This window comes from Alistipes montrealensis, assembly GCF_018362775.1.
Classification (GTDB): domain Bacteria; phylum Bacteroidota; class Bacteroidia; order Bacteroidales; family Rikenellaceae; genus Alistipes; species Alistipes montrealensis.
Window position 1 is genome coordinate 220846 of record NZ_JAGYXY010000003.1, and the last position, 57671, is coordinate 278516.

42 protein-coding genes, 2 tRNA genes and 2 pseudogenes (1 of these 46 running past the window's edge) are annotated in these 57671 nt (G+C 52.7%); 21 read left to right on the forward strand and 25 right to left on the reverse strand.

Features of this window, described 5'->3' with window-relative positions:
- Positions 1-187: 187 nt before the first annotated feature.
- The gene (locus KG007_RS07120) at positions 188-775 is read right to left on the reverse strand and encodes a DUF3575 domain-containing protein (RefSeq protein WP_213347865.1); all 588 of its coding nucleotides are present in this window, start codon (positions 773-775) and stop codon (positions 188-190) included.
- 652 nt (positions 776-1427) lie between these two features.
- Here KG007_RS07120 and KG007_RS07125 point away from each other — a divergent pair.
- From KG007_RS07125 to KG007_RS07140, 4 genes are all read left to right on the forward strand, one after another.
- Positions 1428-1504: transfer RNA gene (locus KG007_RS07125), tRNA-Asp, on the forward strand.
- Positions 1505-1669: 165 nt separating this feature from the next.
- A complete protein-coding gene (locus KG007_RS07130; RefSeq protein WP_195460549.1) occupies positions 1670-2311 on the forward strand; it encodes a nitroreductase family protein in 642 nt (213 codons plus the stop codon).
- Between the two features lie 52 nt (positions 2312-2363).
- Positions 2364-3527 carry a MalY/PatB family protein gene (locus tag KG007_RS07135; protein WP_213347866.1) on the forward strand — a complete coding sequence of 388 codons (1164 nt, stop codon included), beginning with the start codon at positions 2364-2366 and terminating at the stop codon, positions 3525-3527.
- A gap of 61 nt (positions 3528-3588) precedes the next feature.
- Positions 3589-4425 (forward strand): endonuclease/exonuclease/phosphatase family protein, encoded by an 837-nt coding sequence (locus KG007_RS07140; protein ID WP_213347867.1) that lies wholly within the window; start codon positions 3589-3591, stop codon positions 4423-4425.
- 56 nt (positions 4426-4481) lie between these two features.
- Here the strand turns inward: KG007_RS07140 and KG007_RS07145 are convergent, their stop codons facing one another.
- Together KG007_RS07145 and KG007_RS07150 are read right to left on the reverse strand one after the other, a co-directional pair.
- Positions 4482-5345: a VIT1/CCC1 transporter family protein gene (locus KG007_RS07145; RefSeq protein ID WP_213347868.1), complete on the reverse strand. Its 864-nt coding sequence runs from the start codon at positions 5343-5345 to the stop codon at positions 4482-4484.
- Positions 5346-5369: 24 nt separating this feature from the next.
- Positions 5370-6248, reverse strand: a complete 879-nt coding sequence (locus tag KG007_RS07150; RefSeq protein ID WP_213347869.1) for a DMT family transporter — start codon at positions 6246-6248, stop codon at positions 5370-5372.
- 126 nt (positions 6249-6374) lie between these two features.
- Between KG007_RS07150 and KG007_RS07155 the strand changes: the two genes are divergently transcribed.
- The 4 genes from KG007_RS07155 to KG007_RS07170 all read left to right on the forward strand — a co-directional run bounded on the left by KG007_RS07155 (position 6375) and on the right by KG007_RS07170 (position 10430).
- The gene (locus KG007_RS07155) at positions 6375-6995 is read left to right on the forward strand and encodes a hydrolase (RefSeq protein ID WP_213347870.1); all 621 of its coding nucleotides are present in this window, start codon (positions 6375-6377) and stop codon (positions 6993-6995) included.
- 165 nt (positions 6996-7160) lie between these two features.
- Positions 7161-7910 carry an SDR family NAD(P)-dependent oxidoreductase gene (locus KG007_RS07160; RefSeq protein ID WP_213347871.1) on the forward strand — a complete coding sequence of 250 codons (750 nt, stop codon included), beginning with the start codon at positions 7161-7163 and terminating at the stop codon, positions 7908-7910.
- Positions 7911-8031: 121 nt separating this feature from the next.
- Positions 8032-8880, forward strand: coding sequence for a glycosyltransferase family 2 protein (locus KG007_RS07165; protein ID WP_195460566.1), 849 nt, complete (start codon positions 8032-8034; stop codon positions 8878-8880).
- A 320-nt stretch (positions 8881-9200) separates the two neighbouring features.
- Positions 9201-10430 (forward strand): site-specific integrase, encoded by a 1230-nt coding sequence (locus tag KG007_RS07170; RefSeq protein ID WP_213347872.1) that lies wholly within the window; start codon positions 9201-9203, stop codon positions 10428-10430.
- Between the two features lie 227 nt (positions 10431-10657).
- Here the strand turns inward: KG007_RS07170 and KG007_RS07175 are convergent, their stop codons facing one another.
- The gene (locus KG007_RS07175) at positions 10658-11176 is read right to left on the reverse strand and encodes a DUF3408 domain-containing protein (protein WP_213347873.1); all 519 of its coding nucleotides are present in this window, start codon (positions 11174-11176) and stop codon (positions 10658-10660) included.
- A gap of 666 nt (positions 11177-11842) precedes the next feature.
- Between KG007_RS07175 and KG007_RS07180 the strand changes: the two genes are divergently transcribed.
- A complete protein-coding gene (locus KG007_RS07180) occupies positions 11843-12265 on the forward strand; it encodes a plasmid mobilization protein (protein WP_213347874.1) in 423 nt (140 codons plus the stop codon).
- Between the two features lie 492 nt (positions 12266-12757).
- On the opposite strand, the gene KG007_RS07185 is transcribed toward KG007_RS07180, so the two are convergent.
- The 7 genes from KG007_RS07185 to KG007_RS07215 all read right to left on the reverse strand — a co-directional run bounded on the left by KG007_RS07185 (position 12758) and on the right by KG007_RS07215 (position 22680).
- Positions 12758-13663 carry a DUF5106 domain-containing protein gene (locus tag KG007_RS07185; RefSeq protein ID WP_213347875.1) on the reverse strand — a complete coding sequence of 302 codons (906 nt, stop codon included), beginning with the start codon at positions 13661-13663 and terminating at the stop codon, positions 12758-12760.
- A 186-nt stretch (positions 13664-13849) separates the two neighbouring features.
- Complete coding sequence (locus KG007_RS07190; RefSeq protein WP_213347876.1) at positions 13850-17161, reverse strand: DUF4906 domain-containing protein; 3312 nt, start codon at positions 17159-17161, stop codon at positions 13850-13852.
- 14 nt (positions 17162-17175) lie between these two features.
- The gene (locus tag KG007_RS07195) at positions 17176-18219 is read right to left on the reverse strand and encodes a hypothetical protein (protein WP_213347877.1); all 1044 of its coding nucleotides are present in this window, start codon (positions 18217-18219) and stop codon (positions 17176-17178) included.
- 25 nt (positions 18220-18244) lie between these two features.
- On the reverse strand, positions 18245-19183 hold the full coding sequence (locus KG007_RS07200; protein WP_213347878.1) for a FimB/Mfa2 family fimbrial subunit: 939 nt from the start codon (positions 19181-19183) through the stop codon (positions 18245-18247).
- Positions 19184-19387: 204 nt separating this feature from the next.
- Positions 19388-20521 (reverse strand): hypothetical protein, encoded by a 1134-nt coding sequence (locus tag KG007_RS07205; protein WP_213347879.1) that lies wholly within the window; start codon positions 20519-20521, stop codon positions 19388-19390.
- A gap of 79 nt (positions 20522-20600) precedes the next feature.
- Positions 20601-22085, reverse strand: coding sequence for a DUF3868 domain-containing protein (locus KG007_RS07210; protein WP_213347880.1), 1485 nt, complete (start codon positions 22083-22085; stop codon positions 20601-20603).
- 16 nt (positions 22086-22101) lie between these two features.
- Positions 22102-22680 carry a DUF3575 domain-containing protein gene (locus tag KG007_RS07215; RefSeq protein WP_213347881.1) on the reverse strand — a complete coding sequence of 193 codons (579 nt, stop codon included), beginning with the start codon at positions 22678-22680 and terminating at the stop codon, positions 22102-22104.
- Between the two features lie 224 nt (positions 22681-22904).
- On the opposite strand from KG007_RS07215, the gene KG007_RS07220 reads away from it, so the two are divergent.
- Entirely contained in the window at positions 22905-23849 is a 945-nt protein-coding gene (locus KG007_RS07220) for a helix-turn-helix domain-containing protein (protein WP_213347882.1), read from the forward strand.
- Positions 23850-24037: 188 nt separating this feature from the next.
- On the opposite strand, the gene KG007_RS07225 is transcribed toward KG007_RS07220, so the two are convergent.
- Positions 24038-25372, reverse strand: a complete 1335-nt coding sequence (locus KG007_RS07225) for a tyrosine-type recombinase/integrase (protein WP_249413276.1) — start codon at positions 25370-25372, stop codon at positions 24038-24040.
- A 1213-nt stretch (positions 25373-26585) separates the two neighbouring features.
- On the opposite strand from KG007_RS07225, the gene KG007_RS07230 reads away from it, so the two are divergent.
- The 10 genes and pseudogenes from KG007_RS07230 to KG007_RS07270 all read left to right on the forward strand — a co-directional run bounded on the left by KG007_RS07230 (position 26586) and on the right by KG007_RS07270 (position 39492).
- Complete coding sequence (locus KG007_RS07230; protein ID WP_213347884.1) at positions 26586-27452, forward strand: IS3 family transposase; 867 nt, start codon at positions 26586-26588, stop codon at positions 27450-27452.
- Positions 27453-27725: 273 nt separating this feature from the next.
- Positions 27726-28046 (forward strand): plasmid mobilization protein, encoded by a 321-nt coding sequence (locus KG007_RS14045; RefSeq protein ID WP_394369660.1) that lies wholly within the window; start codon positions 27726-27728, stop codon positions 28044-28046.
- A pseudogene (locus tag KG007_RS07240) lies at positions 28036-29106 on the forward strand (relaxase/mobilization nuclease domain-containing protein). The gene KG007_RS14045 and the pseudogene KG007_RS07240 overlap by 11 nt, the downstream one beginning before the upstream one ends.
- A 224-nt stretch (positions 29107-29330) precedes the next feature.
- On the forward strand, positions 29331-29750 hold the full coding sequence (locus tag KG007_RS07245) for a hypothetical protein (protein ID WP_213347885.1): 420 nt from the start codon (positions 29331-29333) through the stop codon (positions 29748-29750).
- Positions 29751-29879: 129 nt separating this feature from the next.
- Positions 29880-30068: pseudogene (locus KG007_RS13950) on the forward strand (helix-turn-helix domain-containing protein).
- A 6-nt stretch (positions 30069-30074) separates the two neighbouring features.
- Positions 30075-32507 (forward strand): type I restriction-modification system subunit M, encoded by a 2433-nt coding sequence (locus tag KG007_RS07250; RefSeq protein ID WP_213347886.1) that lies wholly within the window; start codon positions 30075-30077, stop codon positions 32505-32507.
- A 16-nt stretch (positions 32508-32523) separates the two neighbouring features.
- Positions 32524-33765 (forward strand): STAS-like domain-containing protein, encoded by a 1242-nt coding sequence (locus KG007_RS07255; protein WP_213347887.1) that lies wholly within the window; start codon positions 32524-32526, stop codon positions 33763-33765.
- A gap of 3 nt (positions 33766-33768) precedes the next feature.
- Entirely contained in the window at positions 33769-35661 is a 1893-nt protein-coding gene (locus KG007_RS07260) for a restriction endonuclease subunit S (protein WP_213347888.1), read from the forward strand.
- A 4-nt stretch (positions 35662-35665) separates the two neighbouring features.
- On the forward strand, positions 35666-38797 hold the full coding sequence (locus KG007_RS07265; RefSeq protein ID WP_213347889.1) for a type I restriction endonuclease subunit R: 3132 nt from the start codon (positions 35666-35668) through the stop codon (positions 38795-38797).
- On the forward strand, positions 38797-39492 hold the full coding sequence (locus tag KG007_RS07270) for a M48 family metallopeptidase (RefSeq protein ID WP_213347890.1): 696 nt from the start codon (positions 38797-38799) through the stop codon (positions 39490-39492). Before KG007_RS07265 ends, KG007_RS07270 begins: the two co-directional genes overlap by 1 nt.
- Before the next feature lie 347 nt (positions 39493-39839).
- Here KG007_RS07270 and KG007_RS07275 read toward each other — a convergent pair whose 3' ends face one another.
- The 13 genes from KG007_RS07275 to KG007_RS07335 form a co-directional block, all read right to left on the reverse strand.
- Entirely contained in the window at positions 39840-40682 is an 843-nt protein-coding gene (locus KG007_RS07275; protein WP_195460568.1) for a bifunctional methionine sulfoxide reductase B/A protein, read from the reverse strand.
- Positions 40683-40846: 164 nt separating this feature from the next.
- The gene (gene hutI, locus KG007_RS07280) at positions 40847-42100 is read right to left on the reverse strand and encodes an imidazolonepropionase (RefSeq protein ID WP_213347892.1); all 1254 of its coding nucleotides are present in this window, start codon (positions 42098-42100) and stop codon (positions 40847-40849) included.
- Positions 42097-43578, reverse strand: a complete 1482-nt coding sequence (hutH, locus tag KG007_RS07285) for a histidine ammonia-lyase (protein ID WP_213347893.1) — start codon at positions 43576-43578, stop codon at positions 42097-42099. The genes hutI and hutH overlap by 4 nt, the downstream gene beginning before the upstream one ends.
- A 349-nt stretch (positions 43579-43927) precedes the next feature.
- Positions 43928-45943, reverse strand: a complete 2016-nt coding sequence (locus tag KG007_RS07290) for a urocanate hydratase (protein WP_213347894.1) — start codon at positions 45941-45943, stop codon at positions 43928-43930.
- Between the two features lies 1 nt (position 45944).
- On the reverse strand, positions 45945-47645 hold the full coding sequence (gene ftcD / locus KG007_RS07295; protein ID WP_213347895.1) for a glutamate formimidoyltransferase: 1701 nt from the start codon (positions 47643-47645) through the stop codon (positions 45945-45947).
- A 197-nt stretch (positions 47646-47842) separates the two neighbouring features.
- Positions 47843-49825 (reverse strand): TonB-dependent receptor, encoded by a 1983-nt coding sequence (locus tag KG007_RS07300; RefSeq protein ID WP_213347896.1) that lies wholly within the window; start codon positions 49823-49825, stop codon positions 47843-47845.
- A gap of 166 nt (positions 49826-49991) precedes the next feature.
- On the reverse strand, positions 49992-51086 hold the full coding sequence (pelA, locus tag KG007_RS07305) for a pectate lyase (protein ID WP_213347897.1): 1095 nt from the start codon (positions 51084-51086) through the stop codon (positions 49992-49994).
- Between the two features lie 20 nt (positions 51087-51106).
- Positions 51107-52399: a cysteate synthase gene (locus KG007_RS07310; protein WP_213347898.1), complete on the reverse strand. Its 1293-nt coding sequence runs from the start codon at positions 52397-52399 to the stop codon at positions 51107-51109.
- Positions 52400-52430: 31 nt separating this feature from the next.
- The gene (nspC, locus tag KG007_RS07315) at positions 52431-53570 is read right to left on the reverse strand and encodes a carboxynorspermidine decarboxylase (RefSeq protein ID WP_213347899.1); all 1140 of its coding nucleotides are present in this window, start codon (positions 53568-53570) and stop codon (positions 52431-52433) included.
- Between the two features lie 234 nt (positions 53571-53804).
- Positions 53805-54995, reverse strand: coding sequence for a saccharopine dehydrogenase family protein (locus KG007_RS07320; RefSeq protein ID WP_195460587.1), 1191 nt, complete (start codon positions 54993-54995; stop codon positions 53805-53807).
- Between the two features lie 233 nt (positions 54996-55228).
- Positions 55229-55301, reverse strand: a tRNA-Lys gene (locus KG007_RS07325).
- 197 nt (positions 55302-55498) lie between these two features.
- On the reverse strand, positions 55499-56590 hold the full coding sequence (locus KG007_RS07330; RefSeq protein WP_213347900.1) for a nucleotidyltransferase domain-containing protein: 1092 nt from the start codon (positions 56588-56590) through the stop codon (positions 55499-55501).
- Positions 56587-56979, reverse strand: a complete 393-nt coding sequence (locus tag KG007_RS07335; protein WP_195460595.1) for a WbuC family cupin fold metalloprotein — start codon at positions 56977-56979, stop codon at positions 56587-56589. The genes KG007_RS07330 and KG007_RS07335 overlap by 4 nt, the downstream gene beginning before the upstream one ends.
- Positions 56980-57138: 159 nt before the next feature.
- Between KG007_RS07335 and rfbA the strand changes: the two genes are divergently transcribed.
- Positions 57139-57671, forward strand: the 5' portion of a protein-coding gene (gene rfbA / locus KG007_RS07340; RefSeq protein ID WP_213347901.1) for a glucose-1-phosphate thymidylyltransferase RfbA. Its footprint extends 352 nt past the window's final position; the window shows 533 of its 885 coding nt (coding positions 1-533); the start codon lies at positions 57139-57141; its stop codon lies off the right edge, out of view.

Sequence of the window (57671 nt, forward strand, 5' to 3'; positions counted from 1 at the left end):
TCCAGTGCCGAAACATCGATGTCCATCGCTACGAACAGTTTCTCGTCAGCACGCGACACGGCCAGATTCGATACAGTCACCCGACCGTCGAGGATCGGCTGCGCCTTCGTCGGCTGTTCCGCAAGCAAAAACGACAATCCGAAGAAAAGAATTTTCGAAATATTATTTGCCTTCATGACTGCATGAATTAAAAGGTATAGACCAGATTTACAGCCGCTTTGGTCGGCCCCACATAATGGTGCGGCCGGTCTTCGGCGAGCTTTCGTCCGCATCTGGCGCACGGATAACTGTCGAATCGCGTATAGATCCATCCGACACCCAATTCGGCCTCCAGATTCCAGTGCGTACCCAGAATCCAGGCATAGCCATAGGCGACGCCAGCTCCGGTGAACCAGCCCTGATAGCGGCGCTCCGAGATTTTCGAGAAATCGGTTCCCAGAAACGAAATGCCGTTTTTCAGTCCACCTATATTATACTTGCCGCCCAGTATATGCATTCCCAGAAAATGCCCTGCAAAGCGGTCGCAAAACCAATAGCGCGCCTCGGGCTGCACGAGCCAATGTTTCCACCTCCGTTCATGCGACAACGTCCAACCGTTGTAATTGCCCGATACGTCGAGTGTCCACCGCGGCGCCATTCCGACCTCTACTCCGATGTTTATGGTATAAAGGGCATCGTAAAGCAGATTGGTTTTAACCGCGATCCGCTGTCCCTGTGCACAAACGCCGCAAAACGTCAGGCTCAGGAACAAGAATCCTTTAATCAAATTTTTCATTATCACATCCGATATTTCAATATAAACGAATCTTCGGTGGGAGTATATCGCAACCATGCCAGAATGCATTCATATACTCTGATATTCAGCCATACACCAAGCTGTCCCAAGTATTCCCGGAACAATTCTCACTCTCAATAATCTGACGCTGATACTGGAAATACGAGTTATGCTATGAATGGTTTCTTTCTAAGAAACCACAATTCCGACTAAAACAATGATTATCTATTCATAAAAACATGATATGTCCTTTTTATGATAAACATTTTGGCATTATCCCTTTTGGTACATAGTCGAATGACCGATCGGAGGCATCGGAATAAAAGATTTGTTTGAAGAATCTAAAAACACAGATCGTTATGCAAACTGCTAATTTACAAGCGATTTTACGAGGGGGGGGGATTTTTTTCAAAGAAAAACGAGCCTGTTTTGTTTGGTCTTTTAAACAAAAAAACATATTTTTGTACAGCCATATGTGGTTTCTTAGAAAGAAATCATATTGCCAACTCACCCTGCACCTGGTTCCAGACGCTTCGTGGCCCCAGCCTTCGGCACGATCATCAGGCTTCGGCACGGTAAACTAAAAAAATATGCCGCAAATATTTGCGGTTTTCAGAAAAAACGGTATCTTTGCACTCGCAATAACCGGAATGGTGCGTTAGTTCAGCTGGTTAGAATACGTGCCTGTCACGCACGGGGTCAGGGGTTCGAGTCCCCTACGCACCGCCAGCAAAGGAAACGAGGTAGTCGACGACTGCCTCGTTTTTGTTTTTATCCCGTCACCATGCACTTCCGGCAGCCCATATACCGTAGTCCGGCTTACAAAAGGTCATGAAATCCGCGTGTGATTTCCCCGCGGTTTTGTATCTTTGTCAGAGGTAACAAGAATCGCAAATGGCAGACAACTATTTAGAACGGAAAATGGAAGAGTACCGGACCCGGACAGCCGGCCAGTCCGGCCGCCGCCCGCTGGTGACGTTAAGCCGGTTGTTGCAGAAAAACCGCAGCTATCGCGGGTACGACACGAGTTTCACCGTACGCGAAGATCAACTCCGGCGCATTATCGAGGTCAATACGAAAACACCCTCGGCCCGCAATCAGCAGGTATTGCGCTTCCGGCCCGTCCTGTCGGACGAAGCCCCCAAAGTGCTGAAGCATATCCGCCTTGGAGGCGCTCTGCCCGAGCTTCACCTACCCTTTCCGGGCACAGAGCCGAATGCCTTTATCATCATCTGCTCGACGGTCGAAGAAGACCGCTATGTCGATATCGATTTGGGCATTTCGGCACAAAGCATGCTCTTGCAGGCAACAGAGATCGGGCTGAACGGCATCTGTATCGGGGCTTTCGACAAAGAATCGATCAAACGGGAATTTAGGTTGGAACCCGACCCGCTGCTGATCCTGGCCATCGGCCGGGGTCTCGAAAAAATCGAACTGACGCCCATTCGTGAAGGAGGCAGTCACGCCTATTACCGCGAAAACGGAACGCATTACGTCCCGAAGGTTTGCCTCGACGACCTGATGATCAAGGGATAACCGCTGGCGATTCGGATTTTTTCGTAACTTTGTAAGACAAGCATACAACGATATGGCAAAATACGATTTCGATGAGATCATTCCGCGCCGGGGCACAAACTCGGTGAAGTGGGACGAGGAACCGGCCGCCGACATCCTGCCGATGTGGGTCGCCGATATGGATTTCCGCACGGCTCCGTGCGTTGTCGAGGCACTGCGCCGGAAAGTCGACCACGGCATTTACGGCTATGCAACAGTCCCGAAGAGCTATTACGACGCAGTTACCGGATGGTTTGCGCGGCGGCACGACTGGACCCCGGAATCCGGCTGGATACTCCCCGTCACGGGCGTGATCCCGGCCCTCTCGGCCATTCTCCGGGCGCTGACCCGTCCGGGAGACCAAGTATTGATGCTGACGCCCGTTTACAACCACTTCTTCATCGCCATCGACAACAGCGGATGCAAACCCGCCGAGTGTGAACTGATCTGCCGAGACAATACGTATACGGTCGATTTCGACGCTCTGGAACGTCAGGCGGCCGATCCGGGCGTGAAACTGATGCTGCTCTGCAACCCGCACAATCCTGCAGGAAGGGTCTGGACGCCCGAAGAGCTGCGGCGCATCGGCGACATCTGCCTGCGTCACGACGTATTCGTCGTAGCCGACGAAATCCACTGCGAACTGGTCATGCCGGGATTCCGCTACACGCCGTTCGCCTCGCTTTCGGAGGAGTTCTGCCGTCGTTCGGTCACCTGCGCCTCGCCCAGCAAGGCGTTTAACCTCGCCGGATTGCAGGTTGCGAACATCTTTGCGGCCGACGCTAAAATCCGGGAGAAGATCACGCGGGCGCTCGAAATCAACGAAACGGGCATGATCAGTCCCTTCGCCATCGAAGCCCTGACCGCGGCTTACAACGAAGGCGCAGAGTGGCTCGACGCCCTGAACGCTTACCTCCGGGAGAACTACCTCGCGCTGCAGGATTATTTCGCCCGCAACCTGCCGCAATTCCCCGTGCTGCCGCTGGAAGGCACTTACCTCGCCTGGATCGACTGCCGGGCCACGGGATTGTCGTCCGACGCCCTCACCGAAAAGCTGCTCGGCGAAGGCCGCCTGCACGTGAACTCCGGTGCAATGTACGGGGCTGCGGGCGAAGGTTTCATCCGCCTGAATATCGCCTGCCCGCGCAAACTGCTGGACGAAGGTCTCGAACGCCTGAAGAGAACGTTGCTGGACTGACGAAAGATTGCCATTCCGAAAAATATTCCTAACTTTGTAAAATAACTACATCCATAACCCAATGAAGAAAATAACACTTCTGCTGCTGCTCGCAGCCTGTTTCTCGATGCCGGCATTCGCCGGAAACGGCGCAAAGCCGATCAAACTGATCTCCTACAACCTGCGCAACAGCGGCGGCAAGGACGGCGACAACGCCTGGATGAAACGCCGCCACGCCACGCCGCAGATGATCAGCCAGGAGGCTCCCGACGTATTCGGCGTACAGGAAGGGCTCATCGACCAGTTGCAATACATCGACGCCGAATGTCCGCAGTACGCCCGTGTTGGCGCAGCCCGCGACGACGGCGCCCAGCAGGGCGAAACCATGGCCGTCTACTATCTCCGCGACCGCTTCGACCTCATCGACAGCGGCACGTTCTGGCTCAGCGAAACGCCCGACAAGGTGTCGCGCGGCTGGGACGGAGCCTGCAACCGCACAGTGACGTGGGTCGAACTGAAGGATAAGGAGTCGGGCAAGGAGTTCTTCTACTTCAATACCCACCTCGACCACAAAGGCAAGGTAGCACGCGAAGAGGGCGTAAAACTACTCGTCGAAAAAATCCATGAAATTGCGGGTAAGAAAGCCCCGGCAATCGTCGGCGGCGATTTCAACACCCCGGTCGACAGCCCGATCTTCAAGCCGCTGACCAAATACATGGCTTCGGCCCGCGCCAAGGCCGCGACGACCGACCACAAGGGAACGTTCAACGGGTTCGGCTCGGCGCCCGACACCATCGTCATCGACCACCTCTATTTCCGCGGCAAGCTCAAATGCACGCTTTTCGCCACGCTCGACGGCAACTACGGAGCGCCGTTCATTTCGGACCACTACCCGATCGCAATGGTCTTCACGCTGTAAAACACAAAAATCCCGGAGCGCAAAACTCCGGGATTTTTCATGCCTGCCCGAAACCCTTACGCCTCGATGCCGGTCACGGCTTTCAGCAGGTAACCGATCAGAAAACTGATTCCGGCCACCGAAAAACTCAGCACAGCCATCTCGGTAAACCGGCGGCGGAAACTCTCCCGACGCGCCACGGCGTAATAATAGTTGAACAGTGCGATAATCAGCAGCGCCGCCGCCAGCATAACAGCCAATGCGACAAGTGCATTCGAAATCAGCACGAACGGCAGCACGAGGGCGACGACCGTTATGACGTAGGCAATACCGGTATAGACTGCGGCCTTGACCGGATGCTTGCCCGGGGCGTTGTCGGACTTGGTCGAAAGGTATTCCGACGAGGCCATCGAAAGCGCCGCGGCAATGCCTGTGATACTTCCCGTCAGGGCGATCAGCCGCGAATCGCCGAGCGCCAGCGTGAAACCCGCCAATGCGCCCGTAAATTCGACCAGCGCGTCGTTCAGCCCCAGTACGACCGACCCCATGTACTCCAGCCGCTCTTCGTTGATCATTCCGATCAGGTCCTGCTCGTGCCGCTCTTCGTCACGGGCCATCTGCACGAAATCCGCCATGTCCGGATACCGCGCATAGACCTCCGCGGAAGCCGTCTCGTCCTGCTCCATCCGCCGCACGGTGAAGGTCAGTCCCAGCAGGCGCACCAGCCACATGTAGAGCCACACTTTCCGCCGTTCGGGTGCGACCTCGCGTCCCGTACGGGCACGCAGCAGGGCGTAATGGCGTTTCTCGTCCGCTGCAATGCGGAGCAGCACGTCGCGGTTCGCCGGGTCTTTCTCGATGGCCGCCAGCCGCCGGTAGACCTCGTAAGAGGTCGCTTCGTCGCGCTGGAGACCGGCTACGTTTTCCAATATCGCATCCATATCATCGGTTGTTTTGAAATTCGGCTACTCTTTGCGGCTCCGCAGGACGACGATCGACACCGCCGCCACGATCAACAGTATCCCCGCCGCACCCTTCGCCGTGAAAGGTTCGGCAAAGACCCAAATACCGATCACCACGGCCGTGACCGGCTCCATGGCCCCGAATATCGAAGTCAGCGTCGGTCCGATGCTCTTGATGGCCTGCACCAGTGCCATGTTCGAAACGGCTGTCGCCGGGATGGCTACTCCGAGGATGTAAAGCCACGTGTGCGGGTCGGTTTCGAGCCGGATGCCGCCTGTCAGGAATCCGCCCGCGGTGAAGAACAGCGCACCGAAAGCCATCACATAGCAGGTCAGCACCGTCGAATTGATCTCTACTGCCCGGCTCCGGCGCACGCCCACGATATAACCGCCGTAGGAGACGACCGAAACGATCGCCGAGACGATTCCCAGCGTCGTGTCGCCGCGCGTGAAATCGACATTGCCCAGCGACAGCAACACCGCCCCCACGATCGACATGCCGATCGCCGCAAAGGTCCACACCGAGCCGCGCTCGCGGAAAAAACAGATCATCACGCAGGCCACGACGAGCGGATACATGAAGTGAATCGTGGAAGCCACTCCGCTGGCGATGTTCTGGTAGGCGAACACCAGGCTCAGCGACGTTACAGCACGAAACAGGCTCAGGAAAAACACCGTGCGCAACTGGGGCCCCGCGAGGCGGAAATTACACCCGGCCAACAGGCCGTAAGCCCCCAGGCAGAGCGAGGCGACTCCCCAGCGGTAGGTGAGCACCTCGAACGAGGAATAACCCACGCCCAGCAGCAACAGGGTGAACAGCGGAGCCAGCCCGAATGTCGACGAGGAGAGGGCCGCCCAGAGAATGCCTTTTATACGATTCATAACTGATTTCGATTTCAGCGCAAAAGTAGGAAATAAATCGCTATTCGATGCTGCCGCGGCCCGAAAACAGCAGGCAGGGAACGGTTTTTGCGCCCTTCCCGGCAAAACGTTTCAAATTTTACAGCTATGAGCAGTTTACCCGTCCGGGACCCGAAAAAAGACCGGCTCCTGACTCCCGAAAATTCGGTCCTCGTGGTCATCGACTACCAACCGGCGCAGATCGATTCGGTCAACTCGATGAACCGTGCCGAACTCGTGCGCAACATCCTGCTGGTGGCGCGCATCGCCCGCAACTACCGCCTTCCGGTGCTCCTTTCGACGGTCAACGTCGCCGGTGGCAGCAAGGACACCATCCCCGCCCTGAAACGCATACTGGGCGGCATCCCCTCCTACGACCGCACGTCGATCAACGCCTGGGAGGACATGGAGTTCTACGAGGCCGTCAAGGACACGGGCCGCAGCAAGCTGATCATGACGGCGTTGTGGACCGAGGCGTGCCTCACCTTCCCCACGCTCGACGCACTCGCCGAGGGCTATGAGGTCTACCCCGTCGTCGACGCCGTAGGCGGAACCTCGCGCGCGGCGCACAAGGCGGCCCTGAAACGCATCGCCCAGGCCGGAGCGCACCTGACGGGCATCGCCCAACTGGCCTGCGAACTCCAGCGCGACTGGAACCGCGAAGCGACCGCCCCCGGAATGGTCGAAATCTTCAACGACGCGGGAATTTTTCTCAACCTGAGCAAGTAGATCCGCGGATTTTTTCGCACCTTTGCATCGGTACAACGACGCAATGGACAAGCAGAATATACGATTCCGATTCATCACGCCCGCAGCGGCCCCGGAACTCCATGTTCCGGCGGCCTGCGGCAGTGTGACGGCCTGCGTCGCCGCCTATCCAGAAACCCGAGCCTTATGCTGAAAAACCTCACCGGAAAAACCGCCTTCGTCACGGGCGGAGCCCACGGCATCGGCCGCGGCATCGTCGAAGCGCTGCGCCTCGCAGGCGCCCGAACGGCATTCTGCGACATCAATACAGAGTTGGGCGAAGCGACGGCCCGCGCCGCCGGAGCCGACTTCTATCCTGCCGACGTAGTCGATGCCGACGCCCTGTGCAATGCGCTGGAAGCAGCCTGCGAACGCTTCGGCGATATCGACATCCTCGTCAACAATGCCGGGATCAGCGAATTTTCACCCCTCGCGGAAACCTCCCTCGAACAGTTCGACCGCATCCTCGCGGTCAACCTGCGGCCCGTATTCGTCACGGCACAGTGGATGGCCGCACGGCGCAATACGCCCGAAGGCCGTACGCGCTACGGACGCATTATCAACATCGCCTCGACGCGCTGGCTTCAGAGCGAACCCGGCTCGGAGGGTTACGCCGCTTCGAAAGGCGGCATCGTATCGCTGACACATGCGCTGGCCCTCTCGTTTTCCGACTACAACGTCACGGTCAACTGCATCAGTCCCGGATGGATCGACAACGGGAACTTCGGCTCCATCTCCGAGCAGGACCGCCGCCAGCATCCGTCGGGACGCGTCGGGCGGCCCGCCGACATCGCCCGCGCATGCCTGTTCCTGGCCGACCCTAAAAACGACTTCATCGACGGGCAGAACCTCGTCGTCGACGGCGGTATGACCAAGAAGATGATCTACTGCGAATAGGCAAACACATCGAATATCCGACGATATCTCCGGCCGGACCGGCGCACGCTGCAACCAACATGCGAATCATTTGGAGGTGCGGAATTTAATCGTATCTTTGTTAATCTAAATCCGGATTCGTATGAAATGGTATTCGAAATACCTTCCCGTCTATGAAAAGCCCTTCGCCGAGGTCCCCGCGGATGTCGTCGCCGAAGTGCGCACAAAACTCGCCGAACGACAGTCGGACAAACCATTGGTAACCGTGTCGATCATCGCCTACAACGAAGAAAAGCGGCTGACGGCGTGCCTCTGGTCGCTCGCCGAACAGCAATGCCGTTACCCGATGGAGATCATCGGCACGGACAATATGTCGAAAGACCGCACGGCGGAGGTGTTCGAAGCCCTGGGACTGCCGTGGAAACGCGAAACGACGCCCGGATGCGGCCATGCACGCCTTTGCGGACTGGGCCGCGCCCGCGGCAAATACCACATCAATATCGACGCCGACACGATGTATCCGCCGCGCTACGTCGAAACGATGGTCGAAGCGCTGGAACGCAAGGGCGTCGTAGCCGTCAGTTCGTTGTGGAGCTATATTCCCGACGCCGCACACTCGGCCCTCGGGCTTTGGTTCTACGAACTGGCCCGCGACATGCACCTGTGGCTCCAGTCGTTCAAGCGCCCCGAACTGAGCGTGCGGGGACTGGTCTTCGCCTACAACACCTCCCTGGCCCGCAAAGTCGGCATCCGCACCGACATTATCCGCGGCGAGGACGGATCGCTGGCACTCGGTCTCAAACCCTACGGCCGCATTGCCTTCGTCCGCAAACGCCGGGCACGCGCCGTAACGGGCTACGGAACCGTCTCGAAGGACGGGTCGCTGATGGACAGCTTCCGGGTGCGTGCCGTCAAGGCGTTGAAAAGCCTCGGCGGGGTCTTCACCTCGAAATCGGAATACAAGGACGAAGACGACAACCTGCTGAAATAACACATTTCCCGGAAAGAGCCGTATCCCGGCGCTAATAAAAACTCCCGACCTGAAAAGGCCGGGCTGTTGTAGGTAACGGACTATGCAGAAAAGAGTAAATATCTTGTTTTCAGATATTTAATTCTCTGTTCTGCATGTGCTCCGAGCAATAGAATTGCAAAATCGGGCAGGTTTAACGGTGAGTTGTGTTACTTATCCGTTACCTGCCCGAAATGCTTTTATTTGCATTTAAGACAGTCGTTTTCAGTGTGTTGCATCGAATTTCCGCATAACAAATAACTTGACTAAACGTTTAACCAATCCTCAAAGTTCAAGTTATTATGCAACGCAGTACTTTCAAAGTCCTTTTCTACGTGAAAAGGCAGTCGGAGAAATCGGGTCAGGTTCCCGTTATGGGCCGTATCACCATTAACGGTACGATGTCGCAGTTCAGCTGCAAACTCTCGGTTCGTTCTTCTCTCTGGGATGCCAAAGCGAACAAAGCCTCCGGCAAAAGCCTCGAATCGCAACGCATCAACGAAAAGCTGGAAAATATCAAGACCAATATCGGCAAACAGTATCAACGCCTTTGCGACCGTGATTCGTATGTCACGGCCGAAAAGGTTCGCAACGCCTTCCTCGGTATGGGGGATGATTGCCGTCTTTTGTTACAGACCTTCGACGAATACCTTACGGGGTTCCTCAAACGTGTCGGTAAGGATCGCGCTTATTCCACCTATGAGGATTACTGTCTGCGTCGCAGGCGTCTTGCCGCTTTCCTCGAATACGAATACCACGTCAAAGACATTGCGTTCAAAGAGCTGAAACGGGAGTTTATCGAAAAGTTCGTCGTTTACCTCTCCACGGTAAAGGGTCTTGCTTCCGGGACGATCTGTGCCGGGGTCAAGAAATTGCGTCTGATGACCTATACAGCGTATAAGAACGGCTGGATTGCCGTCGATCCTTTCGCCGGGTTCCATGTCAGGCCCCAATACGCCGAACGGCGCTATTTGTCCGCTTCGGAACTGCAGGCCGTGATGGACGTCGAACTTCCCAACTACCGAACGGGCATCAACCGGGATGTCTTCGTCTTCTGCGCCTTTACGGGTCTGAGCCATTCGGACGTTGCAAAGCTGACCCATGCCGATATTCACACGGACGACAACGGGGATCGTTGGATTATCGACAAGCGGCAAAAGACAGGTACGCAGTTCCGGGTCAAACTCCTTCCCGTTGCCGAAATGATCTACGACCGTTATAAAGACCTGCATCTGGAAGGTAATAAAGTCTTTCCGATCAAACGCTACTATAAGACGATGAACATGTCGTTACGTCATGTCGCCAAACACGCCGGATTACCGTTCAACCCGACGATGCACATGGCGCGGCATACCTTCGCCACGACGGTTACGCTCTCGCAAGGCGTACCTCTGGAAACAGTCAGCAAGATGCTGGGACATAAACATATCACCACGACCCAAATCTACGCCCAAATTACCAATGACAAGATCGGCCGGGATATGGCGGCGTTGAGCGAGAAACTCAATGGTGTCTTCAAAGTCGCACAGTAATCTAATATTCATGTAATTTTCCGCCGGCAGGGAATTTATCGCCGGAGATGAAAATATGCAAGGCCATGCGAATCGCCCGAGGGGCGAGCCTTGCATATTTCCATCTCCGGCATTTTGCTAAACGCTACCGTCGGAAAAGGCGGCTTTCTGCGCCCCGGACGCTACCCACAGGCTATTGACTCTACGACACGTATATCAGAAACCCAAAGTAATCGGTCATTGTCTGTTTAAAATGGTCGTCTGTTATTCTTTTTCTCATGGAGATAGTTTAACTCGTCACGGTAAATTCCGATTACAAAGCGCAGCATATTGTCGACCAAGGCCGTTAATCTTGTATTATCATCTCCCAGCAGGTGGAGTATTTCCGATACTTTGTGCTTGGTTTGGGCGCTGACATAGATCGCCGAACGGTTACGGCAATCCACCGGTGCGAAGAAGGTGCGTTTGAAGTCCGGCAGCGCGAGCTTTTTACGACGAAAGCCGGCAGGCTCCTTTCCAGTAGTCGTTTGGGTGTCGACATCTGTTTTTTCAGCAGTCGATACTGGTGCTTCGGATGGAGTTTCCGAGGTGTTTGCCTCGGAAGCGTCCGTATCTTCCTCTTCCGGTTCGGGAATCCTGCGGACGACTTTCGAGTCCAAAGGAGCTTGTCCGGCGATCATCTGACGCATCAGTTCCTCGTCGACTTCGATACGGGGATGCTTAGAAGGATTGGGTGCGGGTTTGTCTTTTTCTTTTAATGAATACATGGTGTAACGTTTTTGAGATTGATTGTTAGCTATATGGTCGTAAAGCGTGTATGTTTGCTTCGTTGGATTAAACCATTCAAAATACCATTATTGACTTTCGAATCCATAGGAACCCTCTGGCGATCATCGGATGCATCAGTTCCTCGTCGACTTCGATACGGGACGCTTTGAAGGTTTTGGTGCGAGTTTGTCTTTTTCTTTGAATGAATCCATGGTGTAACGTTTTTGAAATTGATTGTTCGTTTTGCAGTCGTAAAGCATGTATGTTTGGTTTTATGTTTTAAACCATTCAAAATACCGTTTTCTGTTTCATGCGGTTTATATCGGGATAATGAACGGAATAAGAAAACCGACCTTTCATGCTGCAAGATACAACCGACTGAAATACCTCGGTTCCGATGTCCGCTCCAGACCGCTCCAGTCCGCACCGAGGGTTTGTTTTGGCGCCCGCACGGTTGTAATATTGCACCGGGAAAGACCCGCCCTCGGAGGCCGTAGCGGAGGCTTTTCAAAGTTTTTACAAAAAATTTTCCGCCGCGGATTTTTGTTTTCGCCAGGAAACAGCGAGCTGTACCTTTGTCCGACAAATTGGCATTTGTCCGACAAAGGTGCTCGCTCTGCGAGGCCGGGGTCGCTCCCCAGTCGCGGCCCTTTTTTAAGCTATCTATGGATACCAACCGAAAACAGACAAACAGAAATGCCCGGAAGCCTGAAACTGCGAGTTATAAGTACTCTTTCCGGCTTAATGAAGAGCAGAACATTCGCTTCAATGAACTGCTTTGCAAAGCCGGATTGGAACACAACCGCAGCCGTTTTATCGTCAAACGTATCTTCGGCGAGGAGTTCGTCGTCATCAGACGCGACCCTTCCAAAGTGCAGTTTGTCGCCCGACTAAACGACTTTTATTTCCAATTTCAAAAGTTGGGAAATAACTACAACCAGATTGTAAAGGTCATCAATGCGCACTTCTCCAACGTCGCGATCCCGCATCAGATCGCTATGCTGGAGCAGCGAACCCGCGAGCTGAAGGCTCTCAGTATCGAGATTCTGAACCTCGCAAAACAAGCTAAGGAGTGGTTGCGAATATAAGATCGGGTTCCTCGCCCGGCGGTGCTTTGCGCTATAACAAGGAGAAGATAGATAAAGGCGAGGCCGAACACGACGGCGACAATTAGCGTCTGTCGGCTATTGTCACATTTTCAAATGGGAGTAGGGTATCTGATGCTCTCCGAGCTGGCATCCCTCTGCCTGACGTTCAGAATGACCGTCGAACAGGATTCATGCATTTTCGGATAGATTGTCCGGGACTTCCTGGCGGACTACGAATAATTCAATTTCTCAAAGTATTCCAGTTATGACCCGATATAAAGACACAACTTTCCGACTTGCGAAGGATCTGGAAGAAGCACTCGACGACGAACGTTATAAGATTTCCACTCAAAATATTTGGCGGCACGAATCCCGTCGGTCATCATGGCCGTTTCTCGACATTATCTCCGGAGATAGAAAAAATATCGGAACTGTTTCGGCCGTCGATAGCGATCGCTCGTTATACGCACAAGTCTTTCGGTTTTTCCCATGTCAGTTACATTGTTCTGCAAGCCATGCTTCGATCTGTTTGGGAAAAGCGTCCTTGAGAATAACTTTCTTGTCTGCATCGAGCAGATAGAGCGTCGGCATGGCCTTCAAGTCGTAAACCTCTTCGCGCGTGAGGCGTTGCCCCTCGTCGCAGCCGTTAATCCAACCGTCGGGAAGTGTCGAACTCTGCCACGAGGGCGTTCTGCCTTCCACGCAGACGGACAGGAGCGCCAACTGTCCGGTTTTCAACAATGAATTTATCGTTTCCGACGCTGTGAGAAACTCCTTTACGCGGCGGCAGTCCCCGCAGTCGGGATCGTTGAAATACAGCAACGTGTATTCCGCCTCGATCTTCGAGAGCCGTCCCCGGCTGCCGTTACGGAGCAGATAGTCGAAATCGGCTGCCGTATCTCCCGGACGGTTCCTCAGAACCATCTTCAGCAGGTGACGGGGCCTGATTTTATCCGTATCGTCCATCGTGGGCTGGGCGACGAGGGTTCGCAGCACGAGGATGTACAGATCTTCGTTGCGCATCGGCGAATTGGGCTCGTAGAGGTATTTGTCGGAAAGCGAAATGAAATGGTAAAGCATCTCCTTTTCTGCCGCGGCACGCCGGAAAAGCGTATCTACAGCCTCCTGTGCCCTGTCGGTATAGGGCAGTATCCCGAGAAAATCGGCGAACGCCTGTTCTGTGATCTCCGGCATGTCGATCAGCGCGGTATCTGTGAAGTCGAAATGATCCCAATAATGTATGGCCAGATAGGCTGCTCGTTCCTGGGGTACGACCAGAACGGACGGTATTTCCGGCAGTCGGAAAGCCTTGGGCTCTTTCCGATTCTGGGCACAAGAGCTGAATATGATCCCCAAGGTGAAAAGGGATGTGATGAAAGTGGGTAAAAGGTTTTTCATGCCATGTCGCAATTATTCCTCAAAAACTCCGGATGTGAAAACATCCGGAATGACCGCTTCCGGGGCACGGAACTTTGTCCGGACAGCTTCTTCCGTCCCTTCCATTGCCTGCCCCCTGTTCCGTAGTCGTTTTCGGAACAGGGGGCGCACGGTGAGGGGAATGTTAGATCGGGATTTGACTGTGAATCAGTTTCCCCCGGGATTGTCGGTAGCATCGCGGACGCAACGTACTACACCCCCTACATTATACTTTACCAAATTTCCCTTGGTAGTAAGATATCCAAAACCCTCTCCTTCTGCTCCATAACCATAACCTGTTTTAGTCACATAATAACTACTACCAGTAATCGAGTTCATGAGTTCTGGATAGGTGGTGTACATCAGTGCAATTTCCCGCAAATTCGGTATTCGATAACCCATAGGGCACACACGGTTTGATATTTCATTTTCAATCCGGGTCCAATCTATTGAAGAAGGACTACCGTTGGATTGAGGGTATATCCAATTGGTTGTCGCCCCCTCGGTGTCGCTGAGAATAGCCAACGTGAGCGGAGGACGATTGTTGGCTTCCCGTTCCGTATGATTGGGTAATACGGCATTATCTCCTGTAGATGGGCGAATGCAGTTGTCAACCATTCTCGAAACGTCAATGGTCAACTCTTGATAAGTTGTTCCATCCTCTGCCGTGTAGGAAGATGTTCCTTTGGTGACATAATCATCCGGCATGGCCTCTCTGTTATCCAGACTTATACCCAAATTGCGTACACATCGGTAAGAAAAAAGACCGTCTCTAATTGCAGCAATACTAGAATAGTAAGCACTACCTTTTGAAACGCCCTCCTCACCCCATATCACATAAGGATTTCTCGGTGAATCAAGAGGTTCGCCGCCCCATTGTTCTCCAGTATAGTAGCTGCTACTCGCAATGTGTACACGTGTTTCTCCTTCAACCAAGGTTCCAGCACTCCAGTCATTATTGACTTCTGCCTGATAAAGTTTGGCAGTAGGTATACCGGCTTCTCCAACAAACATATCAGTCAATTGGTCGATTGAAGCCAAATACCAGCGTATTTCCGATGCCTGAACGATGTCATCACCGTTCAAGTCCCTGTTTCTCAGCAAACATGCATACCAAATGCTCTTATAGTCATGTAATAAGATATCATTAATACTTGTTATATCTGTATTGATTACCTCATCCCAGCGTAATTCTCTCTCGGAGCTGAGTATATTCAGCGTGTTGCTACGTCCGTTATCCGGTGTATTTATCTCATTATCAAATTTGTTTGTAAAAGTATTATTATCTACTCCGTCAGGCACAATAGGCAGGAATTTCGTTTCCACACTCGCTTCCACTCCCCAAGCCGTATTGAAATCACCGGAAGTACCATTGGGATTATAAAACGTGTAAACAGGATTCTGCGAAATGGTATATACACTACGAGACACGGAACTCTGCCCATCCGGGCTATACTTGGAACCTTCCACGCAGATGTTGAGCAATCGGTTTTCGGTATTTACCGTTTTTTTCCACAAGCTCAAGTCTATAACACCATCATTGATATTATCGTCTGTATCCACACCTGTCGGTCTACGATAAAAGTATTGCGTCGGGTCGTAAATATAGATGTATTCGTCTACAAATACCGAGATATAAACAATATCCTCGCCTGCATCATTCTTTTCAAAAATATCATCAGAGCTGCTATCTTCATGCGCTTTGTAATGCAGGAAATTCAACAACTGATTGACATCGTAGAGTCTCACTTGTTGATAATAAGCCGTCTCTTGATACTTCCCTCCAGCAATAGGGGCAGGTAGTAAGGGCGATCCGCCATCGTATGCTTGTTCTCCGGGGAATTTTATTACCTGCCCAATAGGAAACTTCTCTTTATTTACCGGTATACACTCCTTGTTAATAGCAAACTTTACCCATTTGTAATCATTGAGTGATAATGTGTTTTGGGGAAGACCGAATTTTGCTTCAGCCTTGGTGTTATCGGTACTTAGGTAAGCATCATCCACTATAGGTAAGTCTGTGTCGAATACTTGCAATCCGCGCTGGAAGGGTGTGGTTATCGACCATGAAAGTCCGTCCATGATTTCACTTTTCTTCAGAGTCATCACATAACGGGAATAGTGGGAATCCAACGTAACGTAATCGCCTTTTGTGAGAATCACATCGCCTTCAGCACCGGGATCCGGTTCTTCGTCCGGATTATTGCTTTCCGCTTCAACGATTATCTTGTCTACACCTGCAATGGTAACATTATAAGTGTAGTGCGTATTGCGTTCGATGCTGTAATTGTTTACTAAACTCACATCGTTTTGCCAGTCTGAGGTAGATTTATTACCCGTATCACCTAAAAAAATCTTATAACTTACTTTTGCATAAACTTTCTCACCGTCTTTTTCTCCCGTCACAGTTCCTCCCAGAATGACATAGGTCGAGTGGGCATTCGAATAAACAAAATCACCATTTTCGACATTACCATTTTCATCTGGAGTTGACTTTTCTTGTTTTGAACGGAGTGAATATAGTGTGTATTTATCTTCTCTGGTTACGTCTAGCAAGGCTTCTTCTGTTATTTGCTTTTTGGGGTTCTGCCTGTTCTCGCACAGGTAGAACTCGAAGAGGGAAGCCCCTTCATTGTCCGTCGAGAAATCGCTCGTACGGAAACCTTCGGCATAGCCGCCGGTTTGGAAATCCCATGTATTTTCCGTCGCACTACCTTTCTCTCGCGGAAGAACATACGTCCCACCCGGAATGTTCATCACACGGTAATATTCCGGCGTGAATTCGTATCCGCCGGTTCCCTTGATCTTGAACGTGATACGGGCGTCCACCCGTTTCAATTCCAATTCGTAGGCCTCTACGATTTCACCGCTACCGCCGGATGCTGCACGCACCGTTACGAGCTCTTTATCTCCTGTTTCGGAAGTTTTCAATACCTGCCCGGTCATCTTGAAATCCATTCGCTCGATGCTCTGCTTGTCGCGCAGAGCTGAGCCCAGATTTTTCAGGTCGGCCAACGTCTTTATTTTAGCCAGATCCTCTTCGCTCAGTGAACCCGACCCGGACTGCGGATTGCCTATAGCGTAAATCTTGCGGATACCGGTAGTCATCGGAAAACCCCCTTCCAACGTGTGCTCGTTATCGTAGGTAATTGCCTCTCCTACCTCGAAGTTCTTTGCGTTATCTACGACCCACTGGTCATCTGCGGCATTCCCGTTCTCCGTACCGTCTTGATTTTTTTCCGGTTTGAAGGCAATCACGTAGATGTTGTTGATGGTTCTTTCCGCCTCATCGCTCTGTGCCGCTCGCGTAGCAATCTTATTGCCGGAGAGCATCACCTTCAGCGGAAGTGTCACCGGGATATCGGGTTCCACCCGGTACTGTCCCGTACCTTCCAGTGTATCGTCATTCACACATGACCCCAGCAACAAAACCCCGGCCAGTAACGGCAGCAAACTGCATCTTATAAATTTTTCTGTCATGGCTTTTCCTTTTGTCAATCAAATGGAACATCTATCTCTTCTTTCTTCCAGTCGGCGAGGCTATATTTCAACTCGACATCTTGCTTATCTCCCGGTAGCAGCGTGACGATAACATTCAACTGCTGGCCGCCCTCGATCTGGGTCAGGAGATCGTTACCGTTCTTAAGGGAAAGACTCTTTGGTTGTTCTTCCGTTCCCAGCCACAAGGCAGTAAGGACATAGCCCTCATTCTTGGTGCCGGGATAGAGATAGCGGACGAGGGGCTGCGAACTGCCCGGAGCGCTTTCCGTACCGGCGGGTACGCTGAATGAGTTGGATGGGGAACCATCGCTCTGATTGTATGAGTACAGCATCACATCTGTATAATCTGCGGGAATATTGCCTACCGGCGCATCATGCGGGAACAGATATCCACGCCCCGGATTGGCCTCCTGCAACCCGATGTCCCCGAAATACTGTGTCCTGCCGGACTTGTTCTCGAATGTAAGGCATACCTTGGCTACGGGAAAAACCAAAGGTATAGTATAATCTTGTATGCCCTCTTTCGCCTCTATTCTGAACGTTTCTTTCGCGGCCTGCGGAAGGCTGTTGGTGAGCGAGGCGTTAAAGTCATTCGAAATAATGCGCTCTTCCAACACGCCTAAATTCACGTTTTTCCCTTCCAGACTTTCACCCTCGGATAAAAACGCCTCTTCATTGGCGATGGCGTAGAAATCGTATTCCGTGCCATTCTCGATATCTGCAGGGATATCGTTGAAGGTGACGGTCTTTTCCGTCAGAGCGTCGTCCAGATCATCGTAGTAGACATTATACAGAATATCTTTTGTCTGCATATTGGCCATGATGATCCGCAGTGTTCGCATGTGTTCGCCTTCCGTAAGGCTTCCATCGTTCGCACCGGCTGCGGTAGCTTGTGTCGTAAAGGTCATCTGAACCGTAGCCTTGTCCATTGCCGGGGCAGCCTCCTTATTGCAGCCGGCGGACAGAGCGAGCAGTACTGCCGGCAACAAGGCGGCACGGCGGGCGGATAGAATATGCTGTAAAAATCTGTTCATCATATGGATACTCCTTTCTGTCTCTGGGTTATTGCCATCCCGGGGTGATGTCTTCGATATACCATGCAGGGATTTTGATGGTCACACCCAGAGGCGTGAATACGATGCTGATGGGGAGGCGGGCCTCCTGACGGGTGACGTCTATCACGTCGCGGTGTTGTTCCAGATAGCCGGCCATGTCGAATTCAGCCAGCGGGTTTCCTTCGGCATCTTCGAGGCGGAGCCGATGGCAGCATAGTCCGGCATCCAGCGTGCCCTGCCTATCCATGCGGAAGAGGGTGAAGTCCCGGGTGTGCCATGTATCCGTCGTAGCGTCGTAGTGCAGGTCGGGAACGACGCAGCATGTCTGCCCGGCGTTGATTTCATTGTTGAAGTCGGTCTGCGCATTCGAGTCCTCGAAACTCAGCGTGCAGGGCAATACGCCCCGTTGCCCATCCACTTCGGCGGTGGGTAATCCATGTATTTCGACATCCACGTCGATGTGCGAACTGTAAAGGCGAACCGTTTCATACAGGTATTCGTTGTTGGACGGGACTACGATCTCGCGCTGTCCCATGTAGTTGTGGTCGTGCCCCGATATCAGTCCCTCATTGCCCCATTGGGGATGCTGGATGAACATACGGCTGAAGTCGGCTGTATTCAGACCTTCCACTGTGGTACGGTCGTAAGCGTTACCCACGGCCACCAAGGTATATTTGCCTGCGGAGAGCCGGAACTGGGGAGCGATGTCGGTGCCTTCCGCGAAATCATCCTGATCGAAGGCGATGATCCTCACCAGCCGGCGGCTTTCGTCGAAGATATACAGGTCGATCTTGTCGATATACTGTTTCAGTACATCGACCTGTCCATCAGCATCGTATCGAAAGAATACGGCGACATTCTTACAGTCGTCCATGTCTTCTCTGATACAGCCGGCGATCAGGAAGGCAACCAGCAGTAACCACACTATTTTCTTGATAAAATTCATTGTTTTTAAGATGTCGATGGAATCGATCGGTTTTTATTGGGTGAAAATTGCTATTCTGCAAACTTTCTCTGAGAACGGCCGGGCATTTCATCCGGCAACACTCGGAATAACATGTCGGAAATGCCCGGCCGTTTTCAAAGTAAGTTTTGTGTCGGCCTCGCCTCCCTCACCAAGAAGGGATCGCGGGGCATGCGAAAAGCGGTGTTATTCCTTCCAGTCGGCATTGATGTCGACAACCGTCCAAGTGGCTTCCGTGACAGTAACAGTGACGCCATATACGGTTTCACCGCCTTCGTCGCCGAGGATATGCTTGTCTTTCAACTCTGCCTTGGTAATGCGGTAGATGCGACCTGCCTGCATTGTTACCGGGTCACCGTTTTGGTCGGTATACTGCTCGATCATGGCATAGCGCGGCGAGAGAACGGGATCCGCACCCTCAGCAGCTTCTGCATGTCCGAAATAAATCTTGAACTTCGGGTTGCCTGCTCCGGTGTAGAAATTGTAAGCGAAGGTTTTATCCTCCGCGGGCCAAGTTCCGCTCTCCAGGAAATTATCGCCGTTCGTGCCGTTTATCACATCTTTCAGAATTGCTGTAGCGCCGGTTCCGGTATTAGATGTTCCATCCCAGCAGTAATCGGTCAGACCAGTCGCTCCGCCCGTAGCTTTCAGGCCATCCATGTAGACTCCGTTGATGGTCAGCGCAGAATATTTGCATTCATCTTCTTCTTCGTCAGGGTGTGTTACGTGAGTGATACCCGAAACTTCCAGACGTGCGACAGGAATCGACATTTGGATCGATGCTTCGTACATCTGGTAAGTCTTATTCTCATCGCCTGACGAGGCTCCCGTCTGGGTTGTCGAGTTAGTCAGGTCAGGAGAAGCCGATTGGTCAGTCAACGTGATGTCGTTCTTGCCAACTTCGCCGTAAGCAGGAATATTCGCGGGGAGAACCTGTAATTCCGGAGTTCCGCCTATGATGGCCACATTGCTGTAATCGGCTACGCCGCCGTTAATGGTTGCTTCGATCTTTGTGGGATTTTTAACATTCCAGAAAGTCAGCTTCGTGTTGTTATCAATCTGCTTTGGGTCGATCTCGATCTTCATAGTTTGGCCCTCGTTATGTGTCAGGGTTACGGTCAACGTACCGTCGATCTCGACATTTCCGGAACCGGACGTTGGATCCACAGTGGCACGGGTTAAGATTCCCGGATTCTGGATCTTGATGCTGACGGCTCCGATACCGTCAAACTTCGGATTGTCATTGCCCTCATCCTTGTTGCAGGAGGCGAGCACCATCGCAGCGGCGAGCGCTGCAAATGCGAAATAATTTTTTTTCATACGCAACTAAGTGTTTGGAATTGTGTTGGATTGTGAATAGTAATGAGTAGTAAATTGTTACTTTACTTGTTTCTTGGATTTACAACTGGTCGATCACGCCGCGTACCTGTTCGAGGTTATGCCGTGCCTTGGCAGCTCCCGCTTCTGCGGCCTTGGCGAATGCCTCTTCGGCCTTGCGGTATTCGCCTGCTTCGGCATAGGCCACGCCGAGGGTATTGAGCAGCGTGGGGTGCGTAGCCGTGACACGGGCCTTCTCCAGCAGTTCCACGGCCTTGCCGTATTCATCGCGCGAGATGGCCTCCATCGCCAGATCGTTCAGGACAGCCGCAGCTTCGGGAAAACAACGTGCGGCGGTTCGCATTACCTTGTCGTATTCGGGCGAGCCTTTTCCATACGACCCGGCGACCTTATACATCTCCGTCAGACTCAGCAGGTCGGGACGTTCGTTCACCATGCGCCGGGCCTCTTCGAGGTTGAAATTGCGCACGTTGTACTCGATTTTATACTCGTTGCGCCGTAACAGAGGATAAATCTCGTTGAGCAGGCGCTGGTAGATGGTCGGGGGTATTAGCTGCCGGAACTCCGCTTCGGCACGATCGTGGTCGTCGGGGTATTGGGCAATAATTTCCCTGATGCGGTCGAGGCCCAACAGACCGGGGAACTCGTCGAGACGCTTTATGAAGCCTTCCCAGTCCTCACCGCAGGGATTGACGTGCAGCAGCGAACGGTCGAGATGCTCGTAACGGACGATATAATCGAGCAGAGCCTTGGCGCGGTTCTCCGAGAGCGTCTGGTTGTAGGCAACCGATCCTTCGGGCGAAGCGTAACCGGTGATATAGATCCCCGTGATCTTCACGTCGGGGTTGTTTCGCACCAAAAGGATCGAGTTGGAAACCGTATCCAGTTCGGCGCGGTTATCCTTGAAATCAGGCAGGATCTTGTAACTGTCCTGCCGGAACTGTAGACGTGCCGTACGGGTTTCGGCCCGCACTTTTACGGGTTCGGGTTCGGGAGCGATGGTATCCAGACGGTATTCGGGTACGAAAGCCGGCAGCACGTTGCCAAGCGGCTGAGCAGTTTCTTTCTTGTCACAGTTCACACAGCCATGTACTTCCTCGCGCAATTCGATCCTGCCGTCGAGCATCCATCGCTCGTAGGGAACCTTTGCGCTGTAATCGTAGCTCTGTTCCTTGCCGTTACGGCGGCGGATGACCACTTGTGCCGTTGCATCGTGGTATGGCGGCAACGCCACGCTTTCCAGCCGCTGAGCCCGCAGGTAGACCTTGTTGCGGATCCTGCCGTCTACGACGAGCGGAGGGAAGGCCCATTCGCGATTCCCGTCTTTTGAAACCAGCACGGGAGTTAGCGCGAGCGTGTGCTGCGTCCGCAGGCGCAAGCTACTCAGGTCGAAGAGCATCGAAAGTTCGACTTCGCGGTTGTTCTTGACCACCTCACGGTCGCGGAGTGCGATCTGGGAAAGATAATCCGGCTCGTTCCCTGCATGTGAAACGCCGGGAGCGTATGCCAGTAAGATAAGTATAAGCAGGGATATATGTTTTTTCATCGTTTCTCGGTATTCGTTATTTGATAATATAGATCAGCGAGATACCCGCTTTCGTCGGGCCGAAGTAGTGTTTGTCGTTGCTTCCGCGGAATTTGCCGCAGGTAGCGCAGTCGTAACGGTCGTAGTTCGTATAGACATAACCCACGCCGACGGTAGCTTCCAGATTCCAGCGTTTGCCCAGAATCCACTGGTATCCGTAGGAGATGCCGAGACCGGTGGCCCACCCCTGATAACGGTAATCCTTCACGTGCTTTTTCAAAAACGGAATGCGCACGCCGCTGATGTTGTACTCACCGTAACCGGTATGCAGGCCGAAAAAATGGCCGTTGAAACGTTCGCACAACCAATAACGGAACTCCGGCATCACCATCCAGTGTTTGAGTTTCTTGTTCGTTTCTGCGTTGAGCGTCCATGGATTGTAACCGCCCATCACTTCCAAAGTGGTTTGAGCACCCAGACCTATTTCGAGGCCAAGGTTCATCGTACCGCCTGCTGCCCAATGAAGCAAATTGGTCTTGAGGCCGAGATCCTGCGCATGAGCAGACCCGACCGAACTGAAGCAACATAGAAATACTATGGCAAGAATTTTTCTCATCTACTTATCTTTTAACTGCTTGTCCCACATAGCTGAAATACGGCAGTCTTTTTGGAAAAGACTGCCGTGTTACATTCCCGAAGAAATAATAATTGATAACCAATAAATTATATTGCTACGAAACCGAAAAAATGTTTAACCATGAAATTCGATTTGCGAAACTGTGAAACTGAAAATGTAATTCTGTGTTTTTCAATCATATAATAGCCAAACAAATAGGATAAGTGATGAAACATCAAGTAAAAGCCACCGCTCACGCCGGGGAAACATTCCGTGCGGTCAATTGTCCGGCCGGTTGTACGAGCTGTTCCGCCGAGAAAGAACATCTCGATACAAGATTCACCCGGATGCTGCTTCCCGAGGCACATCTTCTTCCCCATGCGGAGTGTCGTTCGCACCGCATCCTCTTCCTGCTTTCGGGACACCTTCATATCCGCATAGGCAGGAACGATTGCCACCAACTCACGGAACTTCAATGTATTTTCCTTGCTCGGAAACAAGAAACCGAGGTCTCAGCGCTGCGGAACAGCGAGGTGGTAACGCTCGCTTTCAACAACCGGATAACTCTCTGCCGGCACGATATGCTTGCCGAAATCATGATGAAAGAAACGTCCGTAACGGGCTCACCCATCTTGCCTGTCGTGCCTGCACTCGAAACATTCTTCGACGGGTTGGGGCCGGCCCTCGATCCCGAAGGGCCGCATCTTCCCTGTTACCACGTTATCAAGGAGCACGAACTCTTCCTGATGATGAGACACTTCTACGGGGATGCGAAACTCAAAGGTTTTTTCCGTGATATTGCCTGTCCCAAAGATGACTTCCGGACATTCGTACAATGCTCCTACCTGCAGGCCGAGAACCTTGCCGAATTGGCACGGATGGGGCACATGAGCGAAAGCTCCTTTATTCGCAGGTTCCGCGAGACGTTCCGCGAACCCTACCACACTTGGCTGGTGAAACAAAAAGCCGCAGATATAGAACGTGCAGTCCAAAACGGGATCCGCGATAACGGCGAACTGATCCGCACGTTCGGCTTCAAGAGTTACCTGGCTTTTTATCGTTTCTGCCAGCGTTATTTACATTGTTCGCCGACGGCCCTGAAAGCCAAATATGACGGCAAGAGAGCACTCTGGGGGCAGTCGGATGACCAAAAAAAGATATGTTTTTGACTGATTTTCGTGAGGGGGGGGGGCTATTGAGAATATTAAATTTTTCGTTAATTTTGCCCCCAGAAACGGTATACGAACATCTCTTTTGAAAGAACGAAAAAAGGACGTAAAAGTCTTTTCCAAAAAGACCGTATTTTTTCTGTATATCCCGCACTTTTATACAAAGCGCCCCGTTTAAGGCAAAGATATTATTTTTTTCCGTTTCGGGTCTTCTCCCGATTTATTTTTTCCGGGCTTGAATGTGCTTTCTTCAAAAGTCCTGCAACGATTTCGTTGGCTTCGTCCACCGTTTTGTTATCAAGTTCGTCGAGGTAAATCCGGGTGGTCTTTTCTGAAGTATGCCCCAGTCCGACGCTGATCACTGAGACTGGAATACCTTGTTTGCGGGCAAGGCTTGCCCAACTGTGGCGAGCCACGTTGAAGGAGAGTGCGACCGGCAGTGCCAAACGCTTGCGGATGTCCCGGAAAAACCGCAGGTAATGGGACAGACTGTATTTATAGCGCAAGTAGAGCTTTGTCTCGAATTGTTTGCGTTCGTCCGGCGTTGTCCCGTTGTATACGAGCGGGTGCAGGAGTCCGTCGTCCTCAAAATCGAGCATTACGGGCAATGCCCATGGCGAACACCCTTCTCGGTAACGGTCGAGTATCGCCTGTACTTCGGGAATGATTCGCACCGAATATACCTGTCCGGTCTTACGGCGGCGGTAATGGAGCATTCCGTCCCGAATATCCTCCTGCCGCAGATAGGCCATATCCACGAACGACATCCCGCGGCAGTAGAAACTGAACATGAACATATCGCGGGCACAATTCAGTTTGTAGGAGTCCGGAAACTCGGACTGTGCGACACGTCGAATCACATCGGCACTTACAGCCAGTTTGCGAGTTTTTTCGATCCGGATGGGCACGACATCGAAAGGCGACTTGCCCCGGGTCACATACCCGCGTTTCTGAGCCTTGTTGTAGAGAGCCCGAAAATTACTCATGTAGAAAGAGACCGTATTGGGTTGCAGGGGAACCTGCCGGAGGTGCTGTTCGAAATCGAGCAGCAGATTCTCGTCCACGTTGTCGAAATGGATACGGCGGTTTCCGATGAATTTTTCGAAGGCGACCAGCGTCGCATTGTACTTGTTGGCTGTGCCCTGCGCTCCCTCTTTGCGCAACTCCTCGATCTGCCGGGCGAAGAAGGTATGCACATAGCGGTTGTCGTAGCGCTGGTGGTAAGCTTGCGTGACATCCCGGACAGAGAAGGGTTTTCCTTCGTGTTGCAACTCGGTCAGGACACGCTGTATCTCCTCCTTTTGTTTTTCCAGAAAGATGTTGACCTCGCGGATAAAGGCCATATGGGCTTTGCTCCGGGAGGTGGGAGCTGCTTTTCCGCGCTGTCGGTCGAACTCTCCGGGCAGTAACCGGTAGGGGGTGAATATGACGCCTCGGCGGCGTTCCCGGATCAGTTGTATGACGAGCGTGTAGCGACCGTCGGGACTTCCGCGACGAATATTGAGCATCGGCTTGATGCTCATATTCAGTCGTTTTTTCTGGTTATTTCCATCCATAATGCCTTTTTAACTGGTAAGATAATAAACCGTAAAGTTGGCATTTTCAAACGCATGATTAAAGTATTGACAGATCGGGGTATTGTCGGTTTTGTATTTTCTTTTTGCCATTGCTTTTCCGGTATTATCTTTCGGGATATAACCGACAAATATAAGGCCATGATAATGATGGCAGACAGTGTTGCGCCGAATCATCCGTAACGATGGAAGGTAAGTCTGTAAAGTTGAAAAAATAATCGCAGAATCGCTACGGGTTCTGTTGCGGACACGAGTGACATGCGCCCGATCGGCATATTTCGTTCCTCATACAGGATTTCTGTCAGCCTACATCCTTTATTTGGGAAAGGAATCACCGGCTTTATTTGTCGGTCGTCCGGACTGATAACGGAAACTCAGAAAGATTTATTATTAAAAAACTTAAATATTACCGTTTTTTGAATGAGCCGAGGGTGATATAACAAGAAAAAGCCCAGCCACAAGATCCCTCAAGGAGAACTTCCGCAACTTTTGTTAGAAATTATTCGGTCGGATTTTTGTTCTCGTCAGAGAACTGCAAATTGTGTTTTCGTCGGATAAACTATCTCAAAGACGTAATTCATCACTCGGCTGAACGACTTTTATTTACAAGTTCAACGCATTTGGACATACCCATAATCAATTGGCGGAAAATACCGGCGTTATTCAGCATAAAGTTTATTTATAAGGTTTCGACTGGACGTTCAAGCAAGGGCTAATAAAAAGCGATTTTGGATATAAGCTTTTGATGGAACTTCCGCATGTAGATTGTTTTTAGCGTTTCATTGGTTATGACGCTTATCTGTTGCGGTGAAAATCCGGCATAGAGCAGGCACAGCAATTCCACAAAACATGGCTTGATTTTCGGATATTCGGACTTGAAATTGGAAATCACATTATCGTATTGTTGATTCAGGGTATTCTCCAAATCCGACATTATCGTTTTATCCAAAATCTTTTCGATGCATTGTTTGATTTGCCAATTCCAAAAATTTTTCGTATCTTGCAATAGGTTATTTGAAATGCGGTATTTGAGCGCAACTAGCTGAAAATAAACCGTTTCCTTTTCGTTGCCTACTCTCTTTGCAAAAATGTAACGACCCGATAAATCAAGTCGTTACATCTCTTTAATCCCACACTGAAATGCCTGCCGTTTCTGTGCGGGTTGTTCGGTTATACCCGTCAGGCCTATTATAAACATTTACGGCGTAATAGGGAAGGATCCTTGTCCGACACCCTTCTTTTGGAGCGGGTGGGTTACTACCGGAAACTGATGCCCAGGCTCGGCGGTCGTAAACTGTGGCATTTGCTGCAACAAGACGGATTTCCGGTCAGCCGAGATCGGTTATTTACGCTGCTTTCGGAAAACAATCTTCTGGTCAAACGTCGGAAGAAATACAGCGTTACGACCTGCTCGCAGCACTGGATGCGTAAATATCCGAATCTGATCCGGGGTTTCGACCTCGAGCGGCCGCATCGTTTATGGGTCGGAGATATTACGTACATTTCTTTGAAAGAAGGATTTGCATATCTGGCTTTGATAACGGATGCCTATTCCAAACGGATCGTAGGCTATGATCTGAATACGACATTGGAACGGGACGGAGCGCTCCGTGCACTGAGGATGGCCATAGATCAGACTCCGCAGCAAAAACGGCAAGGGTTAATCCATCATTCGGACAGAGGATGCCAATATTGTTCGAAAGAATATGTGAAATTGCTGACCGATAATGGGATTCGCATCAGCATGACTGAAAAGGGCGATCCGTATGAGAATGCCGTTGCCGAACGGGTGAACGGTATTCTGAAGAGCGAATGGATCGACGAGGAATGTTTTGAAAGTTTTCAGGCAGCAAAAGAACGCATCGATGAGATCGTTATCCTTTACAATTCACTCAGACCTCATGCCAGTTGCGATTGGCTTACGCCCTTGGAAGCGGAACTTAGAACCGGAAAACTCAAACATCATTGGGGCCGAAAGACGGTTGTTCGGAAGGCATATGTAAACTTATATCAGGTCAATATTTTTTGAACCCAAATGCTTATCTTTAATTATCAATCTCTGTAAACCTTTTTCAGGACGGGACAATCGTAATATTGCACCCGGAACAGCCCCGGCATCGGGAGTTGCGGCGGAGGATTCCGAAAACTTCGGGAAGAGATTCTCCGGTGCGGATTCTTCGCCTCACATGAGGCGAGTAAGTTTGTGTTTTCGTAAACGAAAACCTACCTGCGCCGAACATCCCGTTGGTCTAACTCCTGCAAACAAACCGATGAAACAAACACAGAACAAGGGCGGCCGGAATTGAATAAAGGTCGTGTTCGCCAATATATCGTCAGTACGCGGCTCGATACGGAGCATTATTTACGTCTTCAGTCATTGGCCCGTACTTCGGGACAGCGTTCGGCGGAAATCGTCCGACAACTGCTTCAGACGGGAGAGGTACGAGAACGCCTGCGTCGCGAGCATCTGGATTTCATAACCCAGCTCAAAGGCATAGCTCGCAACTTGAATCTACTGACACGGCTTGCCCATGCGAAAGGATTTTCAAGTGTCGTATCCCGTCACGCGACCATCATGGCAAGCCTCGAAGCCCTGCTAAAACAGATCCGTGATGATCGGTAAAATCATTGCCGGTTCATCCTTTGCCGAGACTGTCGGCTATGTGATGAAGGAACTGTCGCGCGTCCTCGATGCCGAAGGCGTAACCCCGCCGGAGGTAAAGAACATAATCGAGGATTTTAAGGATCAGACCCGACTGAACCCTCGGTTGAAAAACACGGTCAGGCATATCTCCCTCTCGTTTTCGCCGAAAGATGCACCGCTCATGACCGATGCGCTGATGACGCAGATCGCCAAAGAATATATGCAGAAAATGGGTATTACCGACACGCAATATCTGCTGGTACATCACCTCGACCAGTCCCATCCTCACTACCATCTGGTCTACAACCGGGTCGGGAACAAGGGGCAGACTATGTCGGACAAGAATATCAAAATACGCAATACGAAAGTCTGCCGGAAACTGACCGAGAAATACGGGTTGCATCTTGCGCAGGGAAAGGACAGCGTGCAGCGGAAGCGATTGCGCGAACCGGACAAGAGCAAATACGAAATATATGATGCGATCAAAGGGTGGCTGCCCAAGTGTAAGAGATGGAACGATCTGGAAGATAGATTAAAAGAGCAAGGTATCAACGTCCGCTACAAGTATTGCGGAAATACCGACCGAAAACAAGGCGTTCTATTTTCAAAAAACGACTTCGAGTTTTCGGGGTCGAAGATCGACCGGCAACTCAGCTTCTCGAAACTGAATCGGCATTTTGCGTACGCGCAACAGCAAACCCGACATCGAAGCGCTATTGTCAAAGACTTCCATACGGCGGCAGGCACCTACCGTTCGGCCTTCTCCGGTCTGTTCGGAACGGGTGGCGGAAAGACCGACACGGATAGGCCGACGGTCAATTTCGGCGGTAATATCGGCGAACTTCCGTTGCCACCGAATAGTTCACCCGTCGGATTGTCCGTCGCCTAATTGCAATGCAAATCCGGCGAGAGTCCCGAAGAGTACCTCGCCCGCATCACGGGTTTGCTCAATACCGTCGTCGAAGCGATGGCGATTGCCGTAATGGAGCGGAAACGTCGTTTGCGAGAACGCATGACCAAACCCAAGCAGAAATTGTAAACAGGAAGCGATACAATCATGAAAGAAAATAATATGATGTCCTACGAAATGTATGAAGACTTCAAGGAGACGATGGCCAAAACCATCAAGACCGAACTATCGGCAAAAACAGCAAACAATAATCAATCAAGTGACAATGACTTGTCGCAACGATTGGAGCAAATCGTATATTATATATAGAACAAGAGCGGCATCAGGCGATAATAATCCAGCTTGCCGGACGATTGGAGAGCAAAGAGCAGAACTATACCAAAACGCAAACCGGTATCGATAATCTGCAAGCATCTGTCGAGGCAATCAAAATCCCCGCCGAACTGCCGCCGAGAATAACCCAACACCGAGTGATTTTCAGCTCCGAATCCCCATTCGTCATTTATTTGGTGCTATTTCTTTTCATAAGCTGCATGATCTTGTCGTCGGCACTCTATTTCGTTACCCAACCGAACCGCGACCGCATCGACAACGACCTGAAATACCGGTATATAAAGATGAACGGCGAAGCGACACCCGACCGTATTGCTGAACTGGAAGAGCTATTCGAATTAAACCGCGACAACGCAAAAATCCGTCAGAAAAAAAAGACGTTGAAGAATATGAACACACTATCCGCCAGAAAATCGAACTTGAAGAACAGGCGAGACTGAAAGAACGGGAAGTCGAAAAACTTAACAAAAAAGCTTCTCGATTAAAAAGAGAGCATTAGGTCTTTTGGAGTTATAGCTAACAATTTCATATCTTTATGCGAAATATGTTTCATTTTGTCCACAAAATATATGAATAGGATTAAGGAAGTGCTTGAAGAAAAGGGTGTTAAACAGATATGACTGACCGAACAGCTCGGTAAGAGTTTCAGTATGATAAATGCCTATGCCTGCAATCGTCGTCAACCTAATCTGGAATTGCTCTTTGAAATTGCACGCATTCTTCAAGTCAACCCTAAAGATTTAATCAGTAGCAAATAATATAATATGGCAATCAAGAAATCGGAATTATATAGTACCCTTTGGAAATGTTGCGATGAGTTACGCGGAGGTATGGATGCAAGCCAATACAAGGATTATGTATTGGTGATTCTGTTCGTGAAATATATCAGCGACAAAAGCCGCAACGACCTTAATTTCATGATAGATATTCCCGCCGGCTGCCACTTCGAGGATTTTGTCGCTTTGAAAGGCCATGCCAATATCGGCGAAGAGATGAACAAGAAAATGGCGGCTTTGTCCGAAGCTAATCAGTTGGACGGAGTGTTTATCGCGGATTTCGATGATGAAACCAAACTCGGCAAGGGCAAGGATAAGGTTGAAACATTAAGCGGACTTATCGGTATATTCCAAACATCAGATCTCGATTTCAGCAAAAACCGTGCGGCTGATGACGATCTTATAGGCGATGCCTATGAGTATTTGATGAAGAATTTTGCAACTGAAAGCGGAAAAAGCAAAGGTCAATTCTATACTCCTGCGGAGGTTAGCCGCGTCATTGCAAAGGTTTTGGGGCTCGACAAGGTGAACAGCATCCGTACCACCATCTATGACCCGACATGCGGTTCCGGTTCATTGCTTCTTCGCGCCAAAGCCGAAACTCCCACGGATGCGACCTTGTACGGACAGGAAAAAGACAATGCCACAGTCGGGCTGGCGAAAATGAACATGATTCTTCACAACGACCCCTATGCAACGATCAAACAGGGCGACACGCTCAACGACCCTCAATATAAAGACGATTCGGGAAATTTGCAGACATTCGATTTTGTGGTTGCCAATCCTCCTTTTTCTACCAAATCATGGTTGAAAGGAGCAAAAGAAGAGGATCAATATAAGCGCTGGGGATCGTCAATCGGCATTCCTCCAGAGAAAAACGGCGACTACGCCTTTCTGCTCCATATCGTTCGGTCAATCAAACAAACAGGATGCGGTGCTTGTATCCTTCCGCACGGCGTGCTATTCAGAGGCAATGCCGAAGCGCAAATCCGTAAATATCTTGTAGCCGAAAAACGATATATCAAAGGCATTATCGGTTTGCCTGCCAACCTTTTCTTCGGGACCGGAATACCGGCCTGCATTATCCTTATCGAAAAATCCGAAGCCTCCAACCGCAAAGGTGTTTTTATGATCGATGCAAAATTCGGCTTCATGAAAGACGGAGCGAAAAACCGGCTGCGCGAACAGGATATCCGTCGTATCGTAGACCTTTGGCAGACCCAACGCGATGTCCCACATTTCGCCCGATTCGTTCCGATGGAAGAGATCGAACGTAATGATTACAATCTGAATATTCCGCGTTATATTTCAGCTCCCGACACCGAAATTTTGCAAGACATCGACGCGCATTTGCGCGGTGGGCTGCCTGCGCATGATATTGAACAACTTTCCGACTATTGGCTGGTCTGTCCCTCTTTACGCGAAGATCTTTTCCGACCGCATGTCTCTCGCACGGGATATTTCACGTTGAAATGCAAATCGTCAGCCGTGCACGATACAATTATGGCCAACACCGATTTCCTTAATCAGACCGAAATTTTTTATCGAAGTTATACCGAATGGTGCGATCGACACCGCGCAAACCTTTACGCCCTTACTACGGGATTTGCGCCGAAACATCTTATCGAAGAATTGAGCGATTCGCTGCTCTCTATTTTCAAGCGGGATGAATCACTGGTTGATGCCTATGATGTGTATGACTGCCTGATGAACTATTGGAGCGAAACCATGCAGGATGATTGTTATCTGATCGCTGCCAACGGATGGAAAGCGGGGCTATATACGCCGCAGCCGGCGGCTAAAAAGAGAGATGCAAAGCCGAAAGAGAAGAAAGCTTCCGCACCGGAGGATGTCGTGTGCGACTTATTGCCCGTTTCGATTGTGATCGACGAGTATTTCGCGAAGGAGAAGCATCTTATTACGGCTTCCGACGAGTTATTGAGCGACAAAGAAAACCAATTAAATGAAATGCTGGAAGAGCACTCGGAAGGCGTATTAGACGAAGATAATTTTGCCGATGGAAAGTTCTCCGACAGCAACGTCAAAAAACGAATCAAAGCACTCGACAAAAAATCGGATGCCGATGAAATAGCCATTCTTACGCAATATCTCAAATTGAAAGAGGATATTTCGCTGACGAAGAAAACGCTGAAAACTTTGAAATACGATTTACTTACGGCTTTGATCGTCAAATATGCTGGGCTTACAGAAGGCGATATCAAACGCTTGGTTATCGAAAAGAAATGGCTCGCAGCTCTTTCGGCCCGGCTCGACAGTGAGATGCAACGAATCGGTCAACAACTGACCTCGAAAGTTTCTGCACTCGCCGAACGCTATGCTCAGACGCTTCCGGAAATCGACGCCGCAATCGCCGACCTCGAAGCCAAAGTCTCCACACACTTGAAACAGATGGGATATTAATAAAATACGATAAGTTATGCGCTGGTTTAGTGATGTTCTTGTTTCAAAAGATAGTGATATTATAACGATTCACTCTCTACAGAATGCTAACGCAGTTGATGATTTTATTAAACAGATACGCAAAGGACATTTGAAGGAGGGTTACGAGCAATTGACTATAAATTTTGATAAATCAATACAGGGTGTTTTTCCTAATGCTGCGGTGCCAATTGCTGGTATTATAGATTTCTTCCGCCAAGAAAAGAAATTGCAGATAGATGGTAAAAGTTATGATGTAAATTTGCAAAATATTCTAATACCATATGAACTTCCTTTGCATAAAACAAGTTTAGATAGAGCATTGGGCAAGATTTGGAAATTTAGGTCATCGAACGATGTTTATGAAATTCAATCGGCTATAATTCAAGAATTAAGGCGCTCAGATCAATTCGCAACTGGTATTCTAGAGGGTATAGAATGGTCTATAAACGAAATTATGGACAATGTGTTAAACCACTCTAAATCTTCATGTGGATTTATTATGGGGCAACTACACAAAACCTCCAAGCATGTGGTATTTACAATCTACGATGCAGGCATTGGAATCTACAAATCGTTAAAGCACTCTATTCATGCTCCGAGAAACAATGCTGATGCTCTTACATTGTGCATCCAAGCAGGTGTAACAAGAGATAAAAAGGTTGGACAAGGCAATGGCATGCATGGACTATTTTCTTTGGTTAAGGAAGGAAATGGCAGATTAGTTATAACCTCTGAAAGGGATTCGTACCACTATTGTAATGGGGAAGCTAAGATTTTGCGAAATAAGCATTGCTATCCAACTGATCAAAGATGTAGTACAACTGTAGATTTTCAATTGGATTACTCAAAGGATATTTCAATAGAGAAAGTTCTCACCTTTCAAGGGCGTAGTTTTGATTTTGTGAATTTATATGCGGAACAATTAGAGAATGAGCAAGGTGAACTTGTTTTTAAAATTGCAACATTGGCTGAGGGTACTGGCACAAGAGAGTCCGCAATTCGTCTTAAGAATGAGATATTAAACCTGATGAAGAGCAATTCTAAAATCTCCATTCTTGATTTTGAAGGTGTGAGCCTTGTGACATCTTCTTTTATAGATGAACTTGTTGCTAAACTATTGGTTGATTTAGGTCTGTTCCAATTTAATCAAAGAATTAAGTTGGCAAATATGACTTCGCTGTTACAGCAAACACTTCAGAAATCTGTGATTCAGAGAATAATAGAAGAGTATAAATAATATATGAATATACCAACAGGATATAAACAGACCGAACTGGGAATTATTCCAGAGGAATGGGAAATTATGCAATTAGGAGATATAGGCATTTTCTCTAAAGGGAATAGTATTTCCAAAGCTGAATCTAATTCTGGAAATATTCCATGTGTAAGATATGGTGAAATATACACCGTACATGATATTTATATCAAAAAGTTCTATTCTTTTATATCTAAAGATATCGCAAAGCATTCAAAATTATTAAAAAATGGCGATATCCTTTTTGCTGCATCAGGAGAAACAAAAGAGGATATTGGTAAATGTGTTGCTTTTATATCCAATCGCGAAGCATATGCAGGCGGAGATATCATTATATTAACACCAAACATAAATGATTTCGATGGGAAATATTTAGGTTTTATCCTCAATACATCTAAACTCTCTAAACAAAAAGCGTCGAAAGGGCAAGGCGACGCTATTGTACATATTACTACCAAATCTCTATCTAAGCTAATAGTCCCGATTCCTGCCACAATTAAGGAACAGCGAGCTATAGCCGAAGCACTAAGTGATGCAGATGCGTTGATTGCGGCACTCGACAAGAAAATCGCAAAAAAACGCCTTATCAAACAAGGTGCAATGCAACAACTTCTAACCGGCAAAAAACGTTTGCAAGGGTTTAAGGGAGATATTCAAAGAGTTACTTTGTCTGAATTAGGACGTTTTGTTAGTGGGAATGGATTTCCTCTACAATATCAGGGGAATTTGATTGGCGATTATCCTTTTTATAAGGTTTCCGATTTCAATACAAAGGGCAATGAAAATTATTTGAATATTTCAAATAACTATATAACAAAAGATATTGCAAATAATCTAAAATGCAATATAATACCCAAGAATTCTATTGTTTTTGCAAAAATCGGCGCGGCCATACTCTTAGAACGCAAAAAGATATGTTTAACAGATTGCTGTATTGATAATAATATAATGTCCTTTATACCAAATGAGAGTATTGACGCCTTATTTGTTTGTTATTTTTTACGAACTATTTCATTTGGAGAATTAGTAGAAACAACAGCTTTGCCAAGTCTTGGAATAAAGGCATTAGGTGAAATTATTGTTAATCTACCTTCTACTGTTGAAGAGCAAAGAGCCATAGCAAAGACTTTATTGGATATGGACAAGGAGATTGCAGATTTGGAAGTGTGTCGCGATAAGTACAAACTTATCAAAAGCGGTATGATGCAGAAATTATTAACCGGACAAATACGTTTAGTTAAGCCGTTAGCGCCGATTATTCCGCTTGAAACTCCAGATGCTCAAATTCGTGAAATTCCTCTGCAAACACATGTAGTTGCCGGACATATCGTAAATGCATTATATCAATCATCAGGATGGGGACGTACCAAATTGCAAAAATCGTTGCATTTGGTCGGGTATCATTGCCAACTCGATTTCGGAAACGACTATATTCGCAATACGGCAGGACCAGACGATCAGGTGATGATGAATCACATCGACAGTAAGTTCAAGCAATATCGTCATGTCAAAATAGAGGCAAAAAAAGAGAATGGCAAGACACGATATAATTATATTCCTACTACAATGATCGACGAATTGGAACAGGTGTATGAAACACATCCTCAAACAATTCGCCACGCAGTCGATTCTTTGATAAACAAAATTAAAAAGATGGATTTGACCCGTGCAGAGATTGTTTCGACGCTATATGCCGTATGGAACAACCGAATCATAAAAGAGGAACCGATATCCGACGATCTGTTACTGGAAGATTTCTATGCTTGGAGTAAGCACAAATCGGATTTCAGTCGAGACCTTGTATTGCAAGGATTAATTTATATGCGCAAGGAGGGAATTATTCCGACGGGCTGGGGAAAATATATTGGAAAGAAATAAGAACATGGACACAAACATCGGGGCAAAGGAACGAATCTCGCAGGAACGGCTTGTCGGGCTGTTTCAAAACATATTGCAATACGATTATCTCGGTAATTGGGAATACCGCGAAGGCAATGCGAATGTAGAGGAGGTGTTGTTGCATCGTTATTTGAAGAGACGGAGTTATGCCGATAAGGAGATCGACAAGGCCGTTGCGAAACTCAAACAAGCAGCGGCCAATATCGGCATAGGTTTGTACAACGCCAACCATGAGGTCTATACGTTGCTGCGTTATGGCGTAAACGTGCAGTCGGAAGTATCGGAGCACAAAAAGATGGTACACCTTATCGACTGGGCGAACCCGATGGAGAATGATTTTCAGCTTGCCGAAGAGGTGACTGTACAAGGCAAAAGCGACCGCCGCCCCGATCTGGTCATTTATGTCAACGGAATCGCCGTAGCCGTCATCGAGCTCAAACGCAGCAAGGTGTCCGTTCATGAAGGGATTCGTCAGAACATCCGCAATCAAGAAGACGAATATATTCCCCGATTCTTTACGACCGTACAATTGTTGTTCGCAGGTAATGATACCGAGGGGCTGCATTACGGAGTAATCAAAACACCCGAAAAGTTCTGGCTTCGTTGGAAAGAACCGTGCGGCGAACCGTGTGAACCTTCTCTGTTTACACCAGATTGTCATCCGAATGAACTGGATCGCAGCGTTTTGCAATTTTTCGAACCGCATCGGCTGTTGGAATACATACACGATTTTATTATTTTCGACGGCGGCCGCAAAAAGACAGCCCGACCGAATCAGTATTTCGCAATCAAGGCGGCGCAACCACGTGTGCGTAATAAAGAAAGCGGCATTATCTGGCATTCGCAAGGTGCAGGGAAAAGTCTTACGATGGTTTGGTTGGCACAGTGGATTCGCGAAAATGTTGTGGATGCCCGTGTGGTCGTCATCACCGATCGTGACGAACTGGACAAACAGATCGAAACCGGATTCAAGGATGCGGGTGAGAAAATCCGACGCGCCCGAAGCGGAGCACAATTGGTCTCGATGCTCAATGAAGCCGAACCGTGGCTGATTTGCACCCTCATCCATAAATTCGGCAACCGAAACGATAACGACGGCATATCAGTCGGAGGGAAAAAAGCGGTAAAATCGCTCGATTTCTATTTGGAGGAGGTTGCAAAGAAGCTTCCGCAGGGGTTTCAGGCCAAAGGCAATATCTATGTCTTTATCGACGAGTGTCATCGCTCGCAGGGCGGTATGCTGCACGAAGCGATGAAGCATATCATGGGTGAACGTGTCATGTTAATCGGCTTTACCGGAACCCCATTATTGCATACGGACAAGAAGAAATCCATCGAGACATTCGGTTCATACATACACAGCTATAAATTCCACGAAGCCGTTCGAGACAAGGTTATCCTCGACCTACGCTACGAAGCCCGGAATGTGGAGCAATTCCTCGGCAAGCGCGAAAAGATCGACGAGTGGTTCGATTCCAAGACAGCAGGGTTGAGCAAGGTCGCCCGGTCGCTACTGAAAGCGCGCTGGGCGAAGATGGAAAAATTGTTCAGCAGCAAGGAACGTATCCATCGCATCGTGGCGGATATATGCCAAGATATGGATACGAAACGGGCCCTGTCGGGCGGATACGGCAATGCAATGCTTGTAGCCGATTCTATTTATCAGGCCTGTCGCTATTGGGAGGTGTTCCAATCTACTGAATTGAAAAGGCATTGCGCCGTTGTGACGAGCTACGATGCGAACAGTTCGTCGGTAAAGGACGAATACGTCGGCGAAGGCGAAACGGAAGATTTTACCAAATACGAAATCTACAAAAGAATGATCGGCGACCGCACGCCCGAACAGTTCGAAGCATGGGCGAAGAAGGAATTCGTAGAACATCCAGCAGATATGAAACTGCTGATCGTCGTGGATAAATTGCTCACCGGATTCGATGCGCCGTCGGCTACCTACCTGTATATTGACAAAAAGATGCGTGACCACAACCTGTTTCAGGCGATTTGTCGCGTGAACAGAGTGGACAGCGACGAAAAGGATTTCGGTTATATCATTGATTATCAAGATTTGTTTGGTGCTATCAAAAACGCAATCGAAGATTATACGAACGGGGCGTTCGATCAATATGACGCTGCAGATATTCAAGGCTTACTGACCAATCGTCTGACCGAGGGACGCAAAGGGTTAGAAGAAGCCATACAAGCGGTATATACATTGTGCGAACCCGTAAATCCGCAAACGCAAGCCGGATATTTCGCCTATTTCGTTTATTCGGAAACAACGCCAATCAAGGAACAGCAGGATGAATGCAAAGCGAATGCCGCGAAGCGCGAAACATTCTATAAACAGGTGTCGGTTCTCGTCCGTCGATATATTGATATTGCCAACGAAATGGCGGCGGCGGGATACACGAAAGAAGAGGCCAAGCATATCAAACAGCAGGTCGATTATTTCAACAACCTGAAAGATGAAATAAAACTCAAAAGTGGCGATGCACTTGATTTGAAATTGTATGATCCGGCCATGCGCCAGTTAATCGACAACTACGTGCGGGCCGACGACAGCGAGAAACTGGTCGAGTTGGCTGATGTTTCTTTTCTTGATTTGCTTGATATTGACGGCGTACAAGCCATCGAAGCTCTTCCTAAGAATATTCGGCAGAACGAGCGCTCTGTTGCCGAAGTGTTGGCTGCCAACATGCGCAAGATGATTATCAGCGAGCGACCGAACAATCCCGCTTATTTCGACAGAATGTCAGATTTGCTGAATCAATTATTACAGAAACAGCACGATGGGAAATTGCAATATAAAGAGTTGATCGAACAGCTTATCGAAAAGCTCAAAGAAATGCGTTCGGAAACACGTACGAAATATCCGACAACGCTCGATACCAAAGGAAAACGTGCCCTATACGATAATCTGAATCATAACGAAGAACTCGCAATTCGCGTACACAATGCCGTAAAAGCTAATGCCCGAGATGGCTTCAGGGATGTAAGCGGCAGCAGATTGAAGATGAAAGCAGTGCGCAAAGCCGTCCGCAATGCTTTACCAGACACGACAGAAGACAAGATTGATGATATTATGCAAATTATCATCTCACAAAAAGAGTATTGATGACTGTTATCACCCTATCCGATCTGTCTGCCGAGATTGAGTGGAAGGCTATCAAAAACGTGCATTTGACCATCTATCCGCCCGATGCGCGAATACATGTCTCTGCTCCCCTTGCCATGACAGAAGATGCTATCAGGTTATTTCTAATAACTAAACTTCCGTGGATTCGGCAACGTGTGTCGCAGATTCTCGATCAAAACCGCCAGACGCCTCGCGAATATGTTTCGGGAGAAAATCACTATTACAAAGGACAACGGTATCGTTTGAAAGTCGTTTACGACCATATTCCTGCAAAAGTCGAAGTGCAAGGGAACGAATATCTTGTTTTGCATGTTCGCGAAAACTGCCCGTTGGAACGCAGAGCCGAGATACTTAAAGAGTGGTATCGTGCAGAGTTGAAAAAACTGTTGCCTGCTTTAATTGCCAAATGGGAAAAAATTCTGGATGTTCGGGCAAATAAATGGGAGGTAAAACAGATGAAAACCCTGTGGGGAAGTTGCAATCACCGGACACGAAATATCATCTTTAATCTGGAGCTTATCAAAAAGCCGTTGCATTGTATCGAGTATATCGTTGTCCATGAGTTGCTGCATATCAGGGTGCGATTGCACAATGAAGAATTTACAACTTTACTGAACCGCTATTTTCCCAATTGGAAGCAGCTGAAAGAAGAGTTGAATGAATTTATCGTGTAGGTATTACAAATGTATGACAAACAAAAAAGAAAACCGCGTTACAAGTCACTGCAACGCGGTTTCATCAAGGTCTGATGCGGAGGACAAATTCAAAAAAAATTTTATCAGATACCGAAGCAAATCACTCCGGGACTTGACATTGGCAAAGGCTGTCCCGAAATTGCCCGGTCGGAAAATTTTTCGTATCTTGCAGTAGGTTATTTGAAATGCGGTATTTGAGCGCAACAAGCTGAAAATAAACCGTTACCTTTTCGTTACCTACTCTCTTATACAAAAATGTAACGACCCGATAAATCAAGTCGTTACATCACTTTAATCCCAAACCTCGAAAGGCCGGGAGTTTTCAGTCAGAAACGCTTGGTGTAAGCGTGACAGTAAGGCTGCGTTCCTTTGCGGTCGTAATAGTCCTGGTGATACCCTTCCGCAGGCCAGAAGGTCGTAGCCTGCGTGACGTGCGTCACGACATCGTAGCCCTTCGCGCGCAGCTCGGCAATCAGTTTTTCGGCCGTTTCACGCTGGGCCGGCGTCGTATAGAAAACCTCGGAGCGATACTGATCGCCGATATCCGGTCCCTGCCGGTCGACCTGCGTAGGATCGTGAATCTCGAAAAAGAGCTTCGCCAACCGCTCATAGGAGACCTTCGCAGGGTCGAACGTCACCCGCACCGCCTCGGCATGTCCCGTACGGTGGCTGCAAACCTGCTCGTAAGTGGGATTTTCGGTGTGACCGCCGATATAACCCGATTCGACATCGAGCACGCCGGGCTCCTTCGAGAGCAGGTGCTCCACACCCCAGAAACAACCTCCGGCGAAGATCGCCGTCTCGGTCTGCTCCTTTTTGGCGGGCTGGAACGCCAGCGACACGGAATTGACGCAGTGGCGCGTGTTCTTGGGCGTAAACCCCTCGCCTGCGAAAACATGCCCCAGATGGCCGCCGCACCGGGCGCAGGTAATCTCCGTCCGCCGTCCGTCGGCATCCACGCTCCGCTTCACGGCTCCGGGAATTTCGTCGTCGAAACTCGGCCAGCCGCATCCCGCGTCGAACTTGTCCGACGAACGGTACAACGGCGCGCCGCACTGCCGGCAGAGATAGGTTCCGGCCTCGTTGTGCTTGTAATAACGTCCCGTGAAGGGGGCTTCGGTCCCCTTGTCCACGATCACATGCTTCTCTTCCGGTGTCAACGGTTTCATGTTCTGTCCATTTACGACCCCGCACGCAGCGAGGCAAATTATCCATAATAAAATACGCATACGCTTCAACAGTCAAAAATTACGCCGTATACCCTGCCCGCATGCCTGAATTTACACGAATCGGCGTCGCGAAAACCGGGCCGGACACAAGGTCTGTCCCTGCACTAAAAACTGTTTCCCGAGCCGTACTCTTCCCCGCGCAGGAACACCCGCCGGATCAGCGGCGTCTGATAGGCATACGAGAAGAACTCGACGGAAGGCATCGGTTTGGTTATGAAAAAGTTGGCAACCTTACCTAAAGTAACGCTTCCGTATTCGCGGCTCAATCCCATGGCATAGGCCCCGTTGAGCGTCGCGGCGTTGATCGCCTCCGCAGGAGTCATCTTCATGCGGATCGAGGCCAGCGAAATCACCATGCGCATGTTGCCCGAGGGCGACGATCCGGGATTGTAGTCCGAAGCCAGCGCCACGCCCAGCCCCGCACCGATCATCGCGCGCGCCGGGGGATAGCTCATGCCCAGGAAGAAAGCCGCTCCCGGAAGCAGCGTCGGCATGGTCACCGCGCCGTGCAGGGCGCCGATCTCCTCGTCCCCCATGCGTTCGAGGTGGTCGACCGACAGGGCGTTGTACTCCACGCCCACCTGCACGCCTCCCGAAACGGCCAGTTCGTTGGCGTGGATTTTAGCCCGCAGTCCCAACCGACGCCCGGCCTTGAGGATGCGGGCCGTCTCTTCGACGGTAAAGAACCCCTCGTCGCAGAAAACGTCGACAAAATCGGCCAACCCTTCGGCCGCCACGGCGGGCAGCATCTCGTTGCACACCAGGTCGACGTACTCCCCCTGCCGGCCGCGGTAGGCACGCGCCACGGCATGCGCCCCGAGGAACGTGGCGCGAACCTCCAGCGGCGACGTTTCGCGGATGCGGCGGATTACGCGCAGCATCTTCAGTTCGTCTTCGGTCGTAAGGCCGTAACCGCTTTTGATCTCTACGCAGCCCGTACCCATCGCTGCAATCTCCCGCACGCGCTCCATCGCCTGAGCGTAGAGTTCGTCCTCCGAAGTTTCGTGCAGCAGGTCGGCGGAGTTGAGAATACCCCCGCCCCGCCGGGCGATCTCTTCGTAGCTCAGGCCGTTGATCTTGTCGAGAAACTCCTGTTCGCGGCTTCCGGCATAAACCAGGTGGGTGTGCGAATCACAGAACGACGGAAAGAGCATGCCCCCTTGTGCATCGACGACTTCGTCGGCGGCAATGTCACCCAGTTCGTCCATGCGTCCGAATGCGGCAAAACGACCGTTGTCGGCCAGCAGCCACGCATCCGCAAGCGTGTCGAGCGTATTCATCTCGGCGCCGCAGACCCGCATACGGCCTGTCGACTCGATGCCGACGATGCGGGCGATGTTCTTTACCAGTAATTTCATAGGCTTTGCAGGAATCGGACCGAGGCTTCGATATGGGGATACATCACCTCGTCGTTATCAATAAAGGGAACCTGTTGGCGGTAATCGGCCAGAATTTGCTCCAATACGGGCGACGTGTGCGCCGGACGGCGGAACTCGATGGCCTGTGCGGCGTTGAACAGTTCGATCGCCAGCACCCGTTCGGTGTTGCAGACCACCCGCCAGAGTTTCGTGGCGGCATTCGAACCCATGCTCACATGGTCCTCCTGCCCCTGCGACGAAGGGATCGAATCGACCGAAGCGGGCATGCAAAGCCCTTTGGACTGGCTCACGATCGAAGCCGCGGTGTACTGCGGAATCATGAAGCCGCTGTTCAGCCCGGGATTCGCCACGAGGAATTTCGGCAGTTCGCGGGCCCCGGAGATCAATTTATAGGTGCGGCGTTCGGAGATATTGGCCAGTTCGGCCAAGGCAATGGCCAGGAAATCCATCACCAGGGCAATCGGCTGGCCGTGGAAATTACCCGCCGAGACGACCATGTCCTCCTCGGGAAAAACCGTCGGGTTGTCCGTCGTAGAGTTGATTTCGGTGGTCAGCACGCTCTCGACATAGTCGATCGTGTCCTTCGAAGCCCCGTGAACCTGCGGCATACAGCGGAACGAATAGGGGTCCTGCACATGGTGCTTGACCCGGTCGATCAGTTCGCTGCCTTCGAGCAACCGCCGGATATTGCGGGCCGTCGTGAGCTGTCCTTTGTGGGCGCGGATCAGGTGGACCTCGTCGCAGAAAGGCTCGATGCGGCCATCGAACGCATCGAGCGACAGCGCTCCGATACGGTCGGCCCATTCGCTCAGGCGGCGGGCATTGATCAGCGACCAGACGCCGTAGGCGCTCATGAACTGCGTACCGTTCAGCAGCGCAAGCCCCTCTTTCGACTGCAACCGGATCGGTTCCAGCCCCAGCTCGGACAGCACCCCGGCCGAGGGGCGCACTTCGCCCTTGTATTCCACCTCGCCCAACCCCAGCAGCGGCAGGCTCATGTGGGCCAGCGGCGCGAGATCGCCCGAAGCGCCCAAGGAGCCCTGCTGGTAAACCACAGGCAGTATGTCGCGGTTGAAAAACTCTACGAGGCGCTCCACCGTCGCCAACTGCACCCCCGAATGGCCATACGAAAGCGACTGGATTTTCAGCAGCAGGATCAGCTTCACGATCTGCGAGGGGACACGTTCCCCGGTTCCGCAGGCATGCGACATCACGAGATTCTGTTGCAGGAGCGACAATTCGTCGCGGCCCACCGAAATATCGCACAGCGACCCGAATCCCGTCGTGATCCCGTAGATCGGCCGCTCGGTGTTCTCCATCTTGCGGTCGAGGTATTCGCGGCAGCGGACGATGCGCATGCGGGCATCGTCGCTCAGCGCGAGCGGCAGGCGGCGTTCAAGGATTTCGCGGATACGCCCGACGCAAAGGTGTTCCGCAGTGATATGGTGATATTCCATAAATTATTAAATCTATTTCTGTTTTTTTATTTTCAGTACGCTTACAACCTCACTCCGGTGCGGCTTACCCTTCGGGAATTCCACGACCAGCGTATCCCCCACCTCCGCAAAATCCGGACGGCAGTTCTGGCCGGGTTTAGGGATCGCAAAACGCCCCGTCACCGTATCGGATTCGTAGACAAACCGATAGTACAGCCAATAACGGAAGCCGCCCCGCACCAATTTGATCTTCCGGTCGTATATACAGGCACGCCGCGATTCGCGCTCCCGCGGAGCGCATCCGGAAAGCAGGACGGCCGCCGCAATCGCCAGGCCGGCTATCGCTATGACCCCGTGCAGCCGCAAGACGCTATTCGTTCAAAGCGTTACGCACAAGGTCCTCGTCGGCGAAACTGGGAAGTGTAACCCGCAATCCGGGCGTGCGGTCCATTTCGCGGCGGATGGCCTCGACGGCCCCTTCGTTGCGGGCCCAACTGCGGCGGGCGATGCCGTTGTTGACATCCCACAGCAGCATTTCGCGGATATGGCGGTCCGACTCCTCCGAACCGTCGATCACCATGCCGAAGCCGCCGTTGACGACCTCGCCCCAGCCTACGCCGCCGCCGTTGTGGATCGAAACCCACGTAGCGCCGCGGAACGAGTCGCCGATGACGTTCTGCACGGCCATATCTGCCGTCAGGCACGAGCCGTCGTAGATGTTCGAGGTCTCGCGGTAAGGCGAGTCGGTTCCCGAAACGTCGTGGTGGTCGCGCCCCAGCACCACGGGAGCCGTAATGCGCCCGTCGGCAATGGCACGGTTGAAGGCCTCGGCGATCTTCGTGCGGCCCTCGCAGTCGGCATAGAGGATGCGGGCCTGCGAACCCACGACCAGCCTGTTACGCCCGGCCTCGCGAATCCAGTGGATGTTGTCGTCCAACTGCCCCCAAATATCCCCGGGAGCCGTCTTCCGAATCTCTTCCAGCACTTCGGCGGCCAGCGAATCGGTCGTTTCGAGGTCCTCGGGAAGCCCCGAGGTACAAACCCAGCGGAACGGCCCGAAGCCGTAGTCGAAGAACATCGGCCCCATAATATCCTGCACATAAGAAGGATAGCGGAAACGTCCGCCCTCGCCCATCACCGCCGCCCCGGCGCGCGAGGCTTCCAGCAGGAAGGCATTGCCGTAGTCGAAGAAATACATCCCCTTGGCAGTCAGCTTGTTGATGGCGTCCACCTGCCGCCGCAGTGACTCCTGCACGCATTCGCGGAAGCGCCCGGGTTCCTCGGCCATCATCTTGTTCGAAGCCTCGCTGCTCAGCCCGACAGGATAATAACCGCCTGCCCAGGGGTTGTGGAGCGAAGTCTGGTCCGAGCCCAGATCAACGGCGATCTCTTCCGCAGCCAACCGTTCCCAGAGGTCCACGACATTGCCCACATAAGCCAGCGACACGACCTCTTTTGCCTTGACAGCCTGCCGGATACGGGGAATCAGTTCATCCAATGCTTCATGCAGTTCGTCGACCCACCCCTGCTCGTAGCGTTTCTGCGCCGCCTTGGGGTTGACCTCGGCAATAACGCTCACCACCCCCGAAATGTTACCCGCCTTGGGCTGGGCTCCCGACATACCGCCGAGGCCCGACGAGACGAACAGCATCCCGCGCGTATCGGTGCGCCCCGCCGTGAAGCGTTTGCGCGCGGCGTTCATCACCGTGATCGTCGTGCCGTGGACGATGCCCTGCGGCCCGATATACATATACGATCCGGCGGTCATCTGCCCGTACTGCGACACTCCGAGGGCGTTGAGCCGCTCCCAGTCGTCGGGCTTCGAGTAGTTGGGGATCACCATGCCGTTGGTCACCACCACGCGCGGGGCGTCGGGGTGCGACGGGAACAACCCCAGCGGATGCCCCGAGTACATCACCAGCGTCTGGCGGTCGGTCATCTCCGACAAATACTGCATTGCGAGACGGTATTGCGCCCAGTTCTGGAACACCGCGCCGTTGCCGCCGTAGGTGATCAGCTCGTGGGGATGCTGGGCGACCTTCGGGTCGAGGTTGTTCTGGATCATCAGCATGATGGCCGCCGCCTGCCGGCAGCGGGCGGGATACTCGTCGATGGGCCGCGCATACATCTCGTAGTCGGGACGCAGGCGGTACATATAGATACGGCCGTATTTGCGCAACTCCTCGGCGAACTCCTTCGCCAGAACGGCGTGGTGCTTGACGGGGAAGTAACGCAGGGCGTTTTTCAAGGCCAGCACCTTCTCTTCGTCCGAAAGGATATCCTTGCGCTTGGGCGCATGGTTGATCTGCCGGTCATAGGGTTTCGCGGCGGGCAGCCGGTCGGGAATACCCGCGCGTATGTCATTCTGGAATTCTTCGCGTGTCATATCATCCGATTTTCTGTTCGACGATCTTCAGTATTTCGGCCTCCTCGCGCCGGGCTTCGGTCGCCAGGGCGTCCGCCTCGGCGACGAGCGCGTCGGCCTTCGTGCGGTCCTTCAGCCCCGCGGCGTTGATCTTCACATTGAGACAAGCCCCCAGCACGGCGCTGCGGGCCGCCAGCGCGCCTACTCCCGCGTCGGAGACCGAATTGGGATTGCCCTCCGAGGCCATCGCACGCACGATTTCGAAAACCCGCGACGCGGCCTTCATCGTTCGCAGCGGAACCTCGGTGGCATAGAGCGTCGCCTGCTGCAGGGCCGCACTGCGCGCCGCCTTCTCCTCGTCAGTCGATTTGGGCATGGCAAAGACCGCCATAATGCGGTTGAACGCCGCGGTGTCTTCGTCCACGAGGTGCAGGAGTTCCGCGAGGACGGCCTGTCCCTTTTCGGCCCAGTCGGAAAACTCTTCCCAGCGGTCGTCCCAGCCCGCCTTGTGCGACGAGAGGTTGGCGACCATCGTGCCGAGGGCCGCGCCCAGTGCACCCATATAAGCCGCAATCGAGCCGCCGCCAGGAGCGGGCGATTCGCTCGCCGTCTCCAAGGCGAACGATTTGCAAGTCATATCAATAAGCCGCTTTTGTTCAACCTCCGCTTCAAGCAGGTATTCGATAACCTTTTCGGCCGGATCGAACGGTTTCAGATCGTCGAGCCCCATCGACTTGACGGCGATGCGGACGATCTCCTCCTCGGCGATACCCGTCGAGCGGCGCTGTTTGCGGAGGTAGTATTTGCCCGCCTCGACAAGGGCGCGCTTCGGAACCAGGCCCACGATCTCGGTCCCCGTAACACGCACGCCGCGGGCGTCGGCCTTACGGCACACCTCGTCGAAAGCGACGTGCAGGGGCGTCGCGGCCAGGTCGGTGATGTTCATCGAAACCTGCGCGATGCCGTACTCCTCGATAAACCACCCGATCGCTTTCGTGGCCGGAAGCGTCCCGGGCTGCATCAGGGGATTGCCGGCGGCGTCCTTCACCACCCTGCCCGTGATCGGGTTGCCCTCGCGGACGGGACGGCCCTTCTCACGTACGTCGAAAGCAATAGCGTTGGCACGGCGCGTGGAGGTGGTGTTCAGGTTGAAATTGACAGCAATCAGAAAATCGCGGGCCCCGACGGTCGTGGCGCCCGTACGGGCTATGCCCTCGTCGAAGGGACGGGTCCCGAAATCAGGCGCAGACTCCTTGCGGGCCAGTTTTTCGGGCAGGGCCTCGTACTCCCCGGCACGGCAGACGGCCAGGTTTTTCCGCTCGGGCATAAAGGCCGCGGCCTCGTAGGCGTAGGTCGGAATCCGCAGCTCGTCGGCAATACGCCGGGCCAGCCCGCGCGCCAGGTCGGCGCACTCTTCGAGCGTAATGCCCGCAATCGGGATCAGCGGCAGCACGTCGGTAGCCCCCATGCGGGGATGCGCCCCCTTGTGGCGGCGCATGTCGATCAGTTCGGCGGCTCGCTTCACCCCTGCGAAAGCGGCCTCGACAACCGCCTCCGGTTCGCCGACGAAGGTTACAACCGTACGATTGGTCGCCTCGCCGGGGTCTACGTCGAGCAATTTGACGCCTCCGGAGGCCTCGATGGCTGCGGTGATTTGCCGAATTACGGTTTTATCGCGCCCCTCGCTGAAATTGGGGACGCACTCGATGATTCGTTTGGACATAGGATCGGCTCTTTAAAATTCTTATACTTCCAAAGATAGAAAATAATCGGGATAATTCCGATAAATTCGTAACAAAACAGGCAGTTTTCGCGAAAAACAGAAAGGTCCGGCGCAACAATGCGCCGGACCGGGATTGCAGCCGGACGGGGACGGGAGGCATTCCGCAAACGGACATGTCCCGCCCCCGGAAGCGAAGATTACCTGCCGAGGGTCAGCACCACCCCGCCCGTGCACCAGAAGCCCGGCAGGGGAATACCGCCGATATCGCAGTAGCGCGTATCGGTGATGTTCGTTGTGTCGACATAGAGGCGGCAGATGCCCTTTTCCCATTGCAGGCGTCCGTCGAGCAGGAAATAGGGCTTGTAGTCGCGGTCCTCGCTAAGGGACGCATTGCCCGGCTCGGGGTAATGCGTGTAGCTGCCGTTGCGGTCGTAGACCGAACCGGTCAGCGCTAGCGACATTCGGCGCAGGAAACGCACCTCCACGGCCAGCGCCGCCTTATGGCGCATGAAATCCATGGCGCTTTTGGCGATGATGTCTGCATTCCGGTCGGTCGTAATATAGCCGAAGGAAAGTGTGATGCGGCGCAGGAAACCCGTCGCTGCGGTGTAACCGCCCGCGAGTTCGACGCCGTAGGTATCGAGACGGCTCGACTGTTCGGAATGCCATTTGCCGTCCATGTCTTCGCGCCGGACCCAGTCGATGATGTCGCGTCCGGCACGGTAGTAGGCCTGCGCCGAAACGCTCCAGCAACGCTTGAGGTAATCAGCCCCGAGACGATAAGTGACAGCATGTTCCGGCCCCAGATCGAGATTGTTGATCTGGGCCGGGGAAGTGTAGTAGAGGTCCGTGAATGTCGGCAGGCGCATCGACTGCCACGCCCCGGCTTCGAGGTGCAGCCCGGCCGCAGGGGCATAGCCCGCCGAAAGACTCCACAGGGCCGAAGTGCCGTAAGGCGTGAGGCTCACGCCCGCGGAAGCCGCCGCGTCGAAACGCCGCCACTGCTTCGTGTGCCGCAGCCAGAGATTGCCCGTATGGCGCGCTTTGGCATGGGTGTAGTGCCCCTCGGGACGCCGCAATTTCTCGCCGAGGTTGGTACTGTAAATATGATTGAAAGCGTAATCGCCTCCCAGCGAGGTCGTTCCTGCCGCCCAGCCGCAGTCGGCCCAGAACTTCGCCCCGGCATTATCGGTGTTGTGGCGGTTCATGGCCGTGCCGCGGGTCCAGTCGTAGCGGTCGAAGTTCTTGCGGTAACTCGCCGCAGTCCCGAAGGAGAACCGCCCCGCGGTTTTCAGCCACCGCAGCGACGCCAGCGCCGTTGCAGTATGCTCCCATTGGTCGGGATTGTAGGCGGCGTAAAAGCCGTTGGAGCCGAAATCGCGGTCCTGCCACCCGGCCTGCAAGTCGAAAAAACCGGCCCGCCCGCCGTCGCAGGTCGCCCGCACGAAGGCATTGTAGTTGGAGAAATCGGTATTGTGCCGGTAGCCGTCGCTGCGGCGGTACGAGGCCGCACCGAGCACCGAGAAACGGCCCGAGGTCACCGCACCCGAAAGGTTCGTGTAGGCGTAGCCGTACTGGCCGCCCGAGCCTTCGAAACGCAGATAAGTCGGGCGCAGCGGCGCGGTACGGATGTTTACCGCTCCGGCATAAGCCCCGACGCCGGGCACACCGTCGATCAGTTCCACGGACGAGATGCAGTCGAGATCGACCGGCAGCGCGTGGGACTGATGCCCGGTGCGGGCGTCCGTAAAATCAATACCGTTGAGAAGGACCATGGTCTGGTCGAAAGAGCCTCCCCGGATGAAGATGTCGGCCTGCGTCCCCTTGCCTCCGCGTTCGCGGACATCGACCGAAGGCGCAAGGCGCAGGGCGGCTTCCAGAGTCTGGACAGGCGCCGGGGCCTGGGCTTTCCGGTCGAAAAGCGGGGTGTGCGACTGGGCGTTGCGCGCGGGAGCCGCCTGGCTCCCTGTAATGCCGACCTCCCGGATCCGCAATGTCCTGAGGACAGCGGCCGTGTCGGCACTCTGCGCGGACGCACCTTGCGTCGCCAGCAGCAGGATCGACATCCCGACAGAGAGAACCCCGATGGTCACGTAGCGCCGAAGGCTCGCAAAGACCGACCAGCCCTTACGGTTCCAGCGCCTGAAGCAGGGGTACTGCTTTGCTTGGATGTTTTCCATGTGTTTAAATTTGGATTAAGAATAAAAAAACAGCGTCTGAACCAGGGTCCGGCTGCAAGTCCTCCCTCATTCAAACGCGGCAAAGGTAACAAAAAAACGGGCCTGTACAGCCCGTTTTCGGTAAATTGCGACCGCAACACACCGGAAATAACCGGCGAGCGACGATCTATCTTTCAATCCGGCGCAGCCACTCGGGATACTTTTTCAGCACCTTATTGCCCCACGTGCCGTACCACGAGTAGCCCACACGCCGTTCGGCAGGGACTTCGCGCAGGTCGTAGACCTTCACCCCCTCGCGCGTGGCGAAGAAAGGACGGTTATCGGCCAGTTCGCTGTAACGCGGCCACATCGGGGCGGCCCCGGGATCGTCGACCACCACGCGGTCCCTCTTGATCTTCCGGTCCTCCTCCAGTCCTTCGGGCACGGCAACCGTTACGACCTTTTTACCCGTGATTTTCGTACGGTCGAACCACGCGGCGGCGGCTTTGACCGCTTCGACGACCTCGGGCGAAGGTTTTTTGATACGCATGAGCAGCATCGTGATGTCGGCACTCTCGCCGGCCGACAGCGCAGGGAGTTCATAGGCCCGGGCCTTGACGGGCTGCAGCGTCTCATGGTCGTACTGCTGGGCCCAGACGGTCCGGACGCCGTCCTGCACCCACTGGGTTTTCAGAATCAGCTCGATTCCCCGATCCCACGAAGCACGAATGCGGGATTTCAGGGAGTCGTCGACCCACGTATAGAGCGATTTTCCGGAGAGCACCTCGTTCCACGTCGAAAGCACACCGTAGATGATGCCGTCGTTGAACGTCACGGCGTCGGCGTCCCAGCCCCGCCAGCCGCCGTTGGGATACTGCGCCGCAAGCATGTATTCCATACCCCGGCGGGCTGAATTGCGGAAGAGGGTATCCCCGGTCAGCGCATAGACGTTCGAGAGGTATTCGACCTGCGTGTAGACATTGGCGTTGTCGAGCGTCGAAAGGCGGTGGCGCGGTTTGAGGGCGGCCTTCACCGAATCGGGATCGAGCCTGGCCAGCATGTCGAGATTCTTGGGCCAGCCGCCGTCGGCGTTCTGGTAAGCGACGATGTTGCCGGCGATCTCACGGAACTGATCGGGCTTATAACGCTCGTAAGCCTGCGCGCCGTGCTCCTTGTTCCAATGGTTTACGGCATCGGCGAAACGCCCCGTAGGAACAGGCTGCTGAGCGCCTGCGGAAAAGGTGACTAACGACACGGCTAAAGCAATGATTGTCTTTTTCATAAGCCCGGTTATTTAACAAATCAGTTGAACAGCGCTTCGACTTTCTCCACGACATCGTTTTCGTCGGGGACAAGCGGGAAGACATGGCTCGGTTTGAGATACCACAGCTCCTTGCCCTCCTTGAAATGCTCCTCGCCGCCGCCCGTGATGTTGAGCATGACGGTAGCGTCTTTCTCGATCTTGCCCGCAGCGACCGCATTGACGAGCGAAGCCAGCGCAACACCCGCCGCCGAGTAGATGTCGACGCCTTCGAGTTCGTGGAACAGTTTGCGGGCCTTGCGGGCCATGGCGTTCGTAGCCACGAAAACCTCGCCGCCGGTAGCTTTCAGGGCATCGAACAGGCCGCCCGTGATACTGTAAGGGGGACGGCGGTTCGAGAGCACCTTGGCGTCGATAATCTCCGCATCGCGGCGCGCCTTATCGTCGTCGTAGTGCAGCAATTTGCGCGAATCGGCCTGCCAAGCGTCGTACATCGGAACGAACGGAGCGTTCTGCGACACCATCAGTTTCATCGTATTCTGCCCGAAACGGCCGTCCTGCACGAGACGCATATTGGCCTCCCAGGCGGCGATAGCGCCCGTGCCGCTGCCCACGGCCTGAAAATAGTAGTCGGGAATGCGGCCGATGGTCGTCACGGCAGAAAGCACCGTGCAGGCCATGCCGTCGCGGCGTGCGATGTTCTTGGCGCCGCCCTCGGCGTAGAACCCGGGGCCTTTCAGTGCGATGTCGCTCAGATTGATGGCATCGAAATAGTCGCCGCCCTTCTCGCAGGAAATGAGTTTCACGCAGGGGTTCAGCGGCTCGTCGAACCACAGGGCCCCGATATTGTCGAAGGGAACCGAAAGCAGCAGTTTGATGTTGTTATCCGAGCAGACCTTGGCGAAGGCACGGGCGGTATTTCCGGCCGAAGCCACCACCAGCACGCGCTGTTCGTCGGCAGCGGCACGGCCGCAGACGCTGTAAGCCTCGGTCTCCTTGAACGAACAGGTCGACATCGTCGCGCCGATGGCCGGATAGTAGCCGTTGAAGGTGATCCAGAGGTTTTCCAGCCCGAGATGTCCGGCAAGTCCCTTGCTCTTATAGGTCACGGGAGCCGACGAACCTTTGAGGATGCGCCGCACGGGCATCCAGTCCGAGAAACGGTACAGACCCCAGTCGGCAGGTTTCACGTCGATCTGCTTGCGGGCGTATTTGGCGCGGACAAGCGACGGTTCTTTGCACTGCGGGTCGGCAAGCATCCAGCCGGCGTCTTCGAATTCGCGGCCCGTGGCAACGCATTCCAGCGTGTAAGGTGTAGGTGTAAAATCTTTCATGAAAAGGTTTGGGATATCTTTGTATAGTTGTTTACGACATGCGGTTTTTGAAATCCTCGTAGCCGAATTCGCGGATGATGTCCGCGCGGCCGTCGCGGCGCACGATGACGATGGCGGGATGGTGAACGCCGTTGAACATCGTAGTCTTGACCATCGTGTAGTGGATCATGTCTTCGAAAACGATGCGCTCCCCTACTTTCAGGTCATGATCGAAAGCCCAGTCGCCGTAGTAATCGCCCGCAAGGCAGCTCGTACCGCCCATGCGCCAGCGTCGTTCGCCCTCGGCAGGCTCGTGCGCGCCGACGATAGCGGGTTTGTAGGGCATTTCGAGGCAGTCGGGCATGTGGCAGGCGAACGACACGTCGAGCATAGACGTCGTCACCCCGCCGTTCTCGACGATGTCCTCGACGGTCGAAACCAGATAGCCCGTACGCCACGTGAAGGCACTGCCGGGTTCGAGGATCAGCCGCAGGTTCGGGTGGCGGGACTTGAAACCGCGGAGCAGGGCGATCAGGCAGTCGCAGTCGTATTCGGCATGCGTCATCAGGTGGCCGCCGCCCATATTGAGCCACTTTACCCGATCGAGCAGATGCCCGAAATGTTTCTCGACGGCCTCCAGGGCCAGCCGCAGGTGCTCGGGGCGCGATTCGCAGAGGACATGGAAATGAAGTCCTTCGATACCTTCCGGAAGGCCGCCGTACGCCGCCAACTGCTCGGCCGTGACGCCCAGCCGCGAGCCGGGGACGCAGGGGTTGTAGAGGTCCGTTTCGACAGGCGAATACTGCGGGTTGATCCTCAGGCCGCACGAAATGCCGTTGATAAGGGCCTTCTGGCCGAAGCGCTCGAACTGAGATACGGAATTAAAAGTGATATGGTCGCTGCAACGCAGGATTTCGTCGATATTGGAGTCCGTGTAGACCGGGGCGTAGGTATGGGCAGGACGCCCGAACTCCTCGAAAACGAGGCGCGCCTCGGCGGCGGAACTTGCAGTCGCACCGTCGGAATGCTGCGCCAACTCGGAAAAAATGCTCCACATGGCGCAGGCCTTCAGGGCGACAATAATTTCCGCACCGGATTCCCGGCGCACACGGCCGATAGTCGCCAGGTTCCGGTCCAGCAATTCCTCGTCGAGGACGTAGCACGGTGAAGGCAGTTTCAGAAAGTCAATCATCGAATTGTTTTTAGCTCAAAACAGTTGCAAAAATAGCAAAATCATTGCGAATAACAGCCCTGCGTGGGCTGGTTTTTGGGAGAAATACGCATTTATACTTACACGCAGACCGCGCAAAACGGCAAAGGCCGCAGGTTTGTCCCTTAACAGAGCAGAGCGCGGACGGGACGTATTTAAACGCTCCATTCGCGCCCTGCGAAAGCAAGTGCAGAAATGCCCTATAAAACCGGAGAACTACACTTCGAGGTTCACATCGAACAACTCGTGCCACGGCAAACCCTGTTCGCCCAGTTCGGCGAGGAAGGGATCGGGATCGAATTCCTCGACGTTGAACACCCCGGCGCCGCGCCACAGCCCCTTGGCCCACATCGAAGCGCCCAGCGCCGCGGGAACACCCGTCGTGAACGAAACGGCCTGCGTGCCGGTCTCCTTGAAAGCCTGTTCGTGGTCGCAGTTATTATAGATGTAGTACGTGCGCTCCTTGCCGTCCTTGAGGCCCTTGATGCGGCAGCCGATCGAGGTCTGGCCGTGATAGTTGGCGCCCAGCGACTTGGGATCGGGCAAGACGGCCTTGAGGAACTGGATCGGAACGATCTCGACGCCGTTGTAGATGATCGGGTCGATACGCGCCATGCCGATATTCTGGATCACACGCAGGTGCGTGAGGTACTCCTGGCCGAAAGTCATCCAGAAGCGCGCCCGCTTGATCGTAGGATAGTTCTTCACGAGCGACTCCAGCTCCTCGTGGTAAATGACGTACGACTCGCGCTCGCCGATACCGGGGTAATTGAGCGGCCGGTGAATCTGGTGCGGCTCGGTCACGACCCACTGGCCGTTCTCGTAGTAGCGGCCCTTCTGGGTCACCTCGCGGATATTGATTTCGGGATTGAAGTTCGTAGCGAAGGCCATGCCGTGGTTGCCGGCATTGCAGTCGACGATATCGAGGTAGTGGATCTCGTCGAAATGGTGTTTGGCGGCATAGGCTGTGAAGATAGCCGTCACGCCCGGGTCGAAACCGCAGCCGAGGATGGCCGTAAGGCCTGCAGCCTTGAAGCGGTCCTGATAGGCCCACTGCCACGAATATTCGAAATGCGCCTCGTCTTTCGGCTCGTAGTTGGCCGTGTCGAGGTAGTTGCAGCCGCATTCGAGACAGGCGTCCATGATCGTCAAATCCTGATACGGAAGCGCTACGTTGACCACGATGTCGGGTTTGAACGAGCGGAACAACTCGCACAACTGCGGCACGTTGTCGGCATCGACCTCGGCGGTCTTCACGCGGTTGCCGCCGATAGCTGCCGCCACGGCATCGCATTTGGATTTGGTACGGCTGGCCAGCATCACGTCCGTAAAGACGGGATTGGCTGCAATTTTCTGCGTCACCACCGTTCCGACGCCTCCTGCACCGATTATTAGCGCTTTACACATAGAATTATTCAGTTTTAAAAGTTTAAATTCATTTTAATGCCTACAAAAATATCTTTTTATTTCGGCAAATCAAAATCCGCGCATCAAATTTCCCGCCCCATCACGTCCGGGCCTGCCGCAAGCAGGAAAGCAAAAAATGACACAAGGTTGTTTCAAAAACGGCAAAAACGCCGGATCGTCAGAATAACAATCCTTCTAAAGAAAAAAGGCGACTACTCTCGTAATCGCCTTTGTGATCCCGCTGGGGCTCGAACCCAGGACCCCAACATTAAAAGTGTTGTGCTCTACCAGCTGAGCTACGGAATCTCCGATACCAAAATGGGAATCGCTTCCGTTTTGGTGGTGCAAATGTACGGATTTATTTTTAATATGCAACACCCGACCTGCAATTTTTGCGCAAAAGTGTGTTTTTTTACCTTCCCGGATGGCTATCCTACCCTGTCTTTTTCCGGCCGAAAGGAATCCGACAAAACAAAAGAGCCGGCAAAAGCCGACTCCCGGAATCAGTTCGCTCCGATGGATTGCGGGCGTTTGAGGTGGGCCCAGACGGAACGCACGAAAGCGCCGGCGAGGCTCTCGTTGAAGACGATCCGGTGTTTCCAGCGGTTCGTCCACCAGCGGTGGGTCTTGAACCAGACGACACGCAGCAGGCCCGACGGCGCTCTATCCGAAAATGCGGGACTGAGGATTTCGTCCAGCACACGCTCTTCGAGATCGGCATTGCGAACCATACCGGGAACCGCCGCGGGGTCGAGCCCCAGGTAATCGACGCAGATGGCATTGAGGCAGTTCAGGAACTCTGTCATCCCGGCATCCCGGGCAGCAGCGTACAAAGCCTCCCAGTCGATCCGGTCGTGGCAGTGCGCAACGAAGACATGCCAGTCGATCACATGCCGCAGTCCGATGTTGATCGCAGCAAAGTGGACGGCAGCATGGCGCAGCAGGAACAGGGCGTTGAGTTGCTCCGAAGGCAGGTATACGGCGACCCCGGCAACGGCAACCGACTCGCCGGGCTGCGCCGCATATTGTTTGAACAGCCGTTCGAGGCGCGCGTTCGAGGCATGCGTCAGCGTGTTGACGAAATCGTAATGGTTTTCGATCATGACGCCGTCGATGTCGAACGTCGTATGATGCTCCTTATGTACGTCGACCGGAGCGCCCCACTCTTTGGCGACCAGTTTGTCGGCCTCGGGCTGGCGGCCGAAAAGCCAGATGTCGATGTCCCCGTAGGGGCGGTGCTCCGGAACGGGATAGAAAAGACTCAGTCCATAGCCTTTGAGCACCATCATCGGGATGGCGTGTTCCCGGTAGAACGAGGCGAGTTTGGCGATGACTTTCTCCTGCAGGCGGTAGACCTTTTCAATCTGATCGACATTGACGGCCCATTGCAGGCGCAGCCCTTTGGGAGGCTGCATCGTTTCAGGCAGAAATTGCAGCCCGTCCCATGCCTGGGCCAGCACGCCCTGGGCCGACGAAAGGTCGTAAATCCCGCGCCAGAGCCCTGCATCGCAGTTTTCGAACAGCGCAGCGTCGTCCATACGGCCGTGCAGCGTCGCCCGCAGCAGGGCAAACAGATTTTCAGCAGCCCGCGTCATCGCACCATGTCCTCCGGCGCCAACGGCGTATAAGGACCGTCCTTGACCTCGAACAGCACCGTGCCGCTTTCGAGAACCTCCAGCGTATGCCACTGCCCTTTCGGAACGTGGATGCCGTATACGCCTTTGCGCGGATCGAGGGCGAAGCGTTCGGTCTCGTTGCCGCGTTGGTCGCAGAAAATCACATCGAAGCGGCCACGCAGAATAACGTAGGTTTCAGCCGTATGGGGATGGCGGTGAACGGGCAGCACCGTGCCCGGTTCCAGCGCGTTGAGCAGGCGCTGGGCCTTGGCGTCGAGCGAGTCATGGAGGTTGAAATTCATCCGCAGGCGTTCGCTGTCCTTTGCCCGGGCAGTTACTTCGTCCAGAAGTTTATCGTCGAGAATCATCGTGTCGAGGATTTGAATTAGTCCCGGTAAAGATAGCGATACTTTGCAAAAAAACGGACACGGGAATCGGAAATTCGCAAAAAAAGCGTACCTTCGATCAAAATTATCCGCTTTCCAGCCCCGCAGGACGACCGCGGGGCAGTATAATGACGCAAGGAGATGAAAGGTATCGTTTTAGCAGGAGGCTCGGGAACGCGCCTCTACCCGATAACGAAGGGAGTCAGCAAACAACTGCTTCCGATATACGACAAACCGATGGTCTACTATCCGCTGTCGGCGCTGCTGCTGGCCGGCATCCGCGAGATACTGATCATCTCGACGCCGGCGGACCTTCCGGGCTTCCGGCGGCTGCTGGGCGACGGCTCGGATTACGGCGTACGCTTCGAGTATGCCGAGCAGCCTTCGCCCGACGGGTTGGCGCAAGCTTTCCTGATCGGCGAAAAGTTCATCGGCAACGATTCGGTATGTCTTGTCCTGGGCGACAATATCTTCCACGGGTCGGGATTTACGGGTATGCTCCGGGAGGCCGTGCGCAATGCGGAGGAAAAGGGCTGTGCAACCATCTTCGGCTACCGGGTCGAGGACCCGGAGCGTTACGGCGTCGCAGAGTTCGACGCCCAGGGCAACTGCCTCTCGATCGAGGAGAAACCCGCACAGCCCAAATCGAATTACGCCGTAGTCGGCCTGTATTT

What these genes read in the sequence shown, in the direction of transcription:
- KG007_RS07165 (WP_195460566.1), top strand. Translation starts at nt 8,032, where the DNA reads ATGAAATGGTATTCGAAATACCTTCCCGTCTATGAAAAGCCCTTCGCC.
- KG007_RS07275 (WP_195460568.1), bottom strand. Translation starts at nt 40,682, where the DNA reads ATGAAACCGTTGACACCGGAAGAGAAGCATGTGATCGTGGACAAGGGG.
- KG007_RS07250 (WP_213347886.1), top strand. Translation starts at nt 30,075, where the DNA reads ATGGCAATCAAGAAATCGGAATTATATAGTACCCTTTGGAAATGTTGC.
- KG007_RS07175 (WP_213347873.1), bottom strand. Translation starts at nt 11,176, where the DNA reads ATGTATTCATTAAAAGAAAAAGACAAACCCGCACCCAATCCTTCTAAG.
- KG007_RS07205 (WP_213347879.1), bottom strand. Translation starts at nt 20,521, where the DNA reads ATGAAAAAAAATTATTTCGCATTTGCAGCGCTCGCCGCTGCGATGGTG.
- KG007_RS07260 (WP_213347888.1), top strand. Translation starts at nt 33,769, where the DNA reads ATGAATATACCAACAGGATATAAACAGACCGAACTGGGAATTATTCCA.
- KG007_RS07330 (WP_213347900.1), bottom strand. Translation starts at nt 56,590, where the DNA reads ATGACGCGGGCTGCTGAAAATCTGTTTGCCCTGCTGCGGGCGACGCTG.
- KG007_RS07335 (WP_195460595.1), bottom strand. Translation starts at nt 56,979, where the DNA reads ATGATTCTCGACGATAAACTTCTGGACGAAGTAACTGCCCGGGCAAAG.
- hutH (WP_213347893.1), bottom strand. Translation starts at nt 43,578, where the DNA reads ATGGAATATCACCATATCACTGCGGAACACCTTTGCGTCGGGCGTATC.
- KG007_RS07290 (WP_213347894.1), bottom strand. Translation starts at nt 45,943, where the DNA reads ATGACACGCGAAGAATTCCAGAATGACATACGCGCGGGTATTCCCGAC.
- KG007_RS07270 (WP_213347890.1), top strand. Translation starts at nt 38,797, where the DNA reads ATGACTGTTATCACCCTATCCGATCTGTCTGCCGAGATTGAGTGGAAG.
- KG007_RS07310 (WP_213347898.1), bottom strand. Translation starts at nt 52,399, where the DNA reads ATGAAAGATTTTACACCTACACCTTACACGCTGGAATGCGTTGCCACG.
- KG007_RS07170 (WP_213347872.1), top strand. Translation starts at nt 9,201, where the DNA reads ATGCAACGCAGTACTTTCAAAGTCCTTTTCTACGTGAAAAGGCAGTCG.
- nspC (WP_213347899.1), bottom strand. Translation starts at nt 53,570, where the DNA reads ATGATTGACTTTCTGAAACTGCCTTCACCGTGCTACGTCCTCGACGAG.
- KG007_RS07215 (WP_213347881.1), bottom strand. Translation starts at nt 22,680, where the DNA reads ATGAGAAAAATTCTTGCCATAGTATTTCTATGTTGCTTCAGTTCGGTC.
- KG007_RS07180 (WP_213347874.1), top strand. Translation starts at nt 11,843, where the DNA reads ATGGATACCAACCGAAAACAGACAAACAGAAATGCCCGGAAGCCTGAA.
- KG007_RS07200 (WP_213347878.1), bottom strand. Translation starts at nt 19,183, where the DNA reads ATGAATTTTATCAAGAAAATAGTGTGGTTACTGCTGGTTGCCTTCCTG.
- KG007_RS07150 (WP_213347869.1), bottom strand. Translation starts at nt 6,248, where the DNA reads ATGAATCGTATAAAAGGCATTCTCTGGGCGGCCCTCTCCTCGTCGACA.
- KG007_RS07120 (WP_213347865.1), bottom strand. Translation starts at nt 775, where the DNA reads ATGAAAAATTTGATTAAAGGATTCTTGTTCCTGAGCCTGACGTTTTGC.
- KG007_RS07140 (WP_213347867.1), top strand. Translation starts at nt 3,589, where the DNA reads ATGAAGAAAATAACACTTCTGCTGCTGCTCGCAGCCTGTTTCTCGATG.
- pelA (WP_213347897.1), bottom strand. Translation starts at nt 51,086, where the DNA reads ATGAAAAAGACAATCATTGCTTTAGCCGTGTCGTTAGTCACCTTTTCC.
- ftcD (WP_213347895.1), bottom strand. Translation starts at nt 47,645, where the DNA reads ATGTCCAAACGAATCATCGAGTGCGTCCCCAATTTCAGCGAGGGGCGC.
- KG007_RS07185 (WP_213347875.1), bottom strand. Translation starts at nt 13,663, where the DNA reads ATGAAAAACCTTTTACCCACTTTCATCACATCCCTTTTCACCTTGGGG.
- KG007_RS07265 (WP_213347889.1), top strand. Translation starts at nt 35,666, where the DNA reads ATGGACACAAACATCGGGGCAAAGGAACGAATCTCGCAGGAACGGCTT.
- KG007_RS07255 (WP_213347887.1), top strand. Translation starts at nt 32,524, where the DNA reads ATGCGCTGGTTTAGTGATGTTCTTGTTTCAAAAGATAGTGATATTATA.
- KG007_RS07155 (WP_213347870.1), top strand. Translation starts at nt 6,375, where the DNA reads ATGAGCAGTTTACCCGTCCGGGACCCGAAAAAAGACCGGCTCCTGACT.
- hutI (WP_213347892.1), bottom strand. Translation starts at nt 42,100, where the DNA reads ATGAAATTACTGGTAAAGAACATCGCCCGCATCGTCGGCATCGAGTCG.
- KG007_RS07225 (WP_249413276.1), bottom strand. Translation starts at nt 25,372, where the DNA reads ATGAGCATCAAGCCGATGCTCAATATTCGTCGCGGAAGTCCCGACGGT.
- KG007_RS07210 (WP_213347880.1), bottom strand. Translation starts at nt 22,085, where the DNA reads ATGAAAAAACATATATCCCTGCTTATACTTATCTTACTGGCATACGCT.
- KG007_RS07190 (WP_213347876.1), bottom strand. Translation starts at nt 17,161, where the DNA reads ATGACAGAAAAATTTATAAGATGCAGTTTGCTGCCGTTACTGGCCGGG.
- KG007_RS07135 (WP_213347866.1), top strand. Translation starts at nt 2,364, where the DNA reads ATGGCAAAATACGATTTCGATGAGATCATTCCGCGCCGGGGCACAAAC.
- KG007_RS07300 (WP_213347896.1), bottom strand. Translation starts at nt 49,825, where the DNA reads ATGGAAAACATCCAAGCAAAGCAGTACCCCTGCTTCAGGCGCTGGAAC.
- KG007_RS07160 (WP_213347871.1), top strand. Translation starts at nt 7,161, where the DNA reads ATGCTGAAAAACCTCACCGGAAAAACCGCCTTCGTCACGGGCGGAGCC.
- KG007_RS07145 (WP_213347868.1), bottom strand. Translation starts at nt 5,345, where the DNA reads ATGGATGCGATATTGGAAAACGTAGCCGGTCTCCAGCGCGACGAAGCG.
- KG007_RS07320 (WP_195460587.1), bottom strand. Translation starts at nt 54,995, where the DNA reads ATGTGTAAAGCGCTAATAATCGGTGCAGGAGGCGTCGGAACGGTGGTG.
- KG007_RS07130 (WP_195460549.1), top strand. Translation starts at nt 1,670, where the DNA reads ATGGCAGACAACTATTTAGAACGGAAAATGGAAGAGTACCGGACCCGG.
- KG007_RS07195 (WP_213347877.1), bottom strand. Translation starts at nt 18,219, where the DNA reads ATGATGAACAGATTTTTACAGCATATTCTATCCGCCCGCCGTGCCGCC.